Source organism: Aminobacterium sp., from assembly GCF_034926885.1.
GTDB lineage: Bacteria > Synergistota > Synergistia > Synergistales > Aminobacteriaceae > Aminobacterium.
The window spans coordinates 1-57,671 of the sequence record NZ_JAYFQR010000005.1; the positions used below are offsets into that span (position 1 = coordinate 1).

46 protein-coding genes, 1 pseudogene and 1 riboswitch (1 of these 48 running past the window's edge) are annotated in these 57,671 nt (G+C 42.0%); of the genes and pseudogenes, 33 read left to right on the plus strand and 14 right to left on the minus strand.

Translation table 11 applies throughout. The annotated features are described in order from the left end of the window. Positions 1–101 precede the first annotated feature (101 nt). A complete protein-coding gene (locus VB083_RS03850; protein WP_323401763.1) occupies positions 102–647 on the minus strand; it encodes a PAS domain S-box protein in 546 nt (181 codons plus the stop codon). Between the two features lie 235 nt (positions 648–882). Here VB083_RS03850 and VB083_RS03855 point away from each other — a divergent pair, with 235 nt between their 5' ends. Together VB083_RS03855 and VB083_RS03860 are read left to right on the plus strand one after the other, a co-directional pair. After that, positions 883–1,725, plus strand: a complete 843-nt coding sequence (locus VB083_RS03855) for a MurR/RpiR family transcriptional regulator (RefSeq protein ID WP_213690020.1) — start codon at positions 883–885, stop codon at positions 1,723–1,725. A gap of 131 nt (positions 1,726–1,856) precedes the next feature. Continuing rightward, the gene (locus VB083_RS03860) at positions 1,857–3,662 is read left to right on the plus strand and encodes an aldehyde ferredoxin oxidoreductase family protein (protein ID WP_213695546.1); all 1,806 of its coding nucleotides are present in this window, start codon (positions 1,857–1,859) and stop codon (positions 3,660–3,662) included. A 51-nt stretch (positions 3,663–3,713) separates the two neighbouring features. Here the strand turns inward: VB083_RS03860 and VB083_RS03865 are convergent, their stop codons facing one another. The 4 genes from VB083_RS03865 to VB083_RS03880 all read right to left on the minus strand — a co-directional run bounded on the left by VB083_RS03865 (position 3,714) and on the right by VB083_RS03880 (position 8,984). Next, positions 3,714–5,858 (minus strand): methyl-accepting chemotaxis protein, encoded by a 2,145-nt coding sequence (locus VB083_RS03865; protein ID WP_213690022.1) that lies wholly within the window; start codon positions 5,856–5,858, stop codon positions 3,714–3,716. A 212-nt stretch (positions 5,859–6,070) separates the two neighbouring features. Further along, the gene (locus tag VB083_RS03870; RefSeq protein WP_323401764.1) at positions 6,071–8,113 is read right to left on the minus strand and encodes a methyl-accepting chemotaxis protein; all 2,043 of its coding nucleotides are present in this window, start codon (positions 8,111–8,113) and stop codon (positions 6,071–6,073) included. A 183-nt stretch (positions 8,114–8,296) separates the two neighbouring features. Next, positions 8,297–8,482: a helix-turn-helix domain-containing protein gene (locus tag VB083_RS03875; RefSeq protein WP_323401765.1), complete on the minus strand. Its 186-nt coding sequence runs from the start codon at positions 8,480–8,482 to the stop codon at positions 8,297–8,299. Between the two features lie 40 nt (positions 8,483–8,522). Beyond that, a complete protein-coding gene (locus tag VB083_RS03880) occupies positions 8,523–8,984 on the minus strand; it encodes a response regulator (RefSeq protein WP_323401766.1) in 462 nt (153 codons plus the stop codon). A 154-nt stretch (positions 8,985–9,138) separates the two neighbouring features. Between VB083_RS03880 and VB083_RS03885 the strand changes: the two genes are divergently transcribed. Further along, complete coding sequence (locus VB083_RS03885; protein WP_213699686.1) at positions 9,139–10,536, plus strand: hypothetical protein; 1,398 nt, start codon at positions 9,139–9,141, stop codon at positions 10,534–10,536. Between the two features lie 34 nt (positions 10,537–10,570). Here the strand turns inward: VB083_RS03885 and VB083_RS03890 are convergent, their stop codons facing one another. Continuing rightward, complete coding sequence (locus VB083_RS03890) at positions 10,571–12,487, minus strand: alpha/beta hydrolase family protein (RefSeq protein WP_213690026.1); 1,917 nt, start codon at positions 12,485–12,487, stop codon at positions 10,571–10,573. A gap of 172 nt (positions 12,488–12,659) precedes the next feature. Here VB083_RS03890 and VB083_RS03895 point away from each other — a divergent pair, with 172 nt between their 5' ends. The 3 genes from VB083_RS03895 to VB083_RS03905 all read left to right on the plus strand — a co-directional run bounded on the left by VB083_RS03895 (position 12,660) and on the right by VB083_RS03905 (position 15,553). After that, positions 12,660–13,451 (plus strand): SDR family oxidoreductase, encoded by a 792-nt coding sequence (locus VB083_RS03895; RefSeq protein ID WP_213690027.1) that lies wholly within the window; start codon positions 12,660–12,662, stop codon positions 13,449–13,451. Between the two features lie 204 nt (positions 13,452–13,655). Then, positions 13,656–14,402 carry an acyl-CoA dehydratase activase gene (locus VB083_RS03900; RefSeq protein WP_323401783.1) on the plus strand — a complete coding sequence of 249 codons (747 nt, stop codon included), beginning with the start codon at positions 13,656–13,658 and terminating at the stop codon, positions 14,400–14,402. Further along, a complete protein-coding gene (locus tag VB083_RS03905; RefSeq protein ID WP_323401767.1) occupies positions 14,402–15,553 on the plus strand; it encodes a double-cubane-cluster-containing anaerobic reductase in 1,152 nt (383 codons plus the stop codon). Before VB083_RS03900 ends, VB083_RS03905 begins: the two co-directional genes overlap by 1 nt. Positions 15,554–15,641: 88 nt before the next feature. On the opposite strand, the gene VB083_RS03910 is transcribed toward VB083_RS03905, so the two are convergent. After that, positions 15,642–16,787 carry an aldo/keto reductase gene (locus VB083_RS03910; RefSeq protein WP_213690029.1) on the minus strand — a complete coding sequence of 382 codons (1,146 nt, stop codon included), beginning with the start codon at positions 16,785–16,787 and terminating at the stop codon, positions 15,642–15,644. A 138-nt stretch (positions 16,788–16,925) separates the two neighbouring features. Here VB083_RS03910 and VB083_RS03915 point away from each other — a divergent pair, with 138 nt between their 5' ends. The 22 genes from VB083_RS03915 (at position 16,926) to VB083_RS04020 (ending at position 44,387) form a co-directional block, all read left to right on the plus strand. Then, the gene (locus tag VB083_RS03915) at positions 16,926–17,678 is read left to right on the plus strand and encodes an IclR family transcriptional regulator (RefSeq protein ID WP_213690030.1); all 753 of its coding nucleotides are present in this window, start codon (positions 16,926–16,928) and stop codon (positions 17,676–17,678) included. A 19-nt stretch (positions 17,679–17,697) separates the two neighbouring features. After that, positions 17,698–18,615: a glutamate formimidoyltransferase gene (ftcD, locus tag VB083_RS03920; RefSeq protein WP_213690031.1), complete on the plus strand. Its 918-nt coding sequence runs from the start codon at positions 17,698–17,700 to the stop codon at positions 18,613–18,615. After that, complete coding sequence (gene hutI, locus VB083_RS03925) at positions 18,612–19,856, plus strand: imidazolonepropionase (protein WP_323401768.1); 1,245 nt, start codon at positions 18,612–18,614, stop codon at positions 19,854–19,856. The genes ftcD and hutI overlap by 4 nt, the downstream gene beginning before the upstream one ends. A gap of 32 nt (positions 19,857–19,888) precedes the next feature. Beyond that, positions 19,889–21,922 carry a urocanate hydratase gene (locus VB083_RS03930; RefSeq protein ID WP_213699685.1) on the plus strand — a complete coding sequence of 678 codons (2,034 nt, stop codon included), beginning with the start codon at positions 19,889–19,891 and terminating at the stop codon, positions 21,920–21,922. Between the two features lie 105 nt (positions 21,923–22,027). Further along, positions 22,028–22,894: a branched-chain amino acid ABC transporter permease gene (locus VB083_RS03935; protein WP_213690034.1), complete on the plus strand. Its 867-nt coding sequence runs from the start codon at positions 22,028–22,030 to the stop codon at positions 22,892–22,894. A 12-nt stretch (positions 22,895–22,906) separates the two neighbouring features. Continuing rightward, positions 22,907–23,785 carry a branched-chain amino acid ABC transporter permease gene (locus tag VB083_RS03940; RefSeq protein ID WP_213690035.1) on the plus strand — a complete coding sequence of 293 codons (879 nt, stop codon included), beginning with the start codon at positions 22,907–22,909 and terminating at the stop codon, positions 23,783–23,785. Beyond that, positions 23,785–24,558, plus strand: coding sequence for an ABC transporter ATP-binding protein (locus tag VB083_RS03945; protein ID WP_213690036.1), 774 nt, complete (start codon positions 23,785–23,787; stop codon positions 24,556–24,558). The genes VB083_RS03940 and VB083_RS03945 overlap by 1 nt, the downstream gene beginning before the upstream one ends. Next, positions 24,539–25,249 carry an ABC transporter ATP-binding protein gene (locus tag VB083_RS03950; RefSeq protein ID WP_213690037.1) on the plus strand — a complete coding sequence of 237 codons (711 nt, stop codon included), beginning with the start codon at positions 24,539–24,541 and terminating at the stop codon, positions 25,247–25,249. Before VB083_RS03945 ends, VB083_RS03950 begins: the two co-directional genes overlap by 20 nt. Positions 25,250–25,280: 31 nt before the next feature. Further along, complete coding sequence (locus tag VB083_RS03955) at positions 25,281–26,438, plus strand: ABC transporter substrate-binding protein (protein WP_213690038.1); 1,158 nt, start codon at positions 25,281–25,283, stop codon at positions 26,436–26,438. Positions 26,439–26,671: 233 nt separating this feature from the next. Continuing rightward, a complete protein-coding gene (locus tag VB083_RS03960) occupies positions 26,672–27,565 on the plus strand; it encodes a DMT family transporter (RefSeq protein ID WP_213690039.1) in 894 nt (297 codons plus the stop codon). A 95-nt stretch (positions 27,566–27,660) separates the two neighbouring features. After that, the gene (locus VB083_RS03965) at positions 27,661–28,368 is read left to right on the plus strand and encodes a GntR family transcriptional regulator (RefSeq protein WP_213690040.1); all 708 of its coding nucleotides are present in this window, start codon (positions 27,661–27,663) and stop codon (positions 28,366–28,368) included. Positions 28,369–28,464: 96 nt separating this feature from the next. Further along, positions 28,465–30,141, plus strand: a complete 1,677-nt coding sequence (gene ilvD, locus VB083_RS03970) for a dihydroxy-acid dehydratase (RefSeq protein ID WP_307879659.1) — start codon at positions 28,465–28,467, stop codon at positions 30,139–30,141. Positions 30,142–30,191: 50 nt separating this feature from the next. Beyond that, complete coding sequence (locus VB083_RS03975; protein ID WP_213690042.1) at positions 30,192–31,175, plus strand: Bug family tripartite tricarboxylate transporter substrate binding protein; 984 nt, start codon at positions 30,192–30,194, stop codon at positions 31,173–31,175. Between the two features lie 64 nt (positions 31,176–31,239). Further along, positions 31,240–31,692, plus strand: coding sequence for a tripartite tricarboxylate transporter TctB family protein (locus VB083_RS03980; RefSeq protein WP_213690043.1), 453 nt, complete (start codon positions 31,240–31,242; stop codon positions 31,690–31,692). Positions 31,693–31,713: 21 nt separating this feature from the next. After that, positions 31,714–33,210: a tripartite tricarboxylate transporter permease gene (locus VB083_RS03985; RefSeq protein ID WP_213690044.1), complete on the plus strand. Its 1,497-nt coding sequence runs from the start codon at positions 31,714–31,716 to the stop codon at positions 33,208–33,210. 27 nt (positions 33,211–33,237) lie between these two features. Next, positions 33,238–33,993, plus strand: a complete 756-nt coding sequence (locus VB083_RS03990) for an SDR family NAD(P)-dependent oxidoreductase (RefSeq protein WP_307879657.1) — start codon at positions 33,238–33,240, stop codon at positions 33,991–33,993. A 25-nt stretch (positions 33,994–34,018) separates the two neighbouring features. Continuing rightward, positions 34,019–34,966, plus strand: coding sequence for a hydroxyacid dehydrogenase (locus VB083_RS03995; RefSeq protein ID WP_213690046.1), 948 nt, complete (start codon positions 34,019–34,021; stop codon positions 34,964–34,966). Positions 34,967–34,968: 2 nt separating this feature from the next. Beyond that, complete coding sequence (locus VB083_RS04000) at positions 34,969–36,165, plus strand: hypothetical protein (RefSeq protein WP_213690047.1); 1,197 nt, start codon at positions 34,969–34,971, stop codon at positions 36,163–36,165. A 185-nt stretch (positions 36,166–36,350) separates the two neighbouring features. Beyond that, the gene (locus VB083_RS04005) at positions 36,351–37,373 is read left to right on the plus strand and encodes an ABC transporter substrate-binding protein (RefSeq protein ID WP_307879656.1); all 1,023 of its coding nucleotides are present in this window, start codon (positions 36,351–36,353) and stop codon (positions 37,371–37,373) included. Next, on the plus strand, positions 37,351–39,048 hold the full coding sequence (locus VB083_RS04010; protein ID WP_307879655.1) for an ABC transporter permease: 1,698 nt from the start codon (positions 37,351–37,353) through the stop codon (positions 39,046–39,048). Before VB083_RS04005 ends, VB083_RS04010 begins: the two co-directional genes overlap by 23 nt. After that, the gene (locus VB083_RS04015) at positions 39,020–39,979 is read left to right on the plus strand and encodes an ABC transporter ATP-binding protein (RefSeq protein WP_213690050.1); all 960 of its coding nucleotides are present in this window, start codon (positions 39,020–39,022) and stop codon (positions 39,977–39,979) included. The genes VB083_RS04010 and VB083_RS04015 overlap by 29 nt, the downstream gene beginning before the upstream one ends. A gap of 130 nt (positions 39,980–40,109) precedes the next feature. Continuing rightward, on the plus strand, positions 40,110–44,387 hold the full coding sequence (locus tag VB083_RS04020) for an acyl-CoA dehydratase activase-related protein (protein WP_323401769.1): 4,278 nt from the start codon (positions 40,110–40,112) through the stop codon (positions 44,385–44,387). 16 nt (positions 44,388–44,403) lie between these two features. Here the strand turns inward: VB083_RS04020 and VB083_RS04025 are convergent, their stop codons facing one another. The 3 genes from VB083_RS04025 to VB083_RS04035 form a co-directional block, all read right to left on the minus strand. Further along, positions 44,404–45,666, minus strand: a complete 1,263-nt coding sequence (locus VB083_RS04025) for a M20 family metallo-hydrolase (protein WP_307879653.1) — start codon at positions 45,664–45,666, stop codon at positions 44,404–44,406. 107 nt (positions 45,667–45,773) lie between these two features. Then, entirely contained in the window at positions 45,774–47,879 is a 2,106-nt protein-coding gene (locus VB083_RS04030) for an acetate--CoA ligase family protein (RefSeq protein WP_213690052.1), read from the minus strand. Beyond that, a complete protein-coding gene (locus tag VB083_RS04035) occupies positions 47,876–48,364 on the minus strand; it encodes a hypothetical protein (RefSeq protein WP_213690053.1) in 489 nt (162 codons plus the stop codon). Before VB083_RS04035 ends, VB083_RS04030 begins: the two co-directional genes overlap by 4 nt. A gap of 120 nt (positions 48,365–48,484) precedes the next feature. After that, a riboswitch (cobalamin riboswitch) is annotated at positions 48,485–48,657 on the minus strand. A gap of 233 nt (positions 48,658–48,890) precedes the next feature. Here VB083_RS04035 and VB083_RS04040 point away from each other — a divergent pair. After that, positions 48,891–49,151 carry a hypothetical protein gene (locus VB083_RS04040; RefSeq protein WP_213690054.1) on the plus strand — a complete coding sequence of 87 codons (261 nt, stop codon included), beginning with the start codon at positions 48,891–48,893 and terminating at the stop codon, positions 49,149–49,151. A 102-nt stretch (positions 49,152–49,253) separates the two neighbouring features. Here VB083_RS04040 and VB083_RS04045 read toward each other — a convergent pair whose 3' ends face one another. The 4 genes and pseudogenes from VB083_RS04045 to VB083_RS04055 form a co-directional block, all read right to left on the minus strand. Further along, positions 49,254–51,416: a heavy metal translocating P-type ATPase gene (locus tag VB083_RS04045; RefSeq protein ID WP_307879652.1), complete on the minus strand. Its 2,163-nt coding sequence runs from the start codon at positions 51,414–51,416 to the stop codon at positions 49,254–49,256. Between the two features lie 175 nt (positions 51,417–51,591). Next, entirely contained in the window at positions 51,592–52,143 is a 552-nt protein-coding gene (locus VB083_RS11720) for a CZB domain-containing protein (RefSeq protein WP_416242158.1), read from the minus strand. Between the two features lie 69 nt (positions 52,144–52,212). After that, a pseudogene (locus VB083_RS11725) lies at positions 52,213–53,244 on the minus strand (methyl-accepting chemotaxis protein); the annotation flags it as partial. Positions 53,245–53,275: 31 nt separating this feature from the next. Continuing rightward, a complete protein-coding gene (locus tag VB083_RS04055; RefSeq protein ID WP_213690056.1) occupies positions 53,276–53,476 on the minus strand; it encodes a heavy-metal-associated domain-containing protein in 201 nt (66 codons plus the stop codon). 212 nt (positions 53,477–53,688) lie between these two features. On the opposite strand from VB083_RS04055, the gene VB083_RS04060 reads away from it, so the two are divergent. From VB083_RS04060 to VB083_RS04075, 4 genes are all read left to right on the plus strand, one after another. Next, positions 53,689–54,795 carry an ABC transporter substrate-binding protein gene (locus tag VB083_RS04060; RefSeq protein ID WP_213699679.1) on the plus strand — a complete coding sequence of 369 codons (1,107 nt, stop codon included), beginning with the start codon at positions 53,689–53,691 and terminating at the stop codon, positions 54,793–54,795. A gap of 98 nt (positions 54,796–54,893) precedes the next feature. Continuing rightward, positions 54,894–55,727: an ABC transporter permease gene (locus tag VB083_RS04065; protein ID WP_307879649.1), complete on the plus strand. Its 834-nt coding sequence runs from the start codon at positions 54,894–54,896 to the stop codon at positions 55,725–55,727. 12 nt (positions 55,728–55,739) lie between these two features. Beyond that, the gene (locus tag VB083_RS04070; protein ID WP_213690059.1) at positions 55,740–56,507 is read left to right on the plus strand and encodes an ABC transporter ATP-binding protein; all 768 of its coding nucleotides are present in this window, start codon (positions 55,740–55,742) and stop codon (positions 56,505–56,507) included. 54 nt (positions 56,508–56,561) lie between these two features. After that, positions 56,562–57,671 carry the 5' portion of a PocR ligand-binding domain-containing protein gene (locus tag VB083_RS04075; RefSeq protein ID WP_213701446.1) on the plus strand. 171 nt of this gene lie beyond the right edge of the window, so the window shows 1,110 of its 1,281 coding nt (coding positions 1–1,110); it begins with the start codon at positions 56,562–56,564; its stop codon lies off the right edge, out of view.

Here is a 57,671-nt window from a genome sequence, read left to right on the forward strand (position 1 = left end):
TGATGTCATGGCGGGTTTACCTCCTATATCCTTTATTTTGGTTGTTTGAGCAACACCAGTATAAAGGAGAGGTGCCCGCCTTTTTCATTATCTCTTTCACTTTACCTAAGTAAACGGAACGAAACTCTGGCCCATCTACACGTTAAACGTTTTTCTCTATTGACACGAGCAGTTATATCTATTCCCAAACAAGCAACACCGGAAAAAGGGAAGTCATCTGAGGGCATTACATTATTGCACGCCCATAGAATCGTGCATGGCTTGCCATCTTTCTTTTTTATCTTTGTCTCAATACTTGCAGAAGCCCCCTGCATCAAAGCCAAGGTCCGAAGGGAAGAAAGCATACGTTGCCAATTCTCGACATTCGCATAGAGTAAAGAAAGCCACTTTCTTGAGCCTGAAAGAAATTCAAAACTATACCCTGTAACACGTTCCGCTGTTTTATTCCAAAAACGAAGGCGCCCGTCTTCATCAATAAAACATACAAGAAGATCGGGGTGATGGAGAGAGGCAGAAAACCAAAGAGAAGGGTTCTGGAACATATTGTCATCTTGTTGTTCCAGATACTCTAATTCATTTTCAAGGGGAAGAGCAATTTGCCTAGGGGGGTTGGTTTTAAAATTCTCTCCCCATTCTCCTTTTCTCATCTTTTGCTCACTCCACAGAAAGTCTTCTCATTCTTTCCTTTCTTTCACCAACAACGCTGTTCTATTGCGTGAAGAGTGAAGCTAAAGATACAAGAGTTAAAACATGAAAAATAAAATTAAAATATGCAAATATGTTAGAATATTCTCATGATATCTCAAAGGATATTTTTTTTCAACTTGAGGGCAATATCGACCTTTTAATTGACAAAGAAACTCAAAAGGGGAGACACTAGCTATGTTAAAAGAACTCATTACAGCAAAAATGAATGAATTATCCCCGGGGCAAAAGAAAGTTGCCCGCTTCATTTTAGAGAAACCACGAGAGGCCGCTTTTCTAACAGCATCACAACTTGGTTCACATGTTGGAGTAAGCGAAGCGACAGTTATCCGATTCGCCTATACATTGGGTTTATCTGGCTATCTGGAACTTCATCAGGCAATTCGGAATATGCTCATTGATCATCTATCGACTCTCGAACGCTTGGAAAAATATAGATCTTCAGGTGAAAAAGGACTTTTAGACACGGCAATGAGCAAAGATCTTAACGCTATGCAATTGGCCAGGTCTCGTCTTGATGAAGAAATTCTTCAAGATCTTGCTTCTCTTTTCGTTAAGGCTCCTGCCATCTATATCGCTGGTTATAGAAGCTCATACACTCTAGCCTACTATCTCTCATTCTACCTGTCATGGCTATTACCAGATGTAAAATTGATGCCCCTTGATACTCCATACGAGCTACTTGTCAATGCGCCAAAGCAAAGTGTCGTTGTAGGAATTAGTTTTCCTCGATACTCAACATGGACTGTTAATGTACTTTGTCATGCTAAAGAAAATGACTTACAAACAGTTGCTATAACAGATGAATATACAAGTCCTTTAGCTACCTACGCCCTTCATGTCGTGGCAATACCATACACACCAATCTCATTCATCGACTCTTTTGCCGCTCCAATAAGTACATTGAATTGCATTATTCTCAGTATAGCCCAGGAGCTTGGCGATAAAGTTTCATCTCGTCTTGAGATTTTAGAGCGCTATTGGAAGGCTAACCACTTATACGAACCTTCAATCCTTTAATTTTTAGATTAAGGAGGTGATATGCGGAGAAAAAAGCCAACACTTTTAAGGATTGTTTGTGTATAAAGAAATAGAGTTGAGAGAAGAAACATATAGAATGATAAAAGAGTGGAGAGAAGGAGGAGACACCCATGGTAAGCCGTTTAGGCACCATTTTGCGGGTAGATTTGTCTTCTCGCAAAATCAGCAAAGAAGAAGTGGATGATTCACTTCTTCGCAAGTATGTTGGTGGACGTGGATATGGTTCTAAAATTCTTTTTGACGAAAACCCTGTCAATGTTGACCCCTTTAGTCCTGAGAATCGTCTCATCTTCGCTACAGGTCCCTTAACAGGCCGTAGTGCACCTGCCGCCGGCCGTTATATGGTCATAACCAAAAGCCCTTTAACCGGATATATTGCATCAAGCAATTCCGGCGGATATTGGGGAGCTGAGCTAGCTAAAGCTGGTTGGTTCATGCTTATTATTGAAGGGAAATCGGATCATCCCGTATATATGTATATCGAAAATGATCATGTGGAAATAAAAGAAGGAAGCCATCTTTGGGGGCTCAATACGCATGCGACAACAGATAAAATCCTTGAAGAAATCAATGATGCGAAAGCAAAAGTATTATGTATTGGCCCAGGGGGAGAAAAACTTTCCCGTATAGCTTCTATTATGAACGACAAAAACAGAGCGGCAGGACGAAGTGGCGTCGGAGCCGTAATGGGTTCAAAAAATCTAAAAGCCATTGTTGTGAAAGGAACAAATTCTCCTTATGTATCAAATTCCAAAGAACTTTCTTCAGTGCTGAAAGAAAAAATGGCAAAACTGAAAGCCCATCCTGTCACAAGCCAAGGTCTTCCTACATACGGGACAGCAATTTTAGTCAATATTATTAACCAAACAGGAGCGTATCCATACAGGAACTGGCAAGGTGCATATATGGATGACGCCGACAAACAATCTGGAGAGATATTAGCAGAAAAATATCTTACAAATAACTATCATTGTTTTGGATGCCCCATAGGATGTGGACGAATAACAAAAGTAAAAGACAAAGCAGGAGAAGGGCCTGAATACGAAACAATTTTCGCATTTGGCGCATGTTGTGGCATTGCATCCATTGAACCTATTATTCGCGCCAATTATCTATGTAACGAGTACGGCCTCGATACGATCAGTGCCGGCGTCACCATTGCCGCAGCAATGGAGCTATATGAAAAAAAACTCATTGCAAAAGAAGAACTCGAAGGTGGCCCTGAACTAACCTTTGGGAATGAGGAAGCTATCGTATATTGGACAGAGAAGATGGGAAAAGGGGAGGGCTTTGGCAAAAAATTAGCTCAAGGTTCTTGGCAATTATGTAACATGTATGGACATCCAGAGCTCTCTATGACCGTAAAAAAGCAAGAGATGCCAGCGTACGATGCCAGAGGAATTCAGGGAATAGGTTTGACATATGCAGTGAGTAATCGAGGAGCATGTCATGTCAGAGGTTATCTTATCTCTCCGGAGATACTCGGAGCCCCTGAAAAGCTTGACCCTGATGATATATCACAAAAACCAATGTGGGCAAAAATATTCCACGACCTTACCGCAACTATTGATTCTTCAGGCATGTGTCTTTTCACATCCTTTGCCCTTGATGCTTCTGACTATGCAGCGTTCTTAAAAGCAGCAACAGGGTTCGACTATACTGGAGATGAAATAATGACGTGCGGAGAAAGGATCTGGAATCTTGAGCGACTTTTCAACTTGCGGGAAGGACTTATCCCGTCAAAAGAAGATACACTTCCACCTAGATTGTTGAAAGAGCCGATACCAGAAGGACCTGGAAAGGGAAAGCTCAGTCGAGTTCCTGAAATGCTTCCCGAATACTATAAATTACGAGGTTGGGACGAAGAAGGAGTACCTACGGAAGAGACACGGAAGCGCCTTGACCTTACGTCGTAAATTTTATTACGAAAAAGGGCCGCTTTACTGAGCGGCCCTTTCTTATCTAGTCTACGCTTCTGCTGGAACAAGTCCTGTGCTTTGTTTCTTTTGCTCTTGTTTAAGTTTAAATTTAGAAACAGCCTGTTGCATATCCTCACTCAATCGAACAAGCTCGCCAGCAGCGCCAGCAATAGATTGAGACACCTCTCCTTGCTCATCCATAGAGCGAGTAATTTGTGCCACTTGATCTGCAATCTCCTGACTTGTTCTAGCAACATTATCCATTCCTGCCGTCATTTCCTGAGCACTTGCAGACTGCTCCTCCATTGTTGCAGCAATGGTCTGAACACTTTCGTTCACCAAGGCAATTTTATCGACGACATCATCAATAACAGTTTTAGTCTCAGCTGCTTTTTCTACAAGCACATTAACCTTTGCCTCTGAGCCCTTTTGGTCATTTGTCGCTGTTTTTGTTCGATTCGCAATTTCAGAAATTACATCGCTTACCTGCAAAGCAGCTCTGCTTGATTCTTCGGCAAGTTTACGAACTTCTTCTGCTACAACAGCAAAACCCCGACCGGCGTCTCCAGCTCGTGCCGCTTCGATAGCTGCATTAAGAGCTAACAAATTTGTTTGATCTGCAATCTGGGTAATTGTATTGACAAAACCAGTAATACCATCGACTGAACCGGCAAGTTCATCTATAGCAGAGCCCACCTTTTTACCGGCTCCCGCCACCTCTTCAACGAGGCTGGCAATAGCATCAACAGCCTTTCCACCTCGCTCTGCAGCTTCGGAAATCTGAGATGCGCTCTCCCCAGCCTCCGATGCAGTCTTAGCTCCAGACTGGGCACTGGCAGCCACTTCTTGAACACCCGCATTAGCTTGTTCGACGGCCGCCGCAGAGTCTTGAGTATTTTGACTCACTTTTTCTGTCAAGGCGACAACTTGCTGAACGGAAGCAGTTCCTTGTTCTGCTGCTGTATTGAGATTTTCTGCTCTTTCAAGAACTTTTTCCGCATTTTCACGAATAGCCGCAACAACTTCGCCTACCCCCAAAATCAAGGTATTAAAAGCACTTACAAGCTCACGAATTTCAGTTACTGAAGAAGATGTTTCTAACTGTATAGAAAGATCTCCTGTGGAACTTATCTTTTTAGCCACTTGAACGACGTGATTCAGGGGAACAGACAAGCTTCTTGAGAAAGCAAAAATAACGAGTACGGCAATAGCAATAGCAATTAATACACCAATAAGAATAGCTTTTCGAAGAGCAGATATAGCTGCCAAAGCCTCATTCTGAGGAGCTACAGCACCAAGAATGAAACCATTTTCAAGAGTCTGATAGGCAACAGCTACAGGTTCACCGTTCATATCATGAACAAAGAGGCCCGATTTTTCATTAAGCATCTGATTAGTAAATTCAGCTAAATGTCCGCCTTCTATCTCTTTAAAAGAGGGGCCTTCGAAAGAAAACTCGGGATGATACATAAACTGAAGATCTCTATTGAGCAAAAAGGAGTATCCTGTTTCGTAGAGATGAATATTTTGAAGAGTATCCCGTACAAAAGAATAATCAAAAAGCATTCCTATGATGGCAATAACCTTTCCCTCAACCACAACAGGCATAGAGTAGGGAATCATCTCTTCGCCACCTTCTCGAACGACGATATCTCCCCACACTGCTTCTTTAGTGTCCAGAGGACGCCAAAACCAAGAGGTCTCATCTTTTTCTCGATTTAAAAGATCTGCAACTACATAGGGAGTTTTTTCAGAATATCTAAAAATGGAATTTTCGTTCTCCCTCGAAAAACTCACCATATGTACTTTATCGCCTTCAAACTCCTCAGGGTTGAAGCAAACAAAAATTTCGCGGGTTTCATCAACCTGCGCACCAAGTTCTGAAACGAATTGGACGTTCGTAGCCGCAAACTGTGCAACATAGGAATCCATTCCAAGTGCTCGTGCCATAACAGGTTTAAAGCGAGTCTTTACTGTAGCGTTCAAGGCAAGAAGTAAACCGTTAAATCGACCAAAAGTATTATCGAGTGTTTTAGCAATACGTTCTGCTTCAGAGGTTTCATAAGCCACTGCAGCCTCACTTAAAGCAGAAGAGCTCTTTTGAAGGGCAAAAAAACCTACTCCTCCAATTGCTGCAAGAATCAAAATAACGACGATAGCAGTAATGCGCGTCCCAAGTTTGTTAAAACCCATACATCCCACATCCCCCTTGCAGAAAAATAGCCAATATAATTCATGGTACATACAGTTTAATCTAGTTGTCCCATTTCTCAAGTCTTGTTGTAATATTTTTATTATTTAAAATAAGAGTCCCCACAGGCTATTCACCCATGGGGACTCTTATTTTTTATATTTGAAATATATCTTCTTTAAACTTTTAGGTTATTGATTATAACATTAACCTTTTATTTTACAGGAACTAGACCTGTTCTTTCTTGACCTGAATCAACTCTGAACTGAGAGACCAGACTTAAAAGTGTTTCCGCAGCCTGAGACATGTTTTGTGCTTCCTGAGCAATTGTTTCTGCTGCTTTTGTGGTTTCGGCAGAAGCATTTTTGATGTTACTAACTGACTGAACAACTTCCGTTGTAGATTCTGTAACAGTTTGCACTGCGCTTGTCATTTCTTCGCTAGATGCAGCCTGCTCCTCGGAGACAGCAGCGATACTCTGAACAGCCTCAGAAACTTTAACAACTGCAGCAACAGCCTCGCGAAGTTTTTCCTGCGCAGAGGAGGCCTGATTCATGGTTTTCTCAAGTATCCGACCAGTATCATTGGCGGCTCCAATAGAGCTTTCGGAACTCTTTTGAAGTTCCACAATAAGGACTTCTACTTTTTGAGCTGCCTGGGCTGACTCTTCTGCCAGCTTTCTTACCTCTTCGGCAACAACGGCAAAACCTCGTCCGGCATCTCCAGCACGAGCAGCTTCAATAGCAGCGTTAAGAGCCAGTAAATTAGTCTGATCGGCAATAGAAGTTATGGTTGCAACGAATCCAGAAATATCCGCAACTGAACGTCCAAGAGATTGGATCGTTTTAACTCCTTTTTTCGAACCCTGAACAGCTTCCGCTATATTATTAATAACTGAATCTACATCCTCAACGGCTGTTTCCGTGATCTCAACTGCCTTTGAAGATCCTTCCGCACCGTCAGTTGCAGATTTAGCCGCAGATTGAGCACTAGCAGCCACTTCCTGAATAGAAGCGTTTGTTTCTTCCAAAGCTGAGGAACTGCTTTCAGACATTTCCAACACTTGGTTAATAGCACCGGCAACCTCTTCCATAGAAGCAACAGTCTCCTCTGATAACGAGGCTAGAGTCTCTGCTCGCTGTGATGTATCTACAGCTTCGTTCTTAACAGAAGAGACAAGATCACGAAGGCGATCGACCATACCATTGAGGTGTTCTGAGATACGGGCTATTTCATCTTTACCCTTTGTATCAAATTTTGTTGTGAGATCACCATCTGCAATCTTGTTTGTCGCTTCTTCCATATGCCGAATAGAACGAGCCAAGCCTCTCGCAATAGTAAAGACTATAAGAGCAATAACGATAATGGCTATAACCGAAACGATAAGCAATACCCCTGTAAGAGAACGGATAATCTTAGTAATGACAGCGAGAGGGAAAAAGACTGCTAGAGGAAGCCCATGTTTAGTAGGTGCATAAAAAACGATTTTGTCGACTCCTCCATATGAATATGTTGCCCATCCTTCTTCACCATCAAGCATTTTTTGGGCTACATTTCTTAACGCTTCAGGGAACTTGCTGTCTTTCAATAAATTAGACTTCATAACATCTTCAGCATGAGGAGAAGAAACGATAAGTCCATCATGAGTGATTAACATTGAATCTCCCGTCTCATAAATTTTTAGAGACGCAACGATCTCAGATAGGCTCGACAAATTTACATCTTCGGCAACAACACCAAGAAGAGCTCCTGAATTATCATAAATAGGCATAGCAATAGATAAAACGACTTCATTGGTCACCATATCTATGTAAGGATCGGTAAGAACAACTTTGCCTGCATTGACTGCCTGTTTATACCAAGGTCTTTCACGAACATTGTACCCTTCCGGCTCTTTCCATCCTGTTCCGTCAGCGAGGCGACCATTTTTCTCTATTCCCATATAGATGTTCATAATTCCTTCTCTTTTGTTCCGATTGGTCAAATTGGTAACAAAATTTTCAATGTTATCTTCATCAGTTAGATTCAGGTAGACCCAACTATGACGTAGTGATTCCGCTGAAGTATTGAGAATACCTGTCAAACGCTCAAAATAACCATCAATAAGAGCTGTCCCTTCTCGCGTTGTTTCAATACCGGTCTTATTAATCGTATCTACAAGAATAGATTGTCCTCGATAGTACGTAATTCCCGTCATTACGGCAATCACGATAAGAATAACTGCTAGCATCCCCCAAAGTCTGGCTTTAATCGTCACGTTGGCATGTCCCCCTTTGTGTAATTTGAAAAATATTCAATAAGATATGATTAAAAATCATATCTGGTTTTAGCCACGTGACAATAAAAAAACCAAATATTTCATATTTTATCCTTTTATTTCATGGATAGAGAGCTTATTTTCCTATATAAAATAATTAAAAAGAAGGGGATAGAATGGGCTTTATTTAATATATAGAAACTTCTTCAGCGGTCTGCCCGCAACTTGATACTCAAGAGTTGAAACAATCCTTCCTATATTCAACAAATAATGAAGGTATCTCCACGTCGTCGTTCGCGAAAAGCCTGTCAATTGAGCTATCTCATCAATAGTAGCTGCTTCCTGCAAAGAAGAGAGAGTTTCTGCCATTTGTTCGAGAGTTTCTTTTTGAATTCCATTGGGAAGGTAGCTAAAAAAAAAGTCTCTCTCGCTGAGCTACAATAACTTCGTCAATCGTGTTTTGCATACAAATTTTAGGAAGGGTACTCAGAAGTTTTTTCCTGTCCTGACATATATAGAGAGCCCTTCTAAAACGTTCGAAGGAAAAAGGTTTTAATACGTAATCGAGAGCTCCCAAGCTTAAAGCCTGTCGAACTGAAAATTGATCTGCTTTTGATGAAACCACTATAAAAGCTGTCATAGGGGATATACGATGAATACGCCCCACAACCTCAGCAATATTCTCCGCTAACCCCAAAGGCTCAAAGACAACGAGGTCGATCTGATTTTTTTGCAGAGTAACGCAAATATGAGGCAAAGACGTAGAAATACCTGCTACATAAAAACCAGGAACTGCAACTATAAACTGCTTCATAACCGAAGCCGTCATTAGATCTTGATCCACAAGTAAAACAGAAAGCTTTTCTTCCATATTCTTTCCTTTAGAGAACCTCCTTTTCAAAAACTAAACTATGTAAACATTATTCTAGCAGGCAAACTATTTTTACGGTGGACGAATAAACGTCCATCCTGTACTATGGTTTTTAAATTAACTTTAATAAAAGGTGAAAGGAAGTGAAATCATCGTGCATGACCTCTACGAAAAGATGTCTTTTATCCTCCATGGAGGCATTTTAGACCGATTTGCCGACTATCTTTCGAATTATACAAATCGAGCCCTTCTTTTGGAATCTCGAAAGGATGAACTTATTCTTCTTGAAGCTGTTGGCATCACTCCTTCCAGCCTTATTCTTTCTGATAAAAACGAACATATTGCTTCACTTTTTTCAAACCAGATGTCTTTAAGCCCTTTCCCAATTAACGTAGATTTATTTTCTTGCACATGGAAATGGGGGCTTTCCATAAAAGGCGAAAAATGGTCATTTTATCTTCTTCTTGATCAACAACCATCTTCTTCATTCCTGGAAACATTGCCCGCTTTTGAAGGAATCATCGACATCTGGCAATCTTTCAAAGAAAAAGAAAAGATAGAGCATCGTCTTTCTCGCCTTGACTATATGATATTAGCAACAAAAAGTACTCTTGCTTCTATCTTTGAGCCTATGCCGCTTGAATATTTCGCCGCTTTTTTAGGCGATGTTATACGAGAGAGTCTCTTCCCAGAAGATTTGTTGATCCTTCACGATGACGGAGACATGCTTCATCTGCTCGAAGGGAAACTTCATGCCATACCAGAACGCGACGCTGTTCTGACTAAAAGGTTTCTCACTTCTGCGCCTCTTCCTATCGATGAAAAACACAAAAATTTCTTCGGAGAAAATCATTACGCGCAGCTTTCAAAAAAATGGACCGTTTTTCTTCCTGTTCTTAGTAAAAAGCAGCGACTTTATTGTCTTTTAAAATGGAATAGAGCATTAGAACAAGAGGATTTGAATTTTCTTGAACTTCTTGGCAACATTGCTTCCAAAGCGCTATCGATTTCCTGCCTTCACGAAGAAAGGGATAGTGCTGTTAAACAATTGACAAGTCAAACATTTGCTCTTCAAGCTCTTCACAATGCAACACTGCATCTCATGCGACAAACGGAGAGACGCAGTTTATTAGATAGTATTCTTGATATGTTCAGCGAAGTAACCCAAAGCCATAAAAGTTTAATCGTCGCTTGGGATTCTGAAAGACAAAGTTACGTTTTCCATGGAACTTATCAAGACGGGAAAGTTATTCATTCAGGCAAATGTCTTTATAGTTGCCCTCTCTCTATCACTGATCCCAATATTTCTATTTTTTCTTCTTTTGAGATGGCCTCTTCCTTTTTTGATTTTTTAAACGCTCCCGAATTACTGGCTTTTGAAGAGATTCAGGGAGCTGACATTATTGTCACTCTAACTGAAGGGAACATATTCCGAGGTTTTGTTGCATTATGGTCGACAAGCAATGTTGATTTCAATCTTTTGGAGAATCTAGCAGAAACAACAACAGCAGCTATGTGCTGTTTTTATACAAAAAGGGGTTTTCTTAACTGAAAACCCCTTTTTGTTCACTTCCTCTTACTCCCGTTTATTCTTTAACCCGTCCCTGAAGATGACGCGCTAAAAATTTTTCCATTGCCCGATAAAAATCAAAACGATTTTCCTCATTTCTGAAGCCGTGTCCTTCATTTTCTTTTACCATATATTCCACATCGACACCTCGCCTACGTAGCGCTTCTACTATCTGATCAGATTCGGCCTTTTTTACACGAGGATCGTTAGCTCCTTGAGCAACAAAAAGCGGGGATTGGATCTTATCCGCATGGAAAACAGGGGATGCCGCTCGGAGCAACTCCTTATCTTTCTCCGGATCACCTATTTGCTCATACATCATCTGACGACCTAATTCCCAATAGGGGGGGAGAGTTTCTAAAAGAGTAAAGATGTTAGACGGTCCGACATAATCAACTCCACATGCATAAAGATCGGGAGTAAATGCCAATCCAGCCAAAACCGCGTATCCTCCATAAGAAGCACCATAGATGCCTATTTTCTCCGAATCGGCTACTCCCGTTTCGATAAGCCACTGCACTCCATCGGTAATGTCATCTTGCATTTTGCGGCCCCATTCTTTGAAGCCAGCGACCCAAAAACTCTTACCGTAACCAGTTGAGCCTCTGTAATTCATCTCCAAAACAGCGTATCCTCTATTGGCCAAAAATTGTACTTCGGGACTAAATCCCCATGTATCTCGAACCCATGGCCCACCATGAGGATGAACTATTACAGGAAGATTTTTAGGCTCAACTCCCACTGGAAGAGTTAAGTATCCATGAATAGTAAGGCCATCCCTTGCGGTATATGAAATAGGCCTTGTGGAAGCCATCTCTTCTTCTTTAAGCCACGGGCTTAAATCTGCAAGTTTTTTAAAGTCCCCCGTCTTACGATCGTAGAAATAATAAGCTCCTAATGTCCTGTCACTACCTACATAAACAAGCATCCGATTTTCATCTCGGGTCATACTTGCCACAACAACATCATAACCTGGAAGCTTCTTTTCAATTGTGTTTTGTATTTCTTCCCTTTCTGAATCAAAAAACTGATAGTGCCCCTTATCTGTTATATATCGAACACCTGTAATAACTTTACGTTTTTTTGAGCGAAGAAGCCCGTAAACATCAACATCAGGATGTTCATATATCATATCAAGAAAAGCCCCAGTCTCCGGGTCATAACGATAAATAGCGCTCTTATCGCGGTGGAGATTCGACGCCACGTAAAGATAGTTATTGTCAAAGGTAAAAAATAGCGGATCTATAGAGTCCTTGAAATTCGTCGTTACAACAGTTCTAAAAGGCTCCGTTTCGGTTTTTCTATATAGAAGACTCGTTTGTACACCATCGCTCCGAACGGCAACCCTTAATTTCCCGTCATTATCTGTGAGCCATCCTGCAATATCTCCAGGATTTTCAGCAACAAGAGTAAGTTCTCCAGTCAAAATATTAATTCTATACACATCGTAAAGACGTGGATCGCGGCGGTTCATAGCAATAAGCATCTCGTTTTCCACATCTTCCAAGTCATCAACAACAGAAACCCGTACATTAGAAAAAGGCGTTAGCTCTTTTCTTGTCTGAGCAGTTATATCAACAGAGAAGAGATGGTAATTTTCATCTCCTCCTGAATCTTGAACATAAATAATCTGATTGTTTCCCTTCCAGAAATATCCGGCTATATCTCGAGATATAGCCTCTGTAAGGCGCTTCGGTTCACCATTGGAACCTACTTTTTGAACATATACATTCATCCTTCGTTGCCATGGTTTCATATATGCTAAATATTCTCCATTTGGAGAAAGAGAAAAAGATATTTTTTCAGGATTTTTGAAAAAATCTTCAAGAGAAACAAGGGGAGGCAAAGCTGCGGAAGCACTTCCTGCATTCCATAACAAAATCACAACGGCCAAACTTGCGACAAGAACGGGAAAAAATAAATGTTTAGACATAGAAATCTCTCCTTTGAGAAATGTATTCTTTATTTATAAATCCAGTTAATTTTATCATGAAGAATATCTTCCTTTATCCGATAAAATGCCGAAAAAGTAATCTTGCCTCTTGAATAAAAACAGAATTTACAGAATACTATTATAAAGTTTTTTGAAAGGGAGGGGAAAAGAAATGGATCTTGGTATAAAAGGAAAGGTCGCCCTCATCATGGCATCAAGTAGTGGACTGGGTAAGGCAATGGCCCGACGTTTTTTAATGGAGGGTGTTGTTACAATGATGGCCAGCCGCAACGAAGAAAAATTACGTCGTGCAGTTGAAGAACTCACGGACGATACTGGTGTTACAGCTTATTATACGGCTTGCGATATTACACAAGTAGAGCAGATAAAAAATCTGGTGCGCGTTACTACTGAAAAACTTGGACCTATATCGATTCTTGTTAATAATGCAGGAGGGCCACCTGCAGGAACCTTTGAAACTTTCAATGATGAAGCATGGCAAAATGCTTTTGAGCTTAATCTTCTCAGCTACGTCCGTACAATTCGAGAAGTTCTTCCTTTCATGAAGGTTCAAAAATGGGGACGGATCATCAACTCCACATCATCTTCCGTGAAACAGGTTATAGAAAATCTTATACTTTCGAATACATTCAGACTGGGCGTTATTGGATTGACAAAAACTCTCTCACAAGAACTCGCTCCTTACAACATTCTTATTAATGCCATAGGACCAGGACGTTTTGACACACAGAGAATACGTCAGCTCGACCAGGCTTTAGCTGCAAAAAAAGGAGTCTCGGTTGAAGAAGTAAGTCGCCAAGCAATAGATCAGATACCTTTAGGACGATATGGCATGCCTGATGAATATGCCCGTCTTGCTGTTTTTCTCTCTTCTGAAGCAAATAGCTATATTACAGGACAGACAATCATCGCTGATGGAGGAATGGTTAAAGCGGTTCTTTAAGTTCAATAATCGTTAATTATTATCAAGCACGTTTTTATAGAAGCCAAGGGAACCCCTTCCTTGGCTTCTATTGTTATTTCTCTTCTCTTTGGTTATAATTTTTATTCGTATGAAGAATTAACCAAAGAAGGATATAACGTTGGGAGATGAAGGCCAATTAAGAACACGCATAGACGCTCTTCTAAAAACACTCAGGTAATTGGCATAGATTGGGGTAGTCGCACATCTAAATGGGTTTTGATGAATGATAAAGAGATTGTCGACTATTCTGTTCAAGCAGCAGTTCCAGGTAAAATCCAAGATTTTATAAAAAGTCTTCCTGATGCTTCTATAGTTGGTTTAACAGGATATGGACGGCATCGCCTCAAAGATTTTATTCCTCGGGGGAATGTAATAACAGAAATTACAGCTCATGCCACCGGAGCTATCATGATGGCACCAGAAACTCGATGTTTACTCGATATTGGCGGACAGGACAGCAAAGCCATATGTATGAATGGGAAAGGACATGTTCTTGATTTTCGCTTAAATGATAGATGCGCTGCCGGAACAGGACGCTTTTTGGAAAACATGGCCCATATTCTCGGACGAAATATTAATGAACTCATTACTCTGGCCCAAAATGAGGAAAAAGGTGTTCCCATTAGCTCAGTATGTGCCGTTTTTGCTGAGAGCGAAGTGATCTCTCTTCTTAATGACGGCATCAATGAGGGCAAAATCGCTCGGGGAGTTTTCAACTCTATGACAGCCAAGATCGCTCCTCTTTTAGGTGCTCTTCCATCAACAGAAAAGATCGCTTTCAGTGGCGGAATTGCCTCTCTTGAAGGAACCGCATCTCTTCTTTCTGAATCTCTTCCATGCTCTCTCGTGACATTGCCCTTTCCACAACTTATAGGAGCGATAGGTGCAGCAGTCAAAGCTCTTAACGTGGCAGATAAGGAGGAATACTGATGACCCAATCAACTGATCAGATTTTTGACGAACTTCGAGAACATTTGCGTGATGGTACTGTATATATAAAAGAAGCAAGTGAAGCGGGAAGAAAGGTTGTCGGTTACTATTGCGCCTTTTCCCCTAAAGAGCTTATTTATGCAGGAAAAGCTATACCTGTCGGACTTTGTGGTACTGGAGAAAAAAGTATTGCTCCTGCAGAACAACATCTTCCCCGCAATCTGTGTCCTCTTGTTAAATCTAGTTACGGATACGCATTAACGGATACGTGTCCATACCTTCACTTCTGTGATTTTGTAGTAGGAGAAACAACGTGTGACGGCAAAAAGAAGATGTACGAATTATTAAATAAAATAAAACCTACGCACGTTATGCAATTACCACAAACCAATAGTCGCCCAGAAGATTTCGAGTATTGGCGAAAGGAAATGTATCTTCTTAAGAGAAAAATCGAAGAGACTTTTCACGTTGCTATCACTGACGATGACCTTGAGAGGGAAATTTATCTTCTAAACAGGGAGCGAAAAGCTCTCATCGAATTTTACCGACTCGCAGCCCTTACACCTCCAGCTATTACGGGACGAGAGATTCGCGTTATGACAGAATACGCAGACAAGACCTTTGACAAAGAACAACTAATTAAAAAAATCGAAAAGATTACTCATCTTGTTAAAGAAGCTTGGGATAAAGGGGAACGGCGAATTTCACCATCAAAGCCGCGCATACTCATTACTGGATGTCCTATTGGTGGGAATGTTGAAAAAGTTATCGAAATTATAGAGGACAATGGAGGGGCTGTCGTAGGATTTGAAACATGTGGCGGCCTCAAATCAGTATCTCGCTTTGTGGATGAGAACAAACATCCTATGGACGCATTGACAGAGCGTTATCTACAGATCAGCTGTTCATGTCTGACTCCTAATAGGGGGCGCCTTGACCTACTCTCCGATATTATTGACGAATATCATGTTGACGGTATTGTGGAAGTCGTTTTACAAGCATGCCATACCTACAATATAGAAACCTATACTATTCGAGAATTTGCTCGGGAACAAAAAAATATACCTTATCTTTCTTTGGAAACCGATTACTCAAGAAGCGATACAGGACAACTATCGACACGTATTAGCGCTTTTATAGAAATGTTCTAACTCTGCAAAACCTAATATCAGGCAAGTCGAAGAAAAGACTCAATAGTTTTATCTTCGGCTTGCCTTTTTCAACAAAGATCGCCAAATCCTACTCTTTTTCCTTGTCTGCCTCAAAAAGATCAACAACATCTTTCAAATACTGTCGAATAGGAAGGTTCTGAGGGCAAACTTCCTCGCACGCTCCACATTCGACACATAAACTTGCCCTCTCGTAATCTTTTACGAATACAAAATATGTATCTTTTGCCATCTTTTCATCATCAAACATGAAAGCCATATTATAGCGATTAAAGCATTCAGGAATATTGACACCCTGCGGGCAAGGCATGCAATAGCGGCAATTTGTGCAATCCACTTTCATCCGTTTCTTATATTCATTTTTTACCTTTTCCACAATATCCAGATCATGATGGGAAAGAGTGCCAGGTTCTCCCTTTTCAGACACAATGATGTTCTCTCTCACTTGGTTAAGGGAATTCATTCCGCTTAGAACAACAGATACTTCGGAGTGATTCCACACCCACCTTAAACCCCAAGCAGCAGGGCTCATTTTTTCTTCCGCTTCTTGCCATAGATTCTGAATGGGCTCTGGAACATTCGTTGCCAACTTGCCGCCTCGGAGAGGTTCCATAATAATAACGCCAAGGCCACGAGAAGCAGCTTCTCTCAATCCCTTAGTTCCAGCCTGATAATTTTCATCAAGGTAGTTGTATTGAATCTGACAAAATTCCCAATGCCATGCATCTAAAATTTCTTCAAAAAGCTCATACTCTCCGTGAAAAGAGAACCCTGCATGGCGAATACGGCCATCAGCTATAGCCTTTTCAAGAAAAGAAAAGACATCGTTCTTCACCATATTATTCCAACGTTCTCTATTTAATGAGTGAACCAAATAAAAATCTATTGTTTTTGTCTGTAAACGTCGCAATTGTTCATTAAGAAAGGAGTCCATATCTTCATGCTTTTCTACAAGCCATGATGGGAGTTTCGTTGCGAGATAGACTTTATCACGGTAGCCATCGAGTAAGGCTCTCCCAACAAAGGGTTCGCTCATCTCGTTGTGATAGGGCCAAGCCGTATCTACATAATTTACGCCATGATCAATAGCATAACGCAATATTTTTGTAGCTTCGCCCTCATCAATTATTCCTTCAGAAGTTAATGGCAAACGCATGCATCCAAAACCAAGAATAGAGAGTTCTTCATCCATCCCCGGCATTGTTCTGTAATTCATAGTTTCTCCCCCTTTCGCTCTTAATTTACAGTATAGCAAAATGATGGCAAAACCCTCTATAGTTGACTTTTTATATACATTGGAGTAACGTGATTACTGATTTGGGACAATATGTCCCATTCTGAAAGGAGTGTATAGATGATACCTTCTTCTTCCCGTCATGATACTATCCATCGCATCATTACTATCATGGAAACTTTGAGTAAAGCAGACAACCTTCTGAGTATTCGAGAAATAGAAGAACAAACAGGCATTCCACGAACAACTGTCCATCGCTTTCTTCATTCCCTGCAAAAAGATGAGTGGGTCTATCAAGATCCAATTACAGAAAAATTTAGGACTGGCATACGTTTTTATCTCCTTTTCAATCGACGAGCTTTCTACCATGAACTGATTCAACTTTGCGATCCGCATATGAAAGATCTTCTTTCTAAAACAGGAAAAACCGTTCTTCTTTCTGTTCTTAATGGAACTGGAGGAAAGTGTATTCATTCTGTGGAACCGGAAACGGCATTGAAATTTGTCGCCCATAAGGGAATGGCTATTCCTCTACATGCAGGAGCAACGGGGAAAATACTTCTTGCCTTCGCAAAACCTGAAATTCAGGAAATCGTTCTCTCGCAAGAACTTGAACGTTTTTCTTCAAAAACTATTACCAATCCAGATCAACTCAAAGAGCAAATTAAAAAAATTCAGACGGAAAAATACTCTTTCAGTCAAGAAGAATGGATGATAAATGCCGGAGACTTAAGTATTCCGGTTTTCGACCATAGCAATCAATTTATCTGCCAGCTTGGCCTTGCGGGCCTTTCTTCAAGTTTTGACGGCCAGGTTGAAATACTTCTGAACCTTCTTAAGGAAGCAGGAAGACAAATATCATCACAATTATAAAAATGGAGGGATTTTACCCATGCCGAAACTCATAGAGTGTGTTCCGAATTTCAGTGAGGGAAGACGGCAAGATGTTATGGATGCCATTCTTGCCCCCTTTAGGCGCCACCAGGGATGTTACGTTCTAGACTCGAGAGCTGACGTTGATCACAATAGGATGGTTGTGAGTCTGGCAGGTAAACCTGAAGCTATCTGCAACGCTCTTATAGAAGCATCTAAAGTAGCTCGAGATGCCATAGATCTCAACTCTCACCAGGGAGCTCATCCACGTATTGGAGCTATTGACGTTATTCCATTTACTCCTATTTCAGGAATCACAATGGAAGAATGTGTCGAACTCGCCCATACCTTTGGAAAACGATTTTTTGATGAGCTTGAAATTCCAGTCTATTTCTATGAAGAAGCAGCTCTCAACCCTGAAAGGAAACGCCTTGAGGTTATTCGAAAAGGACAGTATGAAGCTCTCAAAACCGAAGTAAGGGAAGAAAAGCGCCGCCCCGATATAGGAGAACCTTGCCTCCATCCCACGGCAGGTGCAACAGTTATTGGAGCTCGAAAATTTCTTGTCGCTTTTAATGTCAATCTCAACACAACAGATGTTGATATTGCCAAAAGCATTGCCCGTCATCTCCGTGCTTCTACAGGAGGCTTTACCAGCGTTAAGGCTATAGGCCTTGCCTTGAAAGAAAAAGGACTAGTGCAGGTTAGCATGAATCTCGTTGATTATGAACAAACTGCCATGTACAGAGTGCTTGAGCTGATCAAAGCAGAGGCAGCCCGTTGGGGCGTAACGATCAACGGGACAGAAGTATACGGCATGATCCCCGCCGCAGCTATTCTTGAAAGCTCTGCTTACTATATGCAAATAGACGATTTTAAGCGAAATCAGGTTTTAGAAATCAAGTTGCTTGAATTGATGGGAGAGGAACAAGCATGATTACATCACTCTTCCGAAACGCAACTATTGTTACCCCAGAATCTAAAGACAGCCCACTCTCGGGAAAAGATCAGGGAAAAGTTAACACCATTTCTCATGGCGCAATCTATTGCCGTAATGGCCTCATCGAAAAGATAGGAGAGGAAGGTTATGTTTTAGAAGGTCTTTCTTTCCATGATATTGATATGGAAATCGACTGCCAAGGCTGCTGCCTTATCCCTGGATTTGTCGATCCCCATACTCATATTTGCTTCGCGGCGAGACGAGAAAAGGAATTTGCTTTGCGACTTGCCGGAACCCCCTATCTCGACATTTTAAAGGCAGGCGGAGGCATTCTTTCGTCTGTGCAAGCCGTAAAAGAAGCAAGCGAAGAGGAACTCTTTCAGACAACTCTTGAAAATGTGCTTTCCGCTCTCTCCTTTGGCACAACGACAATTGAGATAAAAAGCGGATATGGCCTTGAAACTGAGACTGAACTGAAGATGCTGCGAGTCATCCGTCGAATTCAACAAGAAACACCCCTTGACGTCGCCATCACCTTCATGGGAGCCCATGCTATTCCAGAAGAATATAAAGAAGCCCCGGACACCTTTGTCAACATTCTTACCAACGAGATGATCCCTGCCGTTGCCGAGCAGGGAATAGCTGAATTTTGCGATGTATTTTGCGAGGAAGGTGTTTTCACCATTGAGCAAAGTCGAAAAATTCTTCAGGCAGCGCAAAAATATGGGCTCAAATCACGAATCCACGCTGATGAGGTTCATGATACAGGAGGCGCAGGCCTTGCAGCAGAACTTCAAACAGTATCAGCAGAACATCTTCTTGCCGCTTCAGAAGAAAATTTAAAAGCCATGGCTCAAGGGAAGGTTATTGCCAACCTTCTTCCTGCAACAGCATATAGCCTTCGAAAGCCATACGCTCCCGCACGACGCATGATTGAACTTGATGTTCCCGTTGCTCTTGCTACTGATTGCAATCCTGGATCGTGTTTTACCGAATCCATGTCCTTTGTTTTCGGTCTCGCAGTAATGAATATGAATATGACCGTGGAAGAAGCTCTTGTGGCATCAACAATTAACGCGGCATGGTCTCTCGGCATGGAAGATCGTATAGGCAGTCTCACAGTAGGGAAGCAAGCCGACTTTTTACTTCTCGATGGTGAATCTCCCGCAATTCTCGCCTATCATGCCGGCGTATCACCAGTAATTTCCGTATATAAAAAGGGAATTTTAGTTGCATAGAAAATTTTTCTGACTCAGAGGAGGTGTGTTTCATGGAAAGTACAAATCATTTAGTTTCTGAGGCAATGACCATTAAATTAGATGCCGAGCTTCCTGAATATCCGGAGTTTGAGAAAAACATTCGAAGAGCTCCAGACAGAGGATGGACTCTAAATCAAAAAGAGACCGAACTTGCGCTGAAAAATGCTCTCCGCTATATACCCGAAGAACTTCACGAAAAGATCGCCCCTGAATTTATGGACGAGCTCAAAACGCGAGGACGTATCTATGGCTATCGCTTTAGACCCAAGAAACGTATCTATGGTAAACCTATAGATGAATACAAGGGAAAGTGTCTTGCAGGAAAAGCCTTTCAGGTAATGATTGATAATAACCTTGATTTCGATGTGGCACTCTACCCATACGAGCTCGTTACCTATGGCGAAACAGGCCAGGTCTGCCAGAACTGGATGCAGTACTGTCTCATTAAAAAATATCTGGAAGAACTCACTGACAACCAGACACTTGTCGTCTCTTCAGGACATCCAGTAGGACTTTTCAAATCAAAGCCAGATGCTCCTCGTGTAATCATAACAAACGGTCTTCTTATCGGACTCTTTGATAATCAGGAAGAATGGCATCGCCTTATGCAGTTAGGTGTTACAAATTACGGACAAATGACTGCAGGTGGATGGATGTATATTGGCCCTCAAGGTATTGTTCACGGCACATTCAACACCATTATCAATGCGGGACGTCTTCATCTCGGCCTCAAAAATGATGAAGATTTAGCGGGACATCTTTTCGTCTCTTCAGGCCTGGGCGGCATGAGTGGAGCCCAGCCAAAAGCTGTAGAAATTGCTAGAGGCGTCGGCATTATTGCTGAAGTAGATGCTTCCCGTATTCAGACTCGATACGATCAGGGGTGGGTTTCTCGAGTTGTAGACAATGCCAAAGAAGCTTTCACCCTGGCCCAAGAATATATGGACAAAAAAGAGACGATTTCCATCGCCTATCATGGGAACATTGTCGATTTGCTTGAATATGCTGTTAAAGAAAGTGTTCATATAGAATTACTCTCAGACCAAACATCATGCCACGCCGTATACGATGGCGGATATTGCCCCCAAGGATTAACCTTTGAACAGCGAACTGAAATGCTTCACTCAGATCCTGCACAATTCAAAATCCTTGTTGACGCCACTCTTAGGAAACATTTTGAATGTATTAAGGCACTTGTCGATAAAGGCACTTTTTTCTTCGATTATGGAAACTCTTTCATGCGAGCCATATTTGATGCTGGCGTCAAAGAGATCTGCAAAAACGGAGAAGACACAAGAGAAGGATTCATCTTCCCCTCTTATGTTGAAGATATAATGGGCCCCTTACTTTTCGATTACGGATACGGCCCCTTCCGCTGGGTATGTTTAAGTGGCAAACCAGAAGATCTCTCAAAAACCGACCACGCAGCTATGAACTGTATTGATCCTCATCGTCGTCCTCAAGATCGCGATAACTATATATGGATTCGAGATGCAGAAAAGAATAAGCTTGTTGTAGGCACTCAAGCCAGAATACTTTATCAAGACGCAGAAGGCCGAAGGAATATAGCTCTCGCCTTCAATAAAATGGTGCGAGATGAAGAAATAGGCCCCGTTATGATTGGACGAGATCATCACGACGTTTCAGGAACAGACTCTCCTTACAGAGAAACTTCAAACATTAAGGATGGCAGCAACATATGCGCCGATATGGCTTCTCAATGCTTTGCAGGAAATGCTGCACGAGGCATGTCTCTCGTTGCTCTCCATAATGGAGGAGGAGTTGGCATAGGTAAGGTTATAAACAGTGGCTTTGGTCTGCTTCTTGACGGATCAGAAGAGGCAGATGCAATTATCAAATCAGCTATGATGTGGGACGTTTTAAGCGGTGTCGCCCGAAGGGCTTGGAGCCGCTGCGATCACGCTATAGAAGTCGCCGTAAACATCAACAAAAAATACACTGAAGATTATCATTTCACCCTTCCATTCATTCCTAACGATACCCTTGTTAAAAATACTGTAAATAAAGCCTGGAAGCAGAAATAACCCTATAAAAAGATAAAGAGAAGGAAGAGCTTGTCGCTCTTCCTTCTCTCTTGCGGCAAATTTTTTGAATAATATTTTTTGCATAGCATTGGGGTGATTTTGGGAATGTATTTGCTTATTGAACAAATCTTAAACGGTCTTGCCACAGGTTCAACATATGCTCTGATTGCTCTTGGGCTCGCTCTCGTTTATGGCATTCTTGGTATACTTCATGTTGCTCATGCTGGGGTATATATGGTTGGAGCCTATATAGGCATTGGTATATACTCATTAACTGGAAATATTTTTCTTGCCATGATTGCGAGTATGGTTTTCTGCGGTTTTCTAGGGGTTGCAATAGAGCGCTACATATATTTCCCCTTATTGAAATTTCCTCCTTACGTTCCTCTAATAAGTAGTATTGCTATTTTCACCGGCATGGAAGAGCTTATTCGTCTCATTGCCGGACCAACTGTACAAACCTACTCTTTGACGCTTCCTTTCCCTACTCTAAAAATCAAGGGAATGGTTATTTCATCAAATCTTATGGGAATCTACATCATTACCGCGCTCGTCTTTTTCCTGCTTTGGTATTTTTCGACACAGACAGAAACAGGGCTTGCTATGCGAGCCACCTCTCAAGATATGGCTGTTGCCAGTTCTCTTGGGATTAACAGCCAACGTATTATAGACCTCAGTTTTTTTATCAGTTCTGCAATTGCTGCCCTCGCCGGAGTTTTAGTGGGAATTTACTACAATACTGTCTCCCCGGGAATGGGGGCTGTACCCGCTTATAAGGCACTGGCTCTTATCGTTGTAGGAGGGTTAGGTTCTGTTCCCGGAGCAGTTATTGCTTCTCTTGCTTTAGGAATCGCTGAAACGGTTCTTATCGGTTTTGCTCACGTTCCCCTTCCTCGAGATGCTCTGGCCTTTATCGCTATGATCGTTGTCCTCATGTGGAAACCACAAGGCCTTTTTGGAAGGAAAGGGTAAGGGGGGTCAACTATGAGTTACGTTATCACTGTTGCTATCTTCATTTCCATTTACGCTATTGTCGCATATGGTCTAAATATTATTGTAGGATATGCTGGACAAATATCTCTCGGCCATGCCGCTTTCTTCGGAATCGGAGCCTATTCCGCGGCTCTTCTTACAACAAAAGCCGGACTTACTTTTTGGGGGGCCCTCCCTATTGTTATTCTTATCAGCGCCATTATAGGTATTCTTTGCGGCCTTCCCAGCCTTCGGGTTAAGAATGATTTTTTAGCCATTACGACTATCGGCATCAACTTCATAGTAGAAGCCATTTTCCTCTATATTCCCTTCTTTGGTGGAGCTCTCGGTCTTGGAGGTATTCCTCGTGTCGTCTTCTGGGGTACCAAACTTAAAGGGGGAAATTATTTGGCTCTCTGTCTCTGCGTACTTTTACTCGTCGTCTTGATAAACAGATGGTTTGCCAAACGATGGATGGGGTTGGCCTGTATAGCCCTTCGCGAAGATGAAACAGCTGCTTCAAGTATGGGAATATCTCCTATGCGGTTTAAGCTTATAGCTTTCGTTATGGGAACTGCCATAGCTGGTGTTGGAGGAGCCCTTTATGCTCACCAGATGCACTTTATTGCTCCTTCCGACTTCGGATTTACAGTCTCAGTCATGTTGCTTTCTTTTGTCGTTCTTGGTGGTATGGGAACATTATGGGGCCCTCTTCTTGGCGCTCTTATCCTAGGCTCTTTACCTGAGTTGGCTCGTCCTCTGGCAAACTACCGTATGCTGCTCTATAGTGCACTGCTCTTACTTATGATTCGCTTTCAACCTCAGGGACTTCTTGGCAAAAACAGTTTTCTCCTTTCTATTTTTTCTCGTAAAGAGAGGGGGAATGGATAATGAGTATTCTTCTTTCTGTTAAAAACCTATCGAAAAACTTCGGAGGTCTTCAAGCAGTCAATAATGTTTCGTTCAATTTGAAAACGGGAGACATCTTTGGGCTGCTTGGTCCAAATGGTGCGGGAAAAACGACCTGTTTCAATATGATTTCCGGCATATATAAACCATCTCAGGGAAGTATTCATTTTAACGGAAACCGAATCGATGGATGTTCTCCCCATGAAATTGCCCACATGGGAATAGGGCGCACTTTTCAAATAGTAAAACCCTTTTCCCACCTATCGGTTATTGAAAACATTATGGTTGCCTTGGGGGTTAAGTACTACCCGTCCTCCAAAGCAATTACCCATCGTTGGCAAACGTCTGATATACAAGATCAAGCTATGAACATTCTCAGAAAAGTCGGGCTAGAACACTATGCTCATCGACTTTCAGAAACACTGCCTCTCGGGGATCTCAGGCGTCTTGAAATAGGAAGAGCCTTAGCTCTTCAACCGAAATTACTGCTTCTTGACGAATCATTTTCTGGGCTGCGGCAAGAACAGATCACGAAAATGGAGGACCTCGTTTTTTCTCTTACAGAACAGGGCGTTTCAATTCTCCTCATAGAACACAATATGAAAGTCGCTATGAAACTCTGTAATCGCATTGTCGTTCTTAATCAAGGAGCATGGCTTGCAGAAGGATCACCTGAAGAAATCACATCAAATCCGGATGTTATAGAAGCATACCTGGGCAAAGGGGGACAAAAGGATGCTGCTCAACATCAATAACCTTCATATCAGCTACGGACAAGTTGAAGCCGTTCATGGTGTCTCTTTCCATGTGGAAAAAGGGGAGCTCGTCTCAATAATAGGAGCAAATGGGGCAGGTAAAACATCAATTATGAACGCTCTTATGGGAATAATTCCAGCACATTCAGGAGATATTTTTCTCAACGATGAAAATATTACCGCACTTCCCGCCCATTTACGTGCCAGAAAAGGGATACGTCTCGTTCCTGAACGTGCACGTGTTTTCCCCAATCTGACAGTGTATGAAAATCTTCTCATTGGAATATATAAAATGAGAAAGGAGGTCGATCTGACAAAAAACCTTGAATGGATTTACTCCTTTTTCCCTATTCTTCAATCTCGAAAGAATCAAGCGGCAAATACGCTCTCGGGAGGAGAGCAGCAGCAGCTTTCTATAGCCAGAGCCCTCATCTCAAATCCCAACATACTTTTGGTAGACGAAGTTTCGATGGGGCTCATGCCTAAACTCGTAGATACAGTTTTTGAAGTTCTTCAGAATATCAATAAAGAGTTTGGAATCACCATTCTTATCGTCGAACAGAACGCCCTCGCATCCTTAAAAATATCACACAGAGGCTATGTTCTCGAAGCTGGTAATTTAGTTATGGAGGGAACATCACAAGAGCTTATGAATGATCCTGGAATACGCGAAGCATATCTGGGGATCTAGTTTTAAACTATATTTAGGAGGTGTTGTAGTAATGGTTAAAAGTCGGTGGACCAAAGTTATAACTATTGCCTTCTGCTTTATTCTTGTGTTGAGTTGCAGTCTTGCCTGGGCTGAAGATACGATTAAAATTGGTCTTCTTGCCCCCCTTACAGGACCAGCAGCCGATGATGGTATTAATGTAAAGAATTCTGTCGTTATGGCTGTAGAAAAAGTGAATGCCGAAGGTGGAGTTTTAGGGAAAAAGATTGAACTTGTGGCCTACGATGACAGAGCTGACCCCAAAGAGGCAGTGGCTCTTGCCCACAAACTCATCGAAAGAGATGGCGTTATTGGAGTTGTAGGAGGATCTTACAGCTTCCCAAGTCGAGCGGTTGCTCCTATTTTCCAGGAAGAAAAAATTCCCTTTGTAGCTGCCTATGCCCTTCACCCCGAAGTAACATCTGCTGGTGATTTCTGTTTCCGCGTAGGAATGTTGGGTGAAGTGGAAGGCCGAGCATGCGCCTATGTAGCTGTTCGTAATTTTAAAGCAAAATCTGTAGCACTCATACATGCGGATAATGACTTTGGACGAACCCTCTCAACAGGAACCAGAGAATATCTTGAGAAACATGCCCCAGATACGAAAATTCTCATTGAGCAGGCTTATCCTTTTGCAGAGAAAGATTACAAAGCCTATCTTTCTAAAATCAAGGAAGCCAATCCTGACGTCGTTATATCAAGTGGTTATTTCTTTCAAGTTGGTCCTATGCTGAAACAAGCTCGTGAAATGGGCATAACAGCTCCCTTCATTGGAGAAGAGGGCGCAGACTCTCCCGAAATGATTAAAATAGCCGGAGAAGCTGCTGAAGATTTCGTTCTCGTCACCAACTTGGACAGAGACGACAAACGTCCCTTTGTTCAAGACTATCTTCGCCAGTATAAAGAACGTTTTGGCGTAGAAACATGTATGGTTGGAGCTTCTGCCTATGACGCTTTCATGGTTATCGTCGAAAGTATCAAAACAGCAGGAGATCTCAATACACAAAAAATACGTGATGCTATAGCTTCCTCTGAGATCGAAGGTCTTACAGGTGTCAGTAAGTTTACGGAGCAGGGAGAAGTTATAAAGCCAATGGTTGTTCAGATTGTTAAGGATTGGGGCTTCCACTATCTTGATATAGTAGACGATCCTGCAGTCTTAGAGAAATAGATTTCGTCGCTCTCAATATAAGGGAGGCTCCGAGGGGTATGTGGAGCCTCCCTTATTGCTCCTTAAAATTCATCAAAACATGCGATTATGCTTAAAAAGATGAGTAATAAACCTAAAAACGGAATAGCTTTCTAGCTATTCCGTTTTATTGCCATCGACATAATTCGATAGCTTTCTATAATTGCTTGAGCGATTTTGTATTCTATTATTTTCGACTGCGAGGATTTATGACGATGATGCTGGGGCTTGTCTTTAGCGTTCTTGCTGCAATGTGTTGGGCAACTTCCCCTCTGTTTTTAAAAAGAGGCATGAGAGATCTCAATTTTTTCGAAATTAGTGCTATTCGTTCTATCGGCTTTTTGAGCGCATCTTTTTTAATTGCTCTTGTAAGTGCACCAGCAACTCTTATCTGGCACTCAGACAATCTTGCTCTTTTTGCCATTTTTATTAATATATTCATTGGAAATATTGTAGGGGACACCCTTTATTTTCGTTCTATTCAAGATCTCGGCATAAGTCGTTCCGTTGCTATCAGCAGCTCGTATCCACTTGTCGTAACAGCTGTTTCTTATTTTTGGCTAAATGAGCATATCACTTTTCATGTTCTAATAGGAACCGTTCTCATTGTATTAGGACTTATATGCATGAGAGGTACAACTAATGGAAGTACCGCTACACCCCACGCCAAACGTGGCTATATCTCAGCTCTTGTAGCTGCCCTTTGCTGGGGAATTTCCATCCCCATAACAAAATGGGCCATTTCTATACATGGAATAGACCCTATCTCTCTAACATTTTGGAGAGCAGCCTTCCTTATGCCTTCAGCATGGATTTTATGGCGTTTTACATCGCGTAAAAATCCAGAACGATGGCACTTTCTTCGTCGCTCCTCACGTGGGGATCAGCTCAGTGTTCTCATGGCAGGCAGTATTGGCTTGGCTGTGGGAGGGTATGTCTTTGCATTAGCGATGAATTTTGCTCCCGTTTCTGTCGCCACTCCAATAACAGCATCCAGCCCCTTCTTAACAGCTATTGGAGCGCTTATATTCATGCGAGAACATCCTCTCGCCTCTCATTGGGCAGGTATGGCTCTTATTATTAGCGGTTCTGTCGCAATGGGTGTTTAAAAATTCCTCTTTTATTTGACATAAAGCGTCCTTTTGATTATTATACAAATGGATACGTGAGTGGCTACTTTTTAATTAAGTGAGGGGAGCATATTATGTCTCTTGGACAAAAGGATGGGACAAAAAAGAAAGCTGAAGAGATCGTAGAACAATATATTGTCGATGAAATTATGTCTCATAACATTAAGCCAGGAGACCGTATTTATGAAACCCAGTTAGCCGAACAACTCGGAGTTAGCCGAACTCCAGTACGCCATGCTATAAGTCGACTTGTTTCTGAAGGCATATTAGAAGATCCTCAACGGGAAAAAGGGTATATTGTTCCCATTCTTACACCCTTAGATATGAAACACATATATACGATGAGAGAACTTCTTGAGAGTGAAGCCGCTTTTGAAGCCGCCCAATCCATTTCCCGAAAAGATATAACATATCTTAGAGAATTAAACTTTAAAGAGGAACAATCCTTTAAAAATAGCGATCGCAAAGCATACACAGCTATCAATAAAGAAATTCACTGCAAAATTGTAGATATGAGCCAAAATCTCTATTTGAAACGTTTTTTTCGACAAATTTTCTGGAAATCGCAACTTTATACTTTTTATCTTTCCAGCTTCTATTCGAGTTCCGTTGATATTTTCCCTCTCTCCTCGCAAAAACCCCTGAGCTATCTCGAACATGCGCGCATCATAGATGCCATAGCATCAGGAGATCCGGAGCGAGCACGCCAAGAGATGATCACTCATATACGAAAAAGTTATAAAGAAAGGTTCATTGACGTCGCACATTTTTTTAAGCTGTAATTTTTCCGACACAGATGTTCGGAAACTTTATTTATAAAATTAAAAAATGGATACTTAAAAGTATTCGATATGATTTTTTCTAATGGAGGGGTTACGTTGGATAATCTACGAAGTAATAAAGACGTTGTTGATGGTCTCGACCACGCTGGAAATCGGAGTCATTTAAAATGTATCGGTCTGCTCGAAGAAGATCTGCACAAACCTTTCATAGGCGTTATAAATACATTCAATGAGATGCATCCCGGACATAAGCATCTTCGGGAAGTTTCGGAGGCGGTTAAAAGAGGCGTCTATACCGCTGGCGGTATACCCTTTGAAGTTAATACCATATCTATCTGCGATGGAATCACTCAGAGTAACTTTGGAATGTGCTTTGTTCTCCCAAGCCGCGAGATTATAGCTGATTCCGTCGAAGTCATTGCAGAAGCACAAAGACTTGATGGCCTCGTATTAATCGCCTCCTGCGATAAAATTGTTCCCGCAATGATGATGGCTGCTGGGCGCTTGAACCTTCCTACAGTCATCGTTACGGGAGGGCCCATGCTGGCAGGAAAATTTCAGGGGAAAGACGTTGCTATTTATGAAATACGTGAGGCAGGGGCTAAGGTAAAGCAGGGGCTCCTTTCAGAACTTGAATTCAAAGAATTTGAGAATAATGTCTGTCCTACCTCAGGATCATGCTCAATGATGGGAACCGCAAATACCATGTCATGTCTCACAGAGGTTCTTGGCCTTTCAATTCCAGGTTCAACAACAACTCCCGCTGTATATTCTAAAAAATATCGCCAGGCCAAACAAAGCGGAGAAATCATTGTTGATCTCGTCAAAAATAATATCCGCCCCAGAGATATCGTCACTCAGGAAGTTCTCGAAAATACTGTTGTTGTAGATATGGCTATTGGTGGATCAACAAATTCAGTTTTACACCTTCCCGCTATTGCACAAGAATTTGGACTTCATCTTGACTCAGATGATTTTGAGCGCCTTTGTAAAAGAACTCCACACCTTGTCAACGTGAAACCCTCTGGGAAATATTCCCTTGAAGATTTCGACTTGGCCGGAGGCATTCCCGCAGTTATTAAAGAACTTGGAGAGGACCACTTCCATATGGGCGTCCAGACAATAATGGGGGAAACATGGGGAACACTTTGCAAGGACGCGAAAATCACAGATACAGATGTTATTCACCCTATTAATGACCCTCTTCATAAAGAAGGAAGTCTTGCCATATTAAAAGGAAACCTCGCTCCAGAAGGCTCTGTTATAAAACAGACTGCCGTCTCTGAAAAGATGCAAAAACATACAGGACCAGCCAAAGTGTATAACTCTCAAGAAGACTCCATTGCTGCCATGCTTAATGGTGAAATCAAAGAGGGAGACGTAGTTGTTATCCGTTATGAAGGCCCCAAAGGCGGCCCTGGAATGCGTGAAATGCTCGCGGCAACAGCCATTTTAATGGGGGCTGGATTAGGAGAAACTACCGCGCTCGTTACCGATGGACGTTTTTCTGGTTGTACTCACGGTCCCTGTGTTGGACATGTTGCTCCAGAAGCGGCAAAGGGAGGAGCTATTGCCCTTGTAAAAGATGGTGATCTCATCACTATAGATATTCCCAACCGCTCAATAGAATTACACGTATCAGAAGAAGAGCTGGCTGAACGTAAAAAAAGCTGGGTTCCTATTCCCTGCAAAGTCAACAGCAAGTACCTTCGCCGATACAGCAAAGATGTTGAAAGCGTTTGGAAAGGCGCTATTCTTCGCGACGAAGCATAGCTTTATATATAAATTTATAGAAATATTTTATTAATAAGGGGGATTTAGATATGAAAAAGCGTTTTACCTCAGCTCTCTTTGTATGTTGTTTTTTAGCTGCAGCACTCTTCTTCTTAGGTCCAACACAAGCTTCTGCTAAAGCAGAGTGGCCTAACAACACCGTTAATATCGTCGTAGGATATAACCCCGGTGGGTCAACAGATACCTTCGCTCGGCTTCTTGCCAAGCATCTTGAACCCGTTTTAGGGCAGCCTGTCGTTGTACAAAACGTACCTGGTGGCGGTGGAGCTGTAGGCTACGTCAAAACCATGACAAGCAAGCCCGACGGTTATACGGTTGTCGTATCAAATGGATCTCTTCTTACCTTAGGCGGAATCGGCAACGTTGATTTTCAATACAGTGATTTTACAAACCTTGGCCGAGTTATCGTTGAAGACGAAACAATTTGTGTCGGTAAAGACGCAGCCTGGAATAGTATTGCAGAACTTATAACCTACGCAAAAGAAAATCCTGGCAAACTGCGCATTGGTTTCGCTGGAATCGGTGGCTTTACATACCTTGCAGCTAATCAGTTCATTAAGTCTGCTGGAATAGAAATAGATGGCATTGGCTACTCCAGCGGAGCTGAAGCTGTGGCAGGATTACTCGGCGGCTTTGTAGACGTTATCGTTCAGCAACCCGCAGAAATCTATTCCCATTGGGAGGGCGGCGAAATTAAGATTCTTGGAACCATGGGTGAGGTACGCCATCCCCTTTTCCCAGAAGTTATGACCTGTGAAGAGCAGGGACTTAACGTAAAGCTCTTTCAGTGGAGAGGAATTTCCGGCCCTAAAAACATGCCTGAAGATGTTAGAGCAGCATGGATAGATGCTTTGGATCAAGTTCAGAAATCAGAAGCATTCAGAAAAGACGTTACGAGTATTCTCTGTGCAGGAACAAGTTTCTCAGGTGGAGATGCCTTTGAAAGCTGGCTTAAAAAAGAAGCTGACTGGATTTATCCCCTTATTGACGAACTCGGCCTGAAACAGAAATAGAATTAGAAAAGAAGGGGGACGATAAAAAATCGTCCCCCACTTTGAACCAAGGAGGAATGTCACAATGCGCAAGGCAGATATGGTAACGTCCCTTGCCATAATTATAATTTCTGGCTTTTTTTTGCTTCAAACTGCACAAATCAAGAGCGCTTCAGGAGCAATACTTGGCCCTAGATTTTTCCCCTATATCGTTCTCTTAACGATTATTGTACTTTCTCTTGCAGTCTTATTCTTTGCCTGTAAGCAGACAAAAAATGATGATTCTTCAGAAGAGATGGAGCTTAATATCAGTGGGAAAGTGAAGGTTATCGTTACTCTTTTTATCTCATTCATATATGTGTTGCTCTTGGAAAAAATCGGCTTTGTCTTTGCTTCTATTCTTTTTATGAGCGTATTGGGGCTCTTCTTTTATGGAAAATTTGATAAAAAAGCGGTAAGGATCGTTATTTTCTCTTGTGTTTCCTCGTGGGCCCTTTTCTCTCTTTTTACACGTTTTTTTCACACACTACTTCCATAGGAAAACAGGGGGGTATTCATTATGACGGCGCTTATTCAAGGTCTTATCGGTGCCTTACAACCAGAAGCAGTTATTTTTACTGCCATTGGAACTGTTTTAGGAATTATATTCGGAGCACTTCCTGGACTAACCTCTACCATGGCAGTTGCCTTGCTTATTCCAGTCACCTTCGGACTTACTCCCGTGGCGGGAATGGGTATGCTTGTAGGAGCTTTCTGCGGAGGAACAGCAGGTGGTTCTATCTCATCTACACTTCTTCGTATTCCAGGAACTCCTGCATCAATATGTACTACCTTTGATGCCTACCCAATGGCCCAAAAGGGACAAGCGGGATTGGCTCTTGGTACATCTCTTCTCGTCTCTTTTATTGGTGGTCTTTTCAGTGTAGGAGTATTAATGTTCGTTGCTCCCAAACTAGCCCGTTTCGCTTTGGGTTTCGGACCAACAGAATATTTTTCTCTTGCAGTTCTCGGATTGACTGTTATTGCCAGCGTCTCATCAAAGTCACTTATAAAGGGAATTATCGCTGGCCTTATCGGTGTTTTTATATCCTTTATCGGGACAGACCCTGTTACAGGTATGGTGCGATACAGTTTTGGAATTCCCAACCTCTTGAGTGGACTTAATCTTCTGCCTGTTCTCATTGGGCTCTTTGCTGTATCAAAAGCGTTGGAAGATGCAGAAACCATAGGGACATCTGTAGAATTAACAAGTAATAAGGGCCTAAAAGGACAATTCCCTTCTTTAGGAACACTTATCAAAAGAAAATGGATTATCCTCTCTTCCGCAATTATAGGGACTATCGTAGGAATTCTTCCAGGAGCAGGCTGTAGCATCGCTTCTTTCGTATCGTATGACCAAGCAAAACGTCTCTCTGAAACTCCAGAAGAGTTTGGTAAGGGCTGCATTGACGGAGTAATTGCTTCGGAAACAAGCAATAATGCCGTTACAGGAGGCGCTCTCGTTCCCATGCTCACTCTTGGAATTCCAGGAGATTCAACTACAGCTGTTATGCTCGGAGGATTGTTGATTCATGGACTTCGTCCTGGCCCCTTGCTTTTTAAAGATACGCCGGAAATTATCTATGGCATCTTTGCCATGCTTCTTTTAGCCAATGTGTTTATGTTTATTTTCCAATCTTTCGGCATCAGGTTGTTTGTGAAGATCCTGAAAATTCCTCGTTATATATTGACACCTTTCATTCTCGTAATGTGCACTGTCGGTGCTTATGGTGTGGGAGGCAGTCTTTTCGACGTATTCATAATGATGCTCTTTGGTGTCATTGGATACTTCTTCAACAAGCTGAATTACGGAGTTGCACCTATCGTTTTGGGATTCATCCTTGGTGGAATGGCTGAAACTCATTTCAGACGAGCTTTCTTTATGTACCGCGGAGACTTGAGTGTTTTTGTAACTCGTCCTGTAACTCTTCTTTTACTGGTGTTCAGTCTTATTTTAATCGCTTTACCTATTATGAGAAATCACATGCAGCGCAAGAAAGCATGCAGCGCAGCATAAAGAGATAGAAACAAAGGAGTGTATACGATGGATTTAAACCTCAAATCAAAAGTCGTTATTGTTACGGGAGGAGCCAGCGGTCTCGGTAAAGCCATGGCAGAAGCTTTTGCACAAGAAGAAGCCACCGTGATCATTGCCGATGTAAATGAAGCCGACGGCGTACAATTTGCCTCAGAACTCAACAAAGAAGGGAAAAAAGCGGAATTCCTTTATCTTGATGTGAGTAATTCCGAGCAGGTAAATTCTGCTATTGAATCAGTAGTAAAAAAACATGGAAGAATTGATGTCCTCTGTAACAATGCTGGAATTAATGTTCGGAAGTTTGCACTCGATATTTCCGCTGAAGAGTGGCAGAGAGTTATTAATGTCAATCTCTCAGGTATGTTCTATTGTGCCCAGGCTGTGGGACGTTTTATGGTGAAACAAGGTGGGGGGAAAATAATAAACACCGCCTCTGTTTCCGCTGTTCGTGGACATTTAAAACGAGCCCCCTACGCCAGCGCAAAGGGTGGAGTATATCAGATGACAAAGGTCCTCGCTCATGAGTGGGGAGAACATAACGTCAACGTTAACGCCATTGGACCCGGCTTTGTTGAAACACCCCTTACCTCAAAACTTATTAGCGGCCCCGGCGTTAAAGAAAATATGATTTCAAAGATACCAATGCGACGTCTTGGCAAAACAGATGATATTGTCGGTCCCGTTCTTTTTCTGGCCTCTCCCTACTCTGACTACATTACAGGTCAGCTTTTATTAATCGACGGCGGACGAACAATCGACTAATTTTTCAACGGAAAGGAAGAGCTTGATGAGTACTGTATTAATATATGACCCTATATCTGAAGACGGACTCAATATTCTTAAAAAAGCTGGCCACACTCTCATTACAAGAGAGGAGTTAAACGAAAATAACAAAGCTTCCATTGAGGGGCTTGTTATTCGGACTTCCCCCTTGAAAAGAGATTTTCTTCGTCAATTGCCCCATCTTAAGGTTATTGGACGCCATGGTGTTGGCGTAGACAATATAGACCTCGAATATGCAACTGAAGCGGGAATTATTGTAGGAAATACTCCTTATGCCAACGCTGTTTCTGTTGCAGAACATGTAATAGGCATGATGCTTTATTTTATCAAGAAATATACCCTAAGTGATTCCTGCATAAGAGAAGGGAAATTTAACGAAAGAGACCATCTAGGTCTTTCTGAATTAAATGGGAAAACACTCGGAATTGTAGGTTTCGGCAAAGTTGGCAAGGCTGTTTGCCGTATCGCGCATGATGGTTTTGCCATGAATATTCTTGTTTACGATCCTTATGTAAGCACATCAGAAGGTGTCAAACAAGTAGAAACCCTTGAAGAGCTTTTAAAAAAATCTGATTTTATTACGCTTCACACTCCTCTGACAGAGGAAACCCGACAAATGATCGGGAAAAAAGAACTCGCTTTAATGAAAAAGGGCGCTATCCTCATCAATGCTGCCCGTGGCCCCATCATCAATGTGGATGATGTAGCCCAATCTCTCAGAGAAGGTCATATTGGAGGAGCAGCTTTAGACGTATTTCCCGAAGAGCCGCCTCGCCTTGATTCTGCCCTGCTTCAAGTGCCCAATGTTCTCATGACACCCCACAGCGCCGCATTAACGCATGAAGCTATTTACAGAATGGCTACTGGTGCTGCAGAAGCCGTTGTACGAGTATTGAACGGAGAAAAACCGGATTACATCGTCAATCCAGACGTTCTAAAGGAGGCCAAATAACAATGAAAAAAAACTACCAGACGGAGAATTGGTGGACAAGTCCTTTTAATGAAGAATATCGTCAGACACTGTCTCTCCCTCAGCATGTTCAGATTCACGACGCGACACTGAGAGACGGAGAGCAAACACCTGGTGTCGTTTTTACTCCTGAAGACAAACTCAAAATTGCCCGTATTCTCTCTAAAATGGGAGTCGAGCGTATTGAAGCAGGCATGCCTGCTGTCTCCGAAGACGATAAAAGAGCAATAAAGGCTATCGTTAAAGATAACCTTCCTTCTAAAATTTTTACATTTGCCCGCGCCATGGTTAAAGATATTGAAATGGCTACGGAATGTGGAGCACACGGTGTGGTTATTGAAGTTCCAATTGGAAAACCTAAGCTTCTTTACCAGTTCGGATGGACATGGGAAGATGTAGCGAAAAAGACAAAAGAAGCCGTCAAAGCGTCAAAAGAGGCAGGACTGTATACCGTTCTTTTCCCATATGATACAACACGAGCTGATTGGAATGATCTTGAAAACTTACTGGACTCTGTCTGCGATTATTGTGCACCTGACAGTGTTGGAGTTGTCGATACTACTGGCTGCATTCTTCCTGGCGCCATGTTCCAGCTTGTACGGCGAGTTAAAAATCTCACAGGTCTCTCTGTAGAGGTTCATACCCATAACGACTTTGGAATGGCCCTTGCAAACAGTCTTGCGGCAGTAGAGGGTGGAGCAGACGTTATTCACACATGCCTTAACAGCCTCGGTGAACGTACAGGTAACACCTCTCTTTATCAAGTACTTATGGCACTGAAAGTCATGTTCAACATTGACTATGGAACAGACTTTACATCTTTCAAAGAAATTGCACAGGATATTTCTGAAATGTGCCACGTTCCCCTTGCCGGAAATGAACCGATCATCGGAGACAGAATCTTCACCAGAGAGTCAGGTATTGGAATTGAAATGTTAAAAGAACGTCCTTTAGCCATGTTCTCTCTAAATCCCGAATTTGTAGGAAATGCCCCCCAAATCGTTTTGGGAAAGAAAAGTGGAGTAAAATCGGTTGAAGTAAATCTCAGTAGACTTGGCTTATCTGCAACAGATGAACAGATGCGAAACATACTTGCCAAAGTTAAAAATTTTGGAATTCAACATAAACGACTTCTTACAGACAATGAATTCAAAGCTATAGCAAGTGAGGAGCTTAAATAAGCGACCTAATTCTTAACATCTCCTAATACCATTACTCACAGAAAAGGGACTCTTTTATAAAGAGTCCCTTTTTTAATGCCAAGTCAGATAAAGAAGGTTTTTTCATTGACTATACATTTTCTTTCAAGTATTATTGCCCTTTGGAATAAATTATATTACATAAGCTGTTTAAAGGAGGATTACACGTGAAAAAAGTTTTCGCAGCTCTTCTTCTTGCTTGCCTCGTTGTAAGTGCTGGTTCAATGGCTTTTGCCAGCGCCGACAAACCTCTGGCAGGAGAGACGATCAGTATTTTTATTGCAGCAACTGGCATTGACGAAATCATGGCAGAATTCACGAAAGATACCGGAATAAAGGTAAACTACCTTGAAATGTCTTCTGGAGAGGTTCTAACACGACTTCGCGCAGCCAATGGAAAAGCTTTAGCAGACGCTTGGTTCAGTGGTGGAGTCGACAGCTACGTAAAAGCTGGCCAAGAAGGCTTTCTTGAGCCCTATATTTCTCCAGAGTCAGAAAAAATACCAGCACAATATAAAGATCCCAATGGATACTGGACCGGCCTTTCCGTTTGTGCTGTAGACTTTATTATTAACAAAGACGTCGTAAAAGAGAAAAATCTGCCTATGCCCACAAGCTGGGTTGATCTCGGAAAACCGGAATACAAGGGTGAAATCATAATGAGCAATCCTGCTATCTCCGGAACAAACTATTCCGTTCTTTTCCACCTCATTCAACTCTTCGGAGAAGAAAAGGGCTGGGATCTCATAGAAAAAATTAACGCCAATATCCCCTTTTACACCAAACGAGGAGCCGCGCCTCCTAACAAAGCAGCTCTTGGAGAAGTCGCCATTGGAATCGACCCTTACGATTGCGGTGTAAAAATTATTGAACAGGGATATCCTGTCGCTTCCGTTTTCCCTAAAGAGGGAACTCCTGGTTTTATCTCTCCTATCGCCATACTTAAAGGAACGAAAAATATGGAAGTGGCAAAAGCTTTTGTGGACTGGTGCCTTTCTAAACGTGGACAAGAAGTACAGATGGCTCATACTGCTAAAGTAGCAACTCGTCCTGATGCCGATGTTCCTGAATACCTTCGCGGACTTGGAGAAGCTAAAATCATCGTCGTTGATCCTGTAAAATCCGGAGAAATGAGAAAAAGCATTATTGAGAGGTGGCAAAAGGAATTTGGCAATAAAGCAGAACAGTAAAAATAGCATCATCGGGGCATCAAAAGATGCCCTTTTTTATCTTTACCTCTTGTTGAGCGCAGGTGTTTTAATTTTTATTCTCTGGCCAACATTAGCAATATTAAAAGAAAGTATTTTTTTCAATGGGAGCTTCAGTTTCGAGCATTATCGAAATCTTTTTACCACCAACCGAAGCTTGTTGAAAAACAGTCTTTTTGTGGGCTTTTGGACAACTATTATTGCTTTATTCATAGGCCTATGTTGTGCTCTTTACGTTACACATACATCTTTCAAAGGGAAAAAGCTTGTGCTTATGGTGTTGCTTCTCACTCTCATCTCCCCGCCTTTCGTTTCATCACTAGCCTATATCATGCTTTTTGGGCGAAGAGGACTGATTACATGGAAAATTTTAAAACTCCATTGGAATCCTTATGGAGCACACGGCATCATAATGATGGAATCAATCGGTTTGGCAACTATTGCCGCTTTTTTAATTATTGCAGTACTTAAAGGAATAGATCGCAGCCTTGAGCAAGCTTCTCTTGACTTGGGTGCAAGTAAATGGAGCACACTATGGCATATTACTCTTCCCTTAGCACGACCTGGAATCGTTACTGCCGCTCTTATCGTCTTTATTCGATCTCTTTCCGATTTTGGAACGCCTATGTTCATTGGAGGAAATTACAATGTGCTCGCTACTCAGGCCTATATGACAGCTATTGGAACATATAACCTTCCCAAAGCTTCTGCCATATCCACATTGCTCGTTATTCCCGCTTTTATAGTTTTTCTTATTTACAGAAAAATAATGGCTGGAACACCTCTCTTCTCCAAAAAAACAACGGCAACTACCCATGAGGAATGCTCTCTCCCTTCTTGGGTAAGCACCACCATTTGGATCGTCACATGGAGTTTTATTCTTTTTGAACTATTAAAATATACAACCATATTCAGCGGAGCCCTTGTAAAAACATGGGGAGTCAATTTTTCCTTTACATTACATCATATACAAACGCTTAAACTGGCAAAATTGGGCAGTCTACTTCGAAGTATTAAATATGCTACCGTTTCAGCACTCGCTGCAGGAATAATGGGAATTGCTCTAGCGTGGTTTTTAGGGCGTAAAAAAGGGCCTTTTACACATGCTATTGATTTCATTGCAGATTTGCCCTTTATACTTCCTGGACCTTTTTTTGGCATCGCCTATCTTCTCGCCTTTAACTGGATGCCAGAAGCCGTACTTGGCACGGGGTTTCTTATCGTTACAAATTGCGTATACCGCCAACTTACGTTAGGTGTAAAAAGTGGCATTTCTGTACTTGCTCAAATCAATCCTGAATTGGAAGACGCTGTCAGAGACCAGGGAGGCAAAGGCCTTCACGTTTTTAAAGATGTCATTATACCGTTACTCAAGCCGGCATTTCTTGTTAGCTTTGTTAATACATTTACATTCACTATGACCACTATTGGAGGCATTATTTTTCTCATTACACCCTATACAAAGGTAGCAACAGCAGAAATGTTTGATGCTATTCAACAAGGTGATATAGGTGTTAGTTCTGTAATGGCCTCAGTTATTATTCTTGTTGTTATGATTGTCAATGTCTCCTTTTCATGGTTTTTCTTAAGAAAAAAATCTATATCTGTACACAAAACGGAGGAAAGCTATGTACCTTCAATTAAAGCAGCTCAATAAAAAGTTTGGCAATGTCCGTGCCGTTATTGACTTTTCACTCAACGTACAAGAAGGAGAGCTTGTATCCCTTCTTGGTCCAAGTGGGTGTGGAAAAACAACCACATTGCGAATGGTAGGAGGCTTCCTTCAGCCAAATAGGGGTGAAATTATATTGGAAGGAGAGAATATTACCTCCCTTCCTCCAGAAAAGCGACCAACAGCTACAGTGTTTCAAAGCTATGCGCTTTTTCCCCATATGGATGTTCTCGAAAATGTTACATACGGCCTGAAATTTAAAAAAATAGCCCGTAAAAAAACTCTTCAAATGGGGCTCGAAATGTTAGAAAAAGTTGGCCTTCCCAATGCTGCGGCGAAAACAATCGACCAATTAAGCGGGGGAGAGCAACAACGCGTAGCGCTCGCCAGATCTCTCATTACTCAGCCTAAAGTGCTGCTTCTTGATGAACCCTTAAGCAACCTCGACGCAAAACTTCGAATACGCATGAGAAGAGAAATACGTCAAATACAAAAAGACTTTGGCATTACAGCTCTCTACGTTACTCATGATCAAGAAGAAGCTCTAGCCCTTTCAGATCGGGTAGTTGTTATGGAAAAGGGTTCTATTACACAAGTGGATACCCCTCGAAAAATATACACCTCTGCTCAAAATAGTTTTGTTGCAGACTTCATAGGGCGAAGTAATATCTTCACTCTAAAAGGTAACAAAAAAATAGCTGTTCACCCAGAGGATATTTCTCTCTCCGAGGAACATGGCCAATATGAAGGAATTATAGTTGGGCACCAATTTAAAGGAGCCATGACAACGTATTTCATCGCAGTAGAAAAACAAGTAATTGAAGCAGATATACTCAGCCGAATAGATCAAAATTGGGAAGAAGGTCGAAAGGTAAAGGTTACATTCAATAAAGAGAGCATAATGCCACTCTTTTAATGTTTTTTATCTTTATTCCCTCGCCATAATCGGTAAACAATCATGCAAATATCCTTGCTAAAGGTACAATAAAATAATAGAAACCGCATTATAACTATATATTCGCGGCTGTTCCGAGCAGGTGATATATGTGAAAGGTGCTTTTCCTACTGGTATTGATCTCGGCTCTACTACTGTGAAGGTTGTTGTTTGTAGTCCTACAGGGCAGCTGCTTTTTTCTGCATACGAACGACATAACGCCGATCCTTCTGGCACTCTTCTATCTATATTAAGCGAGTGCACTCAAAAGTTTAAAAACAGCATACACAACGTTGCCATTACAGGTTCCGCTGGAATGAATCTGGCAGCTCGTTATGCCTTGCCCTTCGTTCAGGAAGTAGTAGCATCCGCTCGCTATATCAGGAAACGAACACCCCATGTCCGAACTATGATTGAACTCGGCGGGGAAGATTCGAAAATAATATTTTTTGACAATAACCTTAATCCCGACATGAATATGAACGGAGCTTGTGCTGGGGGGACAGGAGCTTTTATAGATCAAATAGCTTCTCTTCTTGGAGTCAATCTTGATGTTTTAAATACATTGGCTTGCAAAGGAAAAGCTATTTATACCATCGCGTCACGTTGTGGTGTCTTTGCCAAAACAGATATTCAATCTCTTCTTGCACAACGGGCAAAACCGGAAGATATTGCCGCTTCCGTTTTTAAATCCATTGCGCTTCATGTTCTCACATCTCTTTCTAAAGGGAGAGAAGTCAAAAGAGAGGTACTTTTCGCAGGAGGCCCCCTTTTCTTTTTTCCTGCTTTACGTCGTGCTTTTATAGAACAGCTTAACTTAGATGAGAATAAAGACGTAGCATTTCTTAAATATCCTCGACTTTTACCGGCACTTGGCGCCGCGCTTTTTCACGATAAGGAATGCATTGTATCTATAGATTCACTTATTTCTCATATTCAAGAAGGAAGAAGTCTTATTTCTTCCAATAAAGCAGATTTGCCCCCTCTTTTTTCGAGCAATGACGAATATCTGGAATGGACTCACCGTCATAATCAATGGGCTTTACCTTCCATCTCTATAAAGAAAGTTGAAGGGCCTCTTTTCCTTGGTGTTGATTCAGGATCTACAACGACAAAACTGGTCTGCATTGATCGCAACAAAAAGGTTGTTGCTTCGTACTATAAACCTAACCGAGGAGACGCTCTCCATCTTACACTTGACGCTCTTCAACATTTTAAAAGAGAATTTACAGCTGCAAAACGACACGATTTAAAAATAGTAGAAGGAGCCAGCACAGGTTACGGAGAAGATCTTATACATAAGGCTCTTGACCTTGGGTATGGTCTTGTGGAAACGATGGCTCATTTTAAAGCAGCTCGAACTCTCTGCCCACAAGCCTCTTTCATTCTGGACATTGGTGGACAGGATATGAAAGCCATGGGCATCAAAGATAATCGCCTCGACACGATAAAAATAAACGAAGCCTGCTCATCAGGATGTGGCAGCTTTATACAAACTTTCGCTGAATCATTAGGCCTTACCACGGAACGTTTTGCAAAAATCGCCTGTGAAGCGACTCATCCTTGCGACTTAGGAACACGTTGCACTGTTTTTATGAATTCCAGCGTAAAACAAGCTCTTAACGAAGGTCGAAGCGTGGCCGATATTGCGGCGGGACTGGCCTACTCTGTTATTCGAAATTCGCTCCATAAAGTTCTCAAAATGAGAGATTATAACGACCTTGGCCCTCTTATAGTAGTTCAGGGTGGCACCTTCCAGAATCCGGCAGTGCTTCGAGCTCTCGAAAAGATAACTGACAGGCAGGTTATTCGCCCCGTCGAAGCCGGTCTTATGGGTGCCTGGGGAGCAGCTATTTATGCCATGGAGCAATGGCAGCAGAAAAAGAATCTTCCATCAGAGCGTAACATTCTAGATATTCTTGAAGCATGGGAAGCTCCTTCTAGTCGAACAACTCACTGCCATGGATGTGGAAACGCTTGTGCAGTAACATGCTTAACCTTTTCGACGGGTCAAAAATTTTATACAGGCAATCGTTGTCAGAGACATTTCAGCAACGGAGAAAAGAAAAAGCAAGGAGGTAACTTATTCGAACTCCGCTTTAAAACGCTCTTCCATCGCCCTACAAAACCTTTAGGGAAAAGGCGGGGAACAGTCGGCATTCCACGAACGCTTAATACCTATGAACTCTATCCTTTCTGGTGCACTTTCTTTAGAGAATGTGGCTTTGAGGTTGTACTTTCCCCCGAGTCACATGAAAAAATCAACGAACTAGGCGCATCGTCTGTAATGTCTGATAATATTTGTTTTCCGGCAAAGCTAACGCACGGTCATATTATTACTTTGGCTCAGAGTAATGTTGATCGTATTTTTATGCCTCTAATTGTCCACGAAAGAAAAGAGATACGAACAGCAAATAATAGCTATAACTGTCCCCTTGTATGTAGTTATAGCGACGTGATCAAAAGTGCTCTTGATCCGACAAAACGATACGGTATCCTTTTCGACACACCTGTTTTTTCTTTACGTAATCCTGCTCTTTTTCATAAACAGCTTTTAAATTATGGACAGCAGCTTGGTCTTAACAGATCTTGTATTGAGAAAGCCTTCCTTAACGCACGGAAAGCTCAGCAGGAATATGAGCGACAAATGCGAGAAAATGCCCAAAAAACGCTTGAAGAAGCACGGTCTGCGTCTCTTCCAATTCTTGCAATAGCATGTCGTCCATATCATCTTGACCCTCTTGTGAATCACGGTATTCCTCAACTCATTGCAGATCTTGGAGCTGTCGCCATTCCTGCAGATCTTCTTGCCACGGAAGAGGACACCCAGAATTTAGATGATTGTCAAGTTGTTACGCAATGGGCTTATACAAATAGGCTTTACGCCGGAGCAAAAGCAGCAGTCAGAAACAAACTTGATCTTCTTCATCTTTCTTCCTTTGGTTGCGGCGTCGATGCCGTTACATCCGATGAACTGGAACATATTATGCGAACTGGAGGATATAACTATTCCCTTATTAAAATTGACGAGATCACTAATTTAGGCGCAGCTCGCATTCGCATTCGATCTATTCTTGATTTTGGGAAAAAAGAAATGACGCAAGAAATACACGAGTTAGCGGGAGAATCACATAATGATACACACTCTTTACAAAATAAAAGAATTCTTGTGCCATGGTTCTCGGAATTTTATTCTCCGTTACTACCGCCTCTTTTTGAAAGTCTGGGATTAAATGCCTCGGTGCTTCCACCGCAAGACCAGAAATCAACTGATATAGGCTTAGAGTTTGTACATAACGACATGTGTTATCCAGCTATTATTCTCATTGGCGATGTCGTAAAAGCGTTTATAGAGAAGAAATACGACCCTGAAACAACAGCTATTCTAATGACACAAACGGGAGGACAATGCCGCGCGACCAATTATGTTCCCTTAGCGCAAAAGGCCTTGTCAGCTGCCGGTTTTCCTGATGTTAATGTACCGACTTTTGGCGTTGAAGATTTTGAAACAGCAGGATTTAAGGTCAATAAGAAAGACGCTGCAAAGGGACTCCTAATCGGCCTTTTAGGGGGAGATATGCTCACATCGCTCTACTTGACTATGGCTCCACGCGAAGAAGTTAAGGGAAGCTCGCAAGCTCTCCATTCTCGATTTTTATATCGTCTCGGAAACATTCTCAGGGAGAAAGGCTCTTTCGATGACCTAATCACTCTGTTGAGAGACGCCGTAAATCATTTTAACTCTCTTCCTGTACTGACAGAGAGTGTTCCTACGATTGGTATCGTAGGAGAAATATTCGTAAATTACAACGAATACGCCCAAAACTATATTGTGCATAAACTTATCGAAAGAAGAATAGAACCGGTGCTTCCTCCGCTAGCTTCTTTTTTCTTTATGAAATTTCAAAATAATGCATTCAATAGGCAAACGTACCTTATTCAGCCGGGGCTTCTTAGTACAGTAAAGGAACTTTTTATTGAACATCTTACTGGCTACTACCAAAATAAGGTGGAGAATGTCTTTAAAGACTTCCGTTTTGCGTCACCGAGACAAACCCTTGCAACCCTTGCTCATAAGGTAACTCGAGTGACAAGTCTCGCCAATCAGGCTGGTGAAGGCTGGCTTTTGCCTGCAGAAATTATAGACATGACTGAAAAAGGAGTTAATCACATTCTTTGCCTTCAACCCTTTGGCTGTCTGGCAAATCATATTACAGGAAAAGGAGTAGAGGGCGTTTTACGTCGCCTCTACCCCAAACTTGATATGCTTTGTCTTGACCTTGACCCTGGAACAAGCAAGACCAATAATGACAATCGGCTTCAACTTTTAATCATGTCTGCCCAGGAAGACTTTGAGAAAAAACAACATCATGAAAAACAGCTGGCTTAATACGAATCTTTCAACCTTATTTCGCTAAATCAAGCAATGTTGCCAATAACAGATCTGCTCCCCGCTTAATATCTTCGTAGGATGTATATTCTTCGGGGCAATGGCTTCGGCCATCTACGCTCGGGACAAAAATAAGCCCTACTTCAGCAACGGAACAGAGAAGAACAGCATCGTGAACTGCACCACTATTCATTTTCTTATACGGAATGCCTAGGGCTTGGGCACTTTTTTCTATAGAGCTGATTACTTCCTGAGAAAGCTGTACTGCTTCCTGCTCTCCCAGCAACGTCATAGAAAATGTAAGGTTATATCTCTGAGCAATTTCATCAAATCTTTTACGTACTTCTTCCACGACATCGTTCATTGGCTGTTGATAGACATCACGAATATCTATTGAAAATACAACTTTACCTGGAATAATATTTGAAACGTTTGGTTCACTCTCCATATATCCTACAGTTCCCACAGTAGATTCGGTTCCTTTTGTCTGAACAGCTTCTTCTACAGCACTAATCATATGCGCCGCACCGAGAAGAGCATCTTGACGGAAATTCATGGGCGTAGCACCTGCATGATTTGGAACGCCGTCAACTTCAACTCTGATTTGTCTCAGACCTGCAATAGCTTCTACAACACCGATGGGCATGGAAACAGAATGAAGCATGGGACTTTGTTCTATATGGAGTTCAATCATGGCCTTTACTTCACCCTTGTTAAGAACATATCGTGACATATTATCAGGATCATATCCCGCATTTTTAGCTAAATTATACATAGATTGACCTGATAGATTTTTAAGAGTATTCAAATCATCAAAAGTATATCGGCCAACCATAGCCTTACTCCCGGCGCAACACGAACCAAAATTAGAGCCTTCTTCTTCTGAAAAAATGACCACTTCAATGGGATGACTTGGAGTGATATTGTTTTCTTTCATCACTCGAATCGCTTCAAGAGCACCGATAACACCTACCACGCCATCATATTTTCCGCCACGCCGAACTGAATCCACATGTGAACCGCTCATCACAACAGAAGCATCTGGATTGCTTCCAGCGTATCTAGCTCGGATATTGCCAACACCATCAATAAAAACGGAAAGACCAAGTTCCTCAAAAATATCAAGAAGATATTTTCGTACTTTCAGATCTTGAAGGCTGTACGTAAAGCTTGTACGCCCATCTGCAGATGTTCCAGTAGCACCTAAGGAAGCTATGTGTTCAATGTCTCGTTCAATGCGTTGCTGATTCGTCTGAAGATAAGGTGTCATGCCGCTCATGTAAGAAGTCCCTCCTTAATAATATGTAAAAATATCTCTCAACTCTTCTGAATGTCTTGTCTAACATACTTTATTTTCCTATACATCACAACTTTTCTTTATATCGGCTACTTTTCTCCATTTCTGATAACGAGAGCATCAGCAGCAATGGCACCTTCTCCTTCAGGCATAACAAAGACTGGGTTGATATCAAGTTCAAGAAGGTCTTCTTCAACACAAGCAAGACGAGAAACCTGACTGACAATTTTGGACAAAGCATGAATATCTCTGTGACGTTGTCCTCTGGCACCGGAAAGGAAGCCAAAACCCTTTAATTCTTGAATCATTCTCAGTGCTTCTTCCTCATCCACAGGAGCATGGCGAAGAGAAACATCACTTAAAACTTCGACGTATATGCCTCCAAGGCCTACCGCAACAATAGGTCCAAAAACGGGATCTCGCTTCATTCCGACGATACATTCCATACCACCTTTAACCATCTCCTGCACAAGGTAGCCCTGGATTTTTTCTCCCGAAACATGTTCTTTAAGATTTTTTCTCGTCTTCTTCAGAGCGTGACGTAACTCATCGAAAGAGCGAATATCGAGAGCTACAACATCAGCTTCGGTCTTATGCAAAATTTCTCCGGCCATTCCTTTAAGAGCAACGGGAAAACCTAACTCTTCAGCGGCATCAAAAGCTTCTTCCATATCCCGACAAAGATGTTCTCGCGTTACAGGAACGTTATACCGTGCTAATAATCGCTTCGCATCATATTCTGTCAGTTTTAATGGGAAAGATCCAAGCAAAGAAGACGTCATTTCAATCGTATGGGAAGGCAACTTCCGCCTTTGTCCCCAATTTACGAGAGCCTTTAAAGCACGAGCACACTGTCTAAAGCTTTGAAAAACAGGAATCCCAGCATTTTTAAGTCGTTCAATAAACGTCTCGCCATGTTCATCGTCAATCATCCATACTACGGCTTGAGGTTTCGGGGTTTTCTCGTAACTTCGGATCAACTCTTCCGCCATCACACTCCCGGCTTCTCCCACAATCATTGAGAGAGCTGTAACAACCATGCTAATATCAGGATCACCGAGAGCCGTATTAAGAACTTGACGGAAATTCTCCGGTTTTTCAGAAATCTGCACAGTCATATCTACCGGATTACGCGACGCCCCAAAAGTTGGGATAACTTCTTCTATACTCTTTTTACTTACTGTTGAAAATTCAGGAACGCTCATTTTCAAATCATTGAGACTATCGGCCATTACTATGCCTGCGCCTCCCGACGTAGTAAGAATAGCCGCCCGATTGCCGTCAGTACGAGGAGAGGCTCCAAACAGCTGGCCTATACCGATAATATCGTCCATATCTTCCAGTGGAATAACACCGTATTGTTTAAATATGGCCTTCCAGACAGCTTCGTCTCCAGTCAAAGCTGCTGTATGACTTTGAGCTGCTTTTTGGGCGGAGGGAGAGCGTCCCGCTTTTAAAACAGCAACAGCAATGTCTCTTTCTCGAGCCTCTCTTACCACCTGTAAAAAACGCTCCCCGTCATCAATTCCTTCGAGATACATCATGAGAAGTCTTACTTCCGGATCTCGAATAACATACCCGGCACACTCGACAGCATCAATATCAGCCTGATTACCAGTAGTAACCACATAACGATATCGTACCCCGTGGTTGAGACCTACTCCAAAAGACGAAAAACCAAAGGCTCCGCTTTGAGAAATAAAAGCAACGTGACCCGTTGTTGGAGGATCAACGTTATAGAGGGCGCCCGAGAAGGTGAGGGGGATTCCTGCTGCCAGGTTGAGGAGACCCTGACAGTTGGGGCCAAGGATCCTAATATGGCCTTCCCGAGCGATGTCCATCATTCTTTGCTGTAAAGACGTATCGCCCGTTTCCGCGAAACCTGAAGAATAAATAATAACGTTATGTATCCCTTTTTCTGCGCACGTCTCAAGAGCAGCCGGAACAAACTGAGCCTTTATACTAATAAGAGCAACATCAGTTGCCTCTGAAATTTCAGAGAGATCATGATAGCAAGGCAGTCCCCCTACACGATCGTATTTAGGGTTGACTGGGTAAACTGTACCGTTATACCCAAAGCGTTGCATGGCTTTCAGAGTCCGGCCAGTTAAACTATCAAGGTCTGCTGAAGCTCCCACAATCGTTACACTTCGAGGAGAAAAAAGAGGGTAGAGTGGATGATCACGCAAAGTCATGCTATGGCCTCCTTCGTTATAGCTTGCCTTGTTTTCTCAAAACGCACTATAGATCTCTGACAAGCCTTGCAATACGAGAGGTATATTTCTTTCGTCTCATCTTTCGAACAAAGCACCACTGTTTTTAACCAATCTTGTGTAGCATAAATAAGATTGGTTAATCCCTCTACCCAAAGAAGTCTTAGTCTTTTCTCCCCATATAACGAGGATTGTGAGAGTCCTTTCTTTAAACGTTCTACAAATAAACGTGTCTTTTCAAGAAAATCTGCACAGACTAGAACATCTCCTTCTACATTGAGAGATGCATTAATATGAGCGATGTATTCTGCTATAAGAGCTTGAACCTCGTCGTTCGATTTTGAAATATTTGTGACTTCTGGAAGGATTTCACTTCTATTCTCGAGAGCTTCAATGGTCTTCTCAACAAAATCAAGTCGAGAAAACTCATTAACATATTGGGTCAGTCTCCCGTGAGCCCATTTCATATGTACCATCCTCCTTAACAAAAAATGGCTGTCCCAACGAGGACAGCCATAAAGCTCACAGGAAAAAAACCTCTCTTGAAAGAAAAGTTTTTCCACAAATAGTCCTGAATCCTCGCAGGGATTTGCCTCTCTTCAACAGGCCGGTCTCCTGGCTCGCTTTCTTCCTCCGAAACACCTTCCCGGGCACATTAATTCCTACCCAGTGGTCTCATGTTTCATCGTCAAGCTCACAGTGGCGGGTCCGCGTCGGCTTTTCACCAAACTTCCCGTTCACCTGATGAAGTCATATTGTAAACATACAATAGCCTTTCGCTTCTTTTACGTCAATAGCAAATTATCATTTTGTCATTTTCTTATTTTTTCAAAAAACACACGACTAATATTTTTTATTATAGAGATAAAATAGATAAAAACTTTATGAAAAAAGCCCTTAAAAAATTAATTTATAACTCGGTAATAATTCTGTTTATTTTTACAGCCATTTCCTTTACAATACCACCATGCCCTATTGAAGGAGGTAGAAGTTATGGACTGGGGAATAGTTCCTGGAGAAACCGTTGTTATTAAATCGAAGAACATCACCCTTCGAGATATCGTACAAGCCATTGTTGATGGAGCAGATACTGTGCCTGCAATAAAAGAGAGTTTTGGCCTGACCGATAACGACGAAGGTGTTAGCGATCTTGGCGATATTCTGGATGTTTTTGTCCCAGCAATTGAAGCCCTCCGCGGTGGCGGATGTGGAGGTTGCGGTGGCGGTTGTGCCGGCTGCCACGGACATTGCTAAGAAAACAATAAAAAAGCTGCACCCCAAAAGGGAGCAGCTTTTTTTATGCCGAAAAGACAAGATCAGAATCTCTTGTATAACTATTTTATCGTAAAAGAATTGTTATTTAGACACTCGTATCCTCATAGAGTTTAATATAACTGAAATAGAGCTGAAAGCCATCGCCGTTTCTGCAATGGCCGGGTGAAGTAACGCCCCCATAGCAAGAGGAATAGCAATAACGTTATAAGCAAAAGCCCAAAATAGATTCTGACGAATGACGGTAAAGGTCTGCCTAGAAATATCCACTGCGTCCGCAATAGAAGAAATCCCGCCACGCACAACAACAATATCTGCACTATCGATAGCAAGATCTGTTCCAGAGCCAATGGCTACACCGATGTCTGCACCTTTCAATGCAGCCGCATCATTCATCCCGTCTCCTACCATAAGTACCTTTTTTCCGCTTGTCTGAAAATCTCTGAGGATACTCAGCTTTTCATCTGGGCGAACTCCAGCGTAAACACTTTCAATTCCCACTCGTTTCGCCACAGCTCGAGCTGTTCGTTCATTATCTCCTGTCACCATAACTGGAGTAATTCCGAGCTCTTTAAGTCTTTCCACAGCTCTTATAGCATCATTTCTTAGTGGGTCCTCAATAGCTATAAACCCGACAACAACATTATTCTTGCGAACTTCAACTACCGTTCGCCCTAAAGAAAGCTGTTCTTTATATTTTGATGAATCTTGGGGTTTCCCTATAAAATATGAATCTTCGCGAATAACTCCTTTAACACCCTCTCCTGTAATCTCTTCCATAGAGCGGGGTTCAAGTGTTGTTTCAGTTACAGCCGCTACCGCTTTCGCTAAAGGATGTATAGAATGTTTTTCAAGGGCAGCTACTGCTTCAAGATCGCCATTGGAAAGATTCGTTTCGACAACACTTGGACTCCCTTGAGTAATTGTGCCCGTTTTATCCATCAAAACAACGCCCACTTCTTTAGCTGTCTGTATTGCCTCTGCATTTCTAATGACAAGTCCTTTTTTGGAAGCTGCGCCAGTCCCTGTAATGAGAGCCATCGGGGTAGCCAACCCCAAAGCGCAGGGACAAGCAATAACCAGTGTCGATATGAAACCAAAAATAGCAATTGATAGCGGCTCACGAACAGAGGTGACCCACGGTAGATAATGCGAAGCCGCGTCAAGAATAAAAGAAAAACGATCAATGCCAAAATACCAGAAAAAACCGCTTATAAGAGCAAAAGTCGCAACAGCTGGAACAAAGTAATTTGTCACCCTGTCAGCAAAAGCTTGAATAGGGATTTTGGCCCCTTGTGCTTCCTGAATCAAGGCAATCATTTGAGATAAAAAGCTATCTTCTCCAACTTTTGTCGCCTTAACTTTTATTGAACCGGTGAGATTTAAGGAACCTCCTGTTACTTCTCCTTCTACTTCTTTGTGAACAGGTATTGATTCCCCTGTAATCATAGATTCATCCACTGAAGTTGCCCCTTCAATAATCATTCCATCCGCTGGAATTCTTTCTCCTGGACGAATTATGAGGGTAAAATCTTCTTTAACAGCTTCGATGGGAACTGATATTTCTTTTCCCGACTCATCTAAAATACGAGCTTCCCGTGCCTGAATTTCCAAAAGAGATTTTATTTCTTTTGAAGCTCTATCTCGTAAATGAGATTCTATAAAACGTCCTGTTACGTGAAGGGCAATAATCATGGCGCCGATAGCACCGAATGATGCAACTTTTACTCCTGCAAGAACAAGTAATGAAGTAAGCCACGCAGCAAGAGCTCCAAGAGAGACAAGAACATCCATATTGGCATGTAAATGTGAGAGAGCTATCCAAGCCCCTTTCATGGAGGCGCGTCCAGCACCGAAAAGAACGACAGCCCCACCAATAAATTCCATCAAAGGAAACCACGGCATATGAAAACCTGTCATATGCATAAACATTAAAACCATGAGAGGAAGAGTTATACCCCAACTTATAACAAGGTTTCTCTTCGCCTCTTCATACCGGCGTCGATCAAGATCCTCAGGTGGTTCATACGAAACTTCATACCCTGCCTTTTTTACTGCCTCTTCAAGTTTTTCCATGGGAACTTCCTTTTCGAGAACCACAAAGGCAGTCTCTGTTGCTAAATTAACCCCTGCGAAAACGACACCATCTACCTTCTTGAGAGATCTTTCAACAATCCGCGCACAAGTAGCACACGTCATACCAGTGACGGAAAAAGATATTTTTTTTGAGTTTTCGCTGTTGACCATCGCTAAAAATCAACTCCCTTTCATATTCCTAGTTAATTGATAGGATATAACACTTATTATCCCATAATACCCTACGCATGTATATAAAAAGGGCCGCATTTCTCATAAAAAGAAATAGCGGCCCTTCCCGTCGCTTCATTATATGCTTTAATTTAACAATTATTATTGTACCATGCTATTTATTTTCTGCACTGCTCACAGGAATTAACCCTGTGCTATTTTTGTGACATTCTTTTCCCCGCCTGCACTGACTACTCATGTCTCCTAAAGTTCTTACTAAAATCTGGCTTATCCCTAACGCTTTCTCATAGAGATATTGTGCTTCCTGAGGATTCCCTTCCTTCGCCGCTTCAAAAACTTTATGTCCCAAGTGATGGAGTTCATCGTGATGGCGAAGAAGTTCATTCCAATTCTTACGATCAATTACATCTGGACGTTCAACAAAAGAAAGGAAGATGCCGAATTGACAACGAGTAGGGTCAGTTTCCACATCCCACGAACCTCCATCAAGATATTCTTTCAGCCGCTTGATCCATCCCTTGTGTGCTTTAATAGCTCCATCGGCAATATCAGCAAAGTCACATTGCTCAACAACCTGTATTTGCGCCATTTCTTGCAGAAGAGAACGTGCCTGTTCTCCTCCTTCCTTGTTTGAAATGAGCATATTATCCACAGAACAGTTAAGAGTCGTTACATTTTCACCCAGCAGTTTAAATTGTTGCTGCATGCGCTCGGTAAGATGATTTACTGTCTCGGCAGAAGCTGCTAATTCTTCTGATGATGCTGAAAGTTCTTGAGCACTAGCAGCAACCTGATGGGTAGACTCACTGATATGAGTTACGTTACTCAAAATCTGCCCAACGCCCTGAAGGGCATCTGAAACATGCACAACAGTCTGCTCAACCCTTCCAACTATAGTCGATGCATCTTCGGAGGCACCCTGGACCTCCGCCACCAGTTCCTCCAGGTTTGTTCCTATATCAAGGGCTGCTTTACGGCTTTCTTCCGCCAGTTTTCTAACCTCTTCGGCCACAACGGCAAAACCCCGCCCTGCTTCACCAGCACGGGCTGCCTCAATCGAAGCATTCAAGGCCAAAAGATTCGTCTGATCAGAAATACCAGTAAGAACCTGAACAACAGATTGAATCAATGCAACTTTTTCAGAAAGAAGAGCCGCTCTGCGAGCAACTCCCATAACATCTTCTCCCAAGTCTTGTATTGAATGTTCCGCCCCACTTAACTTCAACTGTCCCTCATTTGCTTTTTCAGAAACTTGAGTTACAGTTTGATTAAGCTTTTCAGCAAGTTGCGCAAGTGATTGGGCTGTAGAGGATATTTCTTCTGAACTTGCATATTGAGTTTGTATAGCCTCCGTAACACGGCTACCAGCATCGACACCTTCCTCAACTTCCTGAGTCATTTCATTAAAGGCATCAGAAAAAACTGAAAGCTCACGTTCCAAACGAAAAAAAGAAAACACAAAAGAGTGAAGCCCACGTATAATCCTCAAGGAAATATGACGAAATGTTCCTATAAGGCGAGTAAGCATCTCTTCCAAGGTTCCCATTACGGAACTGACATCCATTTTGGGAGCAGGAATTCTTAAATCTACTCCTTTGTCGGACCGCACCCTTCGCAGCCACGATAATATTTTTGAAGCAGGAACTCCAAAAACATAATGATCCTTCAATAAGCAAACACATGCTAGTAAAATTGACCATGAAAGGAGAATAGCTCCTCGTGCCGGTCCGTTATACCAATGATATAAAACAGGCCCTAATGCAAAAACAAAAGCAGCAACGCTATAAAAAAAAGAACGACTATGCATGCCTGATGTAACCTCCTAAAAGATAGCAACGTTATTTTTCAATGTTAGCGGAATACCCAGCTTCATCCAGAATATCCATAATTTTTTGAGGATCTTCCGTCTCAATATGTACGGTTTTAGTCTCGAGATCAACATTAAAACCACTATACCCAGCTTCCTCCAATGCGGTAGTTATACGTTTAACACAATGAGCACATGACATGTCTGGCACATGAAATTTTAAATTTCCCATTATATTCCCTCCTTCTACTCTCCGTTGTATTCTCATTTTGTAGTGCTACGTACCTTCTCTTTATAGTCCATATACCCCCCATTTGTAAAGTTTTTCCAGACAAACTTATATTTTCAATAGTTGATCGATATCATTTTCTCTTCTATAATATTTCAGATCTGTTATAAAACTTATAATTAAATATTATTTATAGCATAAGGGAGGTTTCTTTTTTGCACATTTCAGGATTGAAAAAAACATTATGTGTCTCTTGTCTCGCTGTTATCTTGTCAATGGTTTTAATTCTTCCCGGCATTGCCGGAGACATACCTCGTCTCAATGTCAGTTATATTTTTACAACCCACTTAGAACCATTTATGGTCGCCATGTCAAAAGAAGAAAACTTTAAAGAACTCGGAACATGGCTGAAACCTGTCGTTTCAAAAGAAAAGTATGATCTTATGGTTGATGGGAAAGCTGTAGCCCGGCTTAATATTATTGTCGCAAAAAGCGGATCAGAGACGGCTGTTCTCTTTGCCCAGAAACACCTCGATATTGGCATGGGCTCTCTTCCTGCCATGATGTCGGCAGTGGACAACAACACGCCCATAAAAGTCTTATGCCCCATCCACACAGATGGAATGGGTGTTGTTGTAAGTAAAAAAAGTCCTATTAACACATGGGAAGATTTTCTCGCTTACGTAGCAAAAAATGAGAAACCTGTAAAACTGGGATATCATTCACCTACAAGTGCACCCCGTATTGTTGTGGAAGGAGCCCTGAATGATGCTGGCCTTACACTGACACAAGACGCAAATAATATGGATGCAGACATATTGCTCGTCGACCTCAAGTCAACATCAAACCTCATCCCTGCATTGATGAGCCAGCAAGTTGACGCCTGGGTGGGACCTGCGCCATTCCCTGAAGTAGCAGAAGTACAAGATGTAGGGAAGACTATTATTGATCTTCGTAATTTACCCCCAACAGGGAAATGGTCACACTTCCCTTGTTGTGTCGCCGCTGCGCGAGATGAGATTCTTGCAGCACACCCTGAGGAGGTCAAAGCCTTTACAACCCTTCTTACGCAAAGTGCAAAATGGTGCAATGACCATAAAAATGAAGCAGGAAAAATCGCCGCTAATTGGATTGGTATTCCAGAAGAGGCCGCGGCAAAATCCACGATTGTATACACAACGGATCCTTCAGAAGGGTGGATGCGAGGCGCTCAAACATATCTATCGGTATTAAACGGTATGAATAAATTTAAAGGCCAACTCAAAGGAAAAGCTATGGATGACGTCCAATCGCTTATCTTTGATTTTTCATATGTCAAGTAACTCTTCATTTCCCTTGTCTAAGATAATGAAGGGTACATGCGGGGAAGAGTCTGCAAGCTCTTTCCCGTTTATTATGTAAAAGGGAGGTCATTACTCTCATGAAGAAAATCTCTTCTCTTTTTCTCCCGGTCATTGTACCGTCTCTTTTTCTTGTTTTTTGGGGATACATGGCCCAGCGAATAGGTAATGATATTGTCTTGCCCACTGTTGGGAATGTAGCAGATCTTTTGACTCATCCCACAGAAAATTTAATTAGTATGGGATCTCTTTTCGATAACGTTATTGTAAGCCTGATACGCGTGCTTGCTGGGTATTTCTTAGCTATTGTTCTTGCTATTCCTATTGGAATCGTAATGGGATATTATGGATCGGTATTCAAGCTTTTCCACTCTTTTTTGAGTATTTTTAGACCCATTCCTCCTCTTGCCTGGGTTCCTCTTGTCTTAGCCTGGTTCGGAGTTGCCAGCCTGGCCACCCTTTTAGGAATTGAGGAAGGTTCTTGGTATGTCTATTTCAATAACTTAAAGTTTTCAATGATCTTCATCATTTTCATTGGCGCTTTCTATCCTATTCTTACAAACTCTATTTACGGAGTATCAAATGTAAGAAAGACTCTAATCGACTCTGCTCGCGTTCTGGGAGCACATGAAAACGATATTTTCAAAAAAATACTCCTTCCAGCATCGGCTCCATCTATAGTCAATGGCTTACGAGTCGGCCTAGGAGTCGCCTGGATGTGCCTTGTTTCTGCAGAAATGCTCCCAGGAAGCATTTCTGGCATAGGCTATCTCATCACTCATTCTTATACTGTCGCTCGAACAGATATTGTTATAGCCGGAATGGCAAGTATTGGTGTCGTTGGAATGATAATGGATTTTGTTTTTCGCATTATAGAAAAACGTTGCTTTCGTTGGCAGCGCTTAACACGATAAGGAGGGAAAATCGTGGAGCCCTTAATAAATGTTAAAAAATTAGAGAAAATATTCTTTACAGAAAAGGGGGGGCAGGTCAAAGCCCTTGATGCAGTAGATTTGTCTGTAAACATCAATGATTTCATCTGTATTGTAGGCCCTTCAGGATGTGGAAAATCAACGATGTTACGAATTATTGCAGGTCTTGAAGAGGCTTCGGGAGGAGAAGTTCTCTACCACGGAAAACCTATAACATCGCCAGGAAAAGAGCGTGGAATGGTCTTTCAAGAATACTCACTTCTGCCTTGGCGTTCTGTTATTGAAAATGTAGGTCTCGGTCTTGAATTTGCTGGTGTACCCTTAAAAAAACGTCAAAAAACAGCGTTAGAGTACTTACGATTGGTAGGACTTGAGAGTTTCAAAGAAGCTTATCCCTACGAGCTCTCAGGTGGAATGCAACAACGAGTAGCTATTGCCAGAGCCTTGGCCAATAACCCTGAAGTGCTGCTTATGGATGAACCTTTTGGAGCTCTTGATGCTCATACACGTATAATTCTGCAGAAAGAGTTGCTTCGTATCTGGCAGAATCACCAAAAAACAATTCTCTTCGTTACACACAGTGTAGACGAAGCTGTTTATCTTGCCGATAAAATCATCGTCATGTCGGCTCGACCAGGACAAATCAAACAAATTATATCGGTTGATATGCCTCGACCGAGAAAACGATCTAACCCGTTATATGGAGAATTAACAACTACCATTTTAGGAATGCTCGACGAAGAGCTCGCTAAAGCGGTATAGAAAAATCAGAAAACGTGTAAAATAAAGAGGAGAGCTTGCAAAGGAGTGATATCCATGCCCTCTCCTCAAATATCTCTTCTTGATCTTATTGAACGAGAAGAACTACAAAAAATACAAGATGCCTTTGCAGAAGTACATGATGTCGCTTCTGTTATTACAGATGTTAATGGAAATTCCATTACAGAACCAAGCAATTTTAGTGAAGTTTGCCAATTAGTCCGTAAAACACCCGAAGGCGCTCGCCGCTGCATCTACTCGGATCGCGTTCTTGGAATGAAAGCAGCTCGTTTGCTTCAACCTACATATCAAAGATGCTTAAGTTGTGGTTTTGTCGATGCAAGTGCTCCTATTATTGTTGACGGGCATCATATTGCAAACTGGCAAATATCTCAAAATGCTCTCGGAGTGGGGGGAGAACGCATAAAAAATTATGCTATTGAAATAGGCGCTGACCCCCTTCAATTATGCCAGGCCCTTAGAAAAATGCATGAAGGATCGCTTGAGCATTTTGAGAATACGCTCAAATTACTTTGGCTTATGGCTCAACAGCTTTCATCAAAGGGCTTCGTAAATCTTATTTTAGCCCGAGAAATAGAACAGGTTCGCAATGCTGAGAAAAAACTGGAAGAATCTCAGGAAAATCTACGATCTCTTGCATCTGAACTAACATTAGCAGAAGAGAGAACCCGTCGTAAAATCGCAGCTAATCTTCACGATCAAGTAGGGCACGCTCTTGTAACAATGCAGCGGAATCTACGACAAGCTCTCAAAACTAATGATGAGCATATAAAAAACCACCTCTTATCAACAAGTATTGCTCATCTCGATGATGTTATAGAGCAAACGCGAAATCTTACCGCGCGCCTAAGCCCGCCTCTCTTGTACGATTTGGGACTGGCCGCAGCGTTAGAATCTCTTGGAGATGAAATGTTTTCTCCACAACATATTGATTTCATATTCAACTCTCCTACAAACTGCCGTTTTCTTGAACAAGAAGTAAGCATTATGCTCTACCACATGATAAAAGAAATTTTTATCAACGTATTAAAACATGCCCGAGCCACAGCTGTTCAATGTCTTATCACTAATGAAGACAGTTACATTTGTGTTGCAGTACACGACGATGGAATAGGTTTTAATCCCTCCCAGGCAATCGCCATTCGA

Coding starts and splice junctions, on each gene's coding strand:
- VB083_RS03850 (WP_323401763.1), bottom strand. CDS start 647: ATGAGAAAAGGAGAATGGGGAGAGAATTTTAAAACCAACCCCCCTAGG.
- VB083_RS03855 (WP_213690020.1), top strand. CDS start 883: ATGTTAAAAGAACTCATTACAGCAAAAATGAATGAATTATCCCCGGGG.
- VB083_RS03860 (WP_213695546.1), top strand. CDS start 1,857: ATGGTAAGCCGTTTAGGCACCATTTTGCGGGTAGATTTGTCTTCTCGC.
- VB083_RS03865 (WP_213690022.1), bottom strand. CDS start 5,858: ATGGGTTTTAACAAACTTGGGACGCGCATTACTGCTATCGTCGTTATT.
- VB083_RS03875 (WP_323401765.1), bottom strand. CDS start 8,482: ATGGCAGAAACTCTCTCTTCTTTGCAGGAAGCAGCTACTATTGATGAG.
- VB083_RS03880 (WP_323401766.1), bottom strand. CDS start 8,984: ATGGAAGAAAAGCTTTCTGTTTTACTTGTGGATCAAGATCTAATGACG.
- VB083_RS03890 (WP_213690026.1), bottom strand. CDS start 12,487: ATGTCTAAACATTTATTTTTTCCCGTTCTTGTCGCAAGTTTGGCCGTT.
- VB083_RS03895 (WP_213690027.1), top strand. CDS start 12,660: ATGGATCTTGGTATAAAAGGAAAGGTCGCCCTCATCATGGCATCAAGT.
- VB083_RS03905 (WP_323401767.1), top strand. CDS start 14,402: ATGACCCAATCAACTGATCAGATTTTTGACGAACTTCGAGAACATTTG.
- VB083_RS03910 (WP_213690029.1), bottom strand. CDS start 16,787: ATGAATTACAGAACAATGCCGGGGATGGATGAAGAACTCTCTATTCTT.
- VB083_RS03915 (WP_213690030.1), top strand. CDS start 16,926: ATGATACCTTCTTCTTCCCGTCATGATACTATCCATCGCATCATTACT.
- ftcD (WP_213690031.1), top strand. CDS start 17,698: ATGCCGAAACTCATAGAGTGTGTTCCGAATTTCAGTGAGGGAAGACGG.
- hutI (WP_323401768.1), top strand. CDS start 18,612: ATGATTACATCACTCTTCCGAAACGCAACTATTGTTACCCCAGAATCT.
- VB083_RS03930 (WP_213699685.1), top strand. CDS start 19,889: ATGGAAAGTACAAATCATTTAGTTTCTGAGGCAATGACCATTAAATTA.
- VB083_RS03935 (WP_213690034.1), top strand. CDS start 22,028: ATGTATTTGCTTATTGAACAAATCTTAAACGGTCTTGCCACAGGTTCA.
- VB083_RS03940 (WP_213690035.1), top strand. CDS start 22,907: ATGAGTTACGTTATCACTGTTGCTATCTTCATTTCCATTTACGCTATT.
- VB083_RS03945 (WP_213690036.1), top strand. CDS start 23,785: ATGAGTATTCTTCTTTCTGTTAAAAACCTATCGAAAAACTTCGGAGGT.
- VB083_RS03950 (WP_213690037.1), top strand. CDS start 24,539: ATGCTGCTCAACATCAATAACCTTCATATCAGCTACGGACAAGTTGAA.
- VB083_RS03955 (WP_213690038.1), top strand. CDS start 25,281: ATGGTTAAAAGTCGGTGGACCAAAGTTATAACTATTGCCTTCTGCTTT.
- VB083_RS03960 (WP_213690039.1), top strand. CDS start 26,672: ATGATGCTGGGGCTTGTCTTTAGCGTTCTTGCTGCAATGTGTTGGGCA.
- VB083_RS03965 (WP_213690040.1), top strand. CDS start 27,661: ATGTCTCTTGGACAAAAGGATGGGACAAAAAAGAAAGCTGAAGAGATC.
- VB083_RS03975 (WP_213690042.1), top strand. CDS start 30,192: ATGAAAAAGCGTTTTACCTCAGCTCTCTTTGTATGTTGTTTTTTAGCT.
- VB083_RS03980 (WP_213690043.1), top strand. CDS start 31,240: ATGCGCAAGGCAGATATGGTAACGTCCCTTGCCATAATTATAATTTCT.
- VB083_RS03985 (WP_213690044.1), top strand. CDS start 31,714: ATGACGGCGCTTATTCAAGGTCTTATCGGTGCCTTACAACCAGAAGCA.
- VB083_RS03990 (WP_307879657.1), top strand. CDS start 33,238: ATGGATTTAAACCTCAAATCAAAAGTCGTTATTGTTACGGGAGGAGCC.
- VB083_RS03995 (WP_213690046.1), top strand. CDS start 34,019: ATGAGTACTGTATTAATATATGACCCTATATCTGAAGACGGACTCAAT.
- VB083_RS04000 (WP_213690047.1), top strand. CDS start 34,969: ATGAAAAAAAACTACCAGACGGAGAATTGGTGGACAAGTCCTTTTAAT.
- VB083_RS04015 (WP_213690050.1), top strand. CDS start 39,020: ATGTACCTTCAATTAAAGCAGCTCAATAAAAAGTTTGGCAATGTCCGT.
- VB083_RS04025 (WP_307879653.1), bottom strand. CDS start 45,666: ATGAGCGGCATGACACCTTATCTTCAGACGAATCAGCAACGCATTGAA.
- VB083_RS04030 (WP_213690052.1), bottom strand. CDS start 47,879: ATGACTTTGCGTGATCATCCACTCTACCCTCTTTTTTCTCCTCGAAGT.
- VB083_RS04035 (WP_213690053.1), bottom strand. CDS start 48,364: ATGAAATGGGCTCACGGGAGACTGACCCAATATGTTAATGAGTTTTCT.
- VB083_RS04040 (WP_213690054.1), top strand. CDS start 48,891: ATGGACTGGGGAATAGTTCCTGGAGAAACCGTTGTTATTAAATCGAAG.
- VB083_RS04045 (WP_307879652.1), bottom strand. CDS start 51,416: ATGGTCAACAGCGAAAACTCAAAAAAAATATCTTTTTCCGTCACTGGT.
- VB083_RS11720 (WP_416242158.1), bottom strand. CDS start 52,143: ATGCAGCAACAATTTAAACTGCTGGGTGAAAATGTAACGACTCTTAAC.
- VB083_RS04055 (WP_213690056.1), bottom strand. CDS start 53,476: ATGGGAAATTTAAAATTTCATGTGCCAGACATGTCATGTGCTCATTGT.
- VB083_RS04065 (WP_307879649.1), top strand. CDS start 54,894: ATGAAGAAAATCTCTTCTCTTTTTCTCCCGGTCATTGTACCGTCTCTT.